The following is a 57671-nucleotide window of genomic DNA, read 5'->3' on the forward strand; positions in this document are numbered from 1 at the left end:
AGTTTCTTCATACTTTTCTCCTGTGTGTAAAATTTTTTTCTTTTATTTTACATTAAACAGAAGAAAAGCAGGAAATCTCTGGGATTTTTATTGCGAAAAGTTTTTATTCTTCAGTGCTGCTCCCTGCTTTCCTGTATTTTTCAACACATTTTCAATTTTCTATCGTTTTCGCATTTTCAGTTTCAGCATTGCCGTTGCTTTTCGTGCATCCATGGTGTCTACCGCATTTTCGCCGACCACGTCGGTCTCTACGCCCTTTGGATTTTTATTCATATCAACAATCGTATCCATATACGGATTGGTCACCACGAACTGTCCGGCCGTTCCGGAAAAGTGGATTCCCACCACCGGAATGTCGCGTTTTCCGAGCTGTTCGATTGTATTGGCATAATCGACATCGCTGTTTCCCCATCCGTCTGCAGAGATGATCACGCCGTCCGCGCGCATTCCTTCCGCCCAGACTGCCGCCCTGGTTCCCACCAGCACTTTGTCCTGCTGATCCTGTGGTGTCCCCACGATAAGGATTCCCATCAGATCCAGATCCTCATCGGCTGACACTACATCCAGAAGCGGATCGCGGAAGTTGTGAAGTGTTGTTTCTTTTGTTGAAGGTCCGATTCCCATTCTCTGTCACCCCTTTTCGTTCTTTTTCTACTGCATGGACCGCAGAATTCCGTCACGGTATTCGTTTGGTGTTACTAGAACCGGCATATTTCCCATATCGATGATGGAGCGGCCTCCTTCCACGCCTGATGGTTCTTTTGCGAAGAGATGCATGTCATACATAGCTCCCTGCCCGGCCACCTGTTTGATAATGAGTACTTTTTTCTTTCCCGGACGTACCACATCGTAATATTCGTGACGTTCTGTGCAGCGGTCCCCATGAAATTTCTTCAGCTGTTCCCGGAGTTCCTGGACAAATTCATCACATGCGCTGTGTGCCGCCGTTACCCCTGCCCGGATCTGGCCCATTCCTTCCTGAAGCGTCACATCAAAAGCAATCATGATATCTCCTTCTCCTGGCGTCCCGGCTCTTCCGTAACAGATCTGCTCCTTCAGGTTTCCTTCCGAGGATCCGAATTCATGTGTCTGCTTTCCTACAGTATCCACGCCTGTCAGGATCACATAGACACCTGTCAGCGTATGAGTAATTCCTTCCCCGATATTTCCAAGCACTTTCGCTGAAATCGGGATAATGTCCATAATCGTATTGGTATACTGATCACGTTCTTCCGGTTTGATAATCCGGAAAGAAATATCTGATATATAGTCTTCTTTTCCACGTTTGTAGCGGTCTGCGCTCTCTTTATCCACAGTCAGCACGCCGCTTTCCTCCACCTTGTTCTCCTCGCCCCACATAGCTTCCCGTATGTGGTAGGCTTTAATCACAAGCCGGCGGAGCTGTTTTGTCTCTTCTCCCATGGCATTTGATTCCTTTCCTGTTGATCCTTTTTTATCATAACACACTTTGCACTTTCAGAAAATGATATTTGATTTTCAAATGAAAATAGGGATCTGTACACTCTGTACAGATCCCATAATGATTTGCATCAAACTTTTGCAATGTATTCAAATGGAAGCGGAACTACCTTTCCTGGAGTATCGATTGCAACGAGCTGCTCCAGAGTTGCTTTTACAATCTCTGTCTGCATTTCTACGTTGTTCGGTTCTCCGGCATTTGCTCCCATTGGTACGAGCGGTGCTACCGCACGTGGTGTACCTGTCTGACGAACAACAGGTGGAAGGGCTGCGATGATAATTGTAGGAATACCAGCCTCTTCAATCGCTCTCTGCACCAGTACTGCAGAGCGGTGGCAGGTACCTCATCCAGCTGTGAGGATGACTGCGTCGACATCCTCTTCTTTAAACATCTGTGCGATGGCCGGACCAGTTTCATGTTTGAATTTCTCCTGATTTCCACCGCCGCCCATGAATCCTGCGTGTACCGGAGCACATGCTCTGATAAATCCTTCTTTTGCAAGTTCATGGATTCTGTCGATCGGGAACATACAGTTGATGTCTTTGTTTACATCACCGTTATCATATCCACCATGTGAAACCATCAGTTCACTGGATGGAGTTGTATTTTCAATCTTTCTCCATGTGAAGTCTCCGGCAAGATTAAATCTTTCCTGGCTTTTCTTATGGACACCTGCTGCAGTAGCAAGAGCAATAGACATATCTTTAATCTCTTTTGTTACTGGAGTCCATACTGCCGGCGGAGTAATCGGAACATAAATTTCAGATTGTAAACCTTTCACAACCGTTAAGCTCATTTTGAAACCTCCTCATGATTTTCATTCAATTCGCGCATCTCTTTCTGACGCCTCTTGTAGATATCAAGGTTGCTGACGTACTTCTCATTGATCTCCGGCCCCATCTGCTCTACGAAGCTCATGTTCCATGCCACTTCCTGTCCGACTTTGACCGGATAATCTGTGATCAGCATCCGCATCGGAATCTTCAGATAGCCGAGCCTTCCTTTCAGGTCAACTCCTACGCATCCGTCATGTACCTCGACGATGACGCCTTCCATTCTTATGATTTTATCTCCATATTTCAGTTCCATACGTCATTACCATCTATTAATCGTATTTTTCTTTTCTCTTCTGGCTCATCGGGAGAGACTGCTCATTTGCAACGAGATCAATCTTTGTTCCTGTTGCCTTTTCGATCATCTCGATGTTGTTTGCCTTGACATTCGGATTCCATTTCTTTTCTGCCGGTTTTACTTCCTCGCCTGCCATTGCTGCTTTCAGCATTGCGATTGCACGTACTGCTTCTTCTTTACACAGTGTGTTGCATGCAAGAACTTCATTTTCGATACCGGATTCAGATTTATTGTTGTCAACCATGTTTGTCATATACGGATTTCCAACAACGAGTGCACCCTGTACAGCACAGAAAGATAATCCAACTACCGGGATTCCTCTCTTTCCGATCTGCTCATGATGACTTGCAAAATCAATGTGGTTATTTCCAAAGCCTTCTGTTGTGATAAATGCACCGTCAACATCCAGAGCTTCTACTGTCTGTCCGACACGTTTGGATACATAGAACTTCTCTGCGTTGATCTGCGGGCTTCCTACGAAAAGAACGCCGCAGAGGTCAAGCTCTTCGTCATGGAGTGCTTCCAGTACGAGAGGCTCTCTCCAGTAGTGTCTGGACATCTCTTTGGATGCAGGTCCGATACATGTCAGTGCATGGATACATCCATCAAGCACTTCCAGCGGAGATGTCATAACCGGAACGTTTCCAAGGTCTACATTTGGTTTCGCTCCAAGTACTCCTACCGGCTCCATTGGAAGGATCAGGTTATCATGCATAGCGCCCTGTCCCATGATCTCTTTTACGATGACTACTTTTTTCTTTCCAGGATGTCTGAGATGTTCAAACTCCTCTGTATCAACAACAAGTGAGTCGTCCAGTTTCTTAAGGGCTTCACGGATCTCCTGTGTGATCACGTCTGTCGCTGTATGTGCAGCGAGCGGACCCGGACGCTCCATGTTTGTTCCTTCTTTGATGATCACTTCTGTCTTGATGAAGATCTCACCCTTATCCGGTGCTCCCGGACGTCCCCACATGATGTTCTCATCCAGGTATCCTTCGGAAGAACCGAACTCACCGATCTGAACGCCGTTTGCATCTGTACCTGTTACCATCATAACAACGCCGTCAAGTACACGTGTTACACCATTTCCGATTTCAGCTTCGCCTTCTTTTGTGGCAATCGGCTGTACGTCCATGATTGTGTTGGAGTATGTGTGGTACATCTCCGGTGTGATAATATCAATCTTTAAGCTGTTTACCAGTTCCTGGCCTGCAGCTGCTTCTTCTTCGATTCCTTCACGGATGTAAAGCACTGTTCCGTCGATCTTTGTCTCCGGTCCTCTCTTTACTTCAGTGATTTTGAAATGCTTTCTTGTGAGTGTTCCCATCACTCTTGCTTCTTTTTCTTCTGCTGCCGGTGCCGCTGCTACTGCCACCGGAGCCGGTGCTGCTGCTACTGCAGAGCCTCCCATGATGCCAACCGGGATTTCCAGATTGATATCTTTTCCTTCTCCGATATGGAGTTTAAATACTCCACCCGGTACTGCTGCCGGTGCCGGAGCCGGCACTTCCGGCTGAACTGCCGGTGCTTCTTCTTCAGCTGTTTCTTCTTTTACCGGTTCTTCCGCAGAAGCTTCTTTGTATCCTTCTACGACATCCGGTGTAAGTGCTGTAAGTGAATCACATGTTTTTTTCAGTTTTGCACCAAGAACCTGTTCAATCGTAAGGACGCCTTCCAGATTCAGAAGTCCTGAATCTACCAGATCATCAAAGATCGCCGGATCCTCAAGATTTGCAGCTTCGATTGTGATGCCCTCTTCCGCCCTGCAGCAAAGCACGGCCGGATCTTTTGCATGAGCTTTCGCTGTTTCAGCTGTAATTGACATGTTTCATTCCCTCCTTGATTTTCTCCTTCGGCTCTTCGCCGTTTTCTATATATACAACCACACCGCATGGTGACGCAGAATGTGATGTACTTTTATGCCATACCGTTTCTTTTATTTTCCGTCTGGAAACTGTTCTACATGCTTGGAAACTCTCAGATATCTGTATAATGGATGTCCGATTGTTCTCATGACATGGTCTGTCTGATGGAATACTTTCAGTTTCATCTTCGGAGCAGATCCCATAACTGTGTTGGAACAGTCGGAGCAGTTACCGATAATGATGTATTCACATCCGTCTTTTTTAAACTGGATGTTATTCTTTGCCTGTCCCGGGCAGTTACCCGGTCTTTCACACTTAAGCGGTGCGCCCGGCTTGTTCTCAACAGCCTGCTTACATCTTGCTACAGATGCTACAACACCGTTCATCTTTTCGCAGATATCTCTCATACGTGCTTCGCTTCCGCCGCATGCGCAGACAAGAAGTCCGACTTTTGCACCGTGAAGGTTCGGGAAATCGATGGTCACGATGATACCGCCTGTCGTCTTTGTAACAGGAGCATCGAGATCTGTCGGATTTCCGGTGAAAGGTCCTCCCATAATGATCTCTCCGTATACGCCGTCAATACCGCCCGCACGTTCGATCATTTCCCCAACGCTTGTCCCTACCGGAACATTCATGAAGACGTGCGGCTCGTTTCCGCCGTTAAGCTTGCCGATTACTGTCATATTCTTGACAAAGCACGGCTTTCTCTCCTCGATAGCTTCTGCCACTCTGGAGATCGTCTCCACATTGACTACTACCGCATTGGCAGCAGATGGAAGCTGTGTTGTCTCAAGCTCGATTCCAAGACACTCTCTGACAACCGCTCTTTCCTCTCCCATCGGGTAGATGTCCGGAAGAAGGTGGATCGTCATGGCTTCTTCATCTTTAATTGCAGTCCGAAGTGTCTCTACTGCTTTTTCATTTTTCTTCTTGATTGCAAAAATCGCTTTGTCAGCGCCTGCGATATCCATACAATATTTCACGCCGCGTACGATCTTGTCACTCTCGGCCTCGATCTGTCTGATATTATGGTATAGACCAGGCTCACACTCGGCTGCATTGATAAGGATATAGCCATGATCCAGATGCGCGTCCAGCTTGATTCCTGTCGGGAATCCTGCGCCGCCCATGCCGACTACTCCGGCTTCTTTCACCATCTCAAGCGGTGTGCCCTCGGAAATCTTTTCGTACTCATCCGGCTGTTCTTCATCCGGCCTGATCACGATGCGATCTTCCTTTACTTCTTCTACCACACCGTAAACACTGGAGAAGATGTTCGCTCCAAGTCCGGTCGGTTTTGCTACAAGTGTACCCTTTTTTACCACATCTCCGGCTTTTACAACCGGTTCACATGGCGCTCCTACGTGCTGACGCAGTAAAAGTTGAATGTTTCCCATAACAACATGCTCCTTTTCTTTATATTTTATACGGGATATGAGCTCGGTCTCCAATATACGATCTGTCTCCCGTCGTGATCCACAGCAATGTTTGTTTATTGATGATTTCTATAAGATGCTCAGCGCGGTCATTTCCCGGCTGATATCTGAAGCCCGCATATTTACAGGCCTGTTTTCTTTCTGGCGGAGGCATGTGGGAATCGAACCCACCCAGGACGCTCCTAACGCCCTACACTGGTTTTGAAGACCAGGAAGCACACCAGTTACTCATCTACCTCCATGTTATGCTTTTTCGCATAGACAATTTACCACACTTGACGGCAAATTTCAACAGAAAAATAATTAAATTTTTGTCAATTGTATTTTAGCAAATAGCCGTTGACTTTTCAAGGCTTTTCAGTCATAATTGTAATAACTTACTAGACGCCGTACTAGAATGCGGTCTACTATATGGCACCTGCCGCTTCCGGCTTATGCCGCCGGTATTTTTTTTCTGCATACCGTACAGCGTCCCGCCCGATAGATTTATCGCTTTTATCTATAGGCAATCAAAGTTTATGAAGTATTTTTTCTAAGGAGGATCTGATCATGGAACTGAACCCAAAATTAAATCTTGATAATTTTGAGGCATCTTTTTTAGCTGTGGATACACACACAGTCGGAGAATTTACACGTATTGTAGTTTCCGGTTTCCCGAAACTGGAAGGTAATACCATGATTGAAAGAAAGAACTATCTCGCAGAGCATTACGATCATTTTCGTCAGGCTTTGATGTTTGAACCACGGGGACATCACGACATGTTTGGCGCTGTTGTGACAGAACCGGTCAACCCTGAAGCTGATTTCGGCGTTATTTTCATGGATACCGGAGAGTATCTGAACATGTGCGGACATGGTACAATCGGTACAGTTACAGCCGTAATCGAAACAGGACTGATCGAAGCAAAAGAACCTGAGACAGAAGTCGTTCTTGAGGCTCCGGCCGGATTAATCCGTACAAAGGCTCAGGTAAAAGACGGAAAAGTTGTCAGCGTTACTTTGACAAACGTACCTGCATTCCTTTATAAAGAAAATCTCAAAACAGTCGTAGACGGAAGAGAAATTACTTATGATATTTCCTTCGGCGGAAGTTTCTTTGCCATTATCGATGCAGAACAGCCGTCCCTGAATCTTCACGTAGATTCCAAGACTGTTCCGTTCCTTCAGGATTTTGGAATGAAGCTTCTGGAGAATGTCAACAAAGAAGTAAAAGTAAAACATCCGGAGCTCGACATTACAACTGTAGACCTTGCCGAGTTCTACTGTCATACAGATACACCTGGATGCAGCCGCAGAAATGTTGTAATCTTCGGCGATCATATGGCTGACCGTTCTCCGTGCGGAACAGGTACAAGCGCAAAACTTGCCACACTGTACGCAAAAGGTGAAATCGGTATCGGTGAACCTTTCGTATACGAAAGCTTTATCGGCTCCCAGTTCAAAGGTGTTATTCTCGGTGAAGCAAAAGTAGGCGATTACAATGCTGTTATTCCGCGGATTACAGGATCTGCTTATGTTACAGGTCTTTCCACCTACGTCATTGACCCGGACGATCCGCTGAAATACGGATTCCGCGTAGGTCACTAGACCTCACAGTCATGCAGAAAGGACACAGATTTTTATGCCAAGAAAACGTTCTTCCACGAAAAGCCGTATAGTAAAAGCGGCATGGAATCTTTTTTACAAAAAAGGCTATGACAAAACAACCGTAGAAGATATTATCGCTCTTTCCAAGACATCAAAAGGAACCTTTTACCATTACTTCAAGGGGAAAGAGGCACTGCTGAATTCCATCTCCGATCTGTTTGACTCAAAATATGAAGATCTTCAGTCAAAAATTGATCCGGATCTGTCTGCCTATGATACACTTCTGTATCTGAACAGAGAACTGTTCCATATGATCGAAACGAGCATTGATGTTAATCTTATTGCGTTTTTGTATTCTTCTCAGCTTGTCACAAAAGACCACCGGTCGCTTCTTGACGAGCAGCGTCTGTACTTTACCTGGCTGAGAGAGATCCTGGAACACGCGGTGGAAACCGGAGAGTTTCATCCCGGCTGTACTGTCGATGAACTGCTCAAGATTTACGCCATGTATGAGCGTTCCATGATTTATGACTGGGCATTATGCCGGGGTACCTATTCCCTGTCCGAGTACAGCGGGCGTCTTCTGCCCCACGTCCTGGATACATTTGTTCATGGTATTTAAAGAGAATCCTGCACTTTTCGTGCAGGATTCTCTTTTTTCTTTTTTACAAAAGACTGCCGACCGAAAGGAACAACGGTGCAAACACCAGCGAAACAATTGTCATCAGTTTGATCAGAATATTAATAGACGGCCCCGAGGTATCTTTGAAAGGATCACCCACGGTATCTCCGACTACTGCCGCTTTGTGCGCCTCACTTCCCTTTCCACCGTGATGTCCGTCCTCAATATATTTTTTTGCGTTATCCCAGGCTCCGCCTGCATTGGACATGAAAATGGCCATCAGGACACCGGTTACAAGCGCTCCTGCCAGAAGACCGCCCAGCGCCCCCGTTCCAAGGATCAGCCCTGTTACTACCGGAGATGCGACCGCCATAATTCCCGGGATCAGCATTTCCTTCAAGGCTGCTGTTGTAGAAATTGCCACACAGGATTTGTAATCAGGTTTTTCTGTACCGTCCATAATCCCCGGCATTGCCTTAAACTGTCTTCTTACTTCTTCGATCATCTGGTATGCTGCTTTCGATACACTCTGCATTGTCATGGACGAGAATAGAAACGGCAGCATTCCTCCAATAAAAAGTCCGATAATAACTCTGTTGTCCAGAATATCAATCTGATCCAGCCTGACTGCCTCAGCGTAGGACACAAACAATGCTAGCGCGGTCAGGGCTGCAGAACCGATGGCAAATCCTTTTCCTATCGCCGCTGTCGTATTTCCAACGGAATCGAGCTTATCCGTAATCTGACGGACCGATTCGTCCAGCCCCGCCATCTCTGCAATACCTCCCGCATTATCCGCGATCGGGCCATAGGCATCCACCGCAACAGTAATGGCCGTTGTAGACAGCATTCCTACTGCGGCCAGCGCAATTCCATAAAGACCGCTGCACTGGTATGCCGCAAAAATACCGACACAGATCAGAAGAACCGGCGCCGCTGTCGATTTCATTCCGACAGCCATACCGCTGATAATCGTTGTCGCCGCTCCTGTCTCTGACTGCTTTCCAATCTCTTTTACCGAATTATAATCTGCTGATGTATAAATTTCTGTGATAATTCCGATCAGCAGGCCCACAGCCAGACCGGAAATCACCGCTCCCGCCATCCTGAGGCTGCCAAAGAACGCAAGGCTGAAGACAAGCGACACAACAACCACCAGTGCGCTTGATACATACGTTCCCATCTTAAGAGCTCTGTGCGGATTCGACTTTTCATCTCCTTTTACAAAGAAGGTCGCAAGAACAGAAGCAATCAGTCCAAGCCCGGAAATCACGAGCGGATACGCAACGCCTGCCGTCTCATGATATACGATTCCAAGTGTCAGAGCCGAAATCAATGCCCCTACATAAGACTCAAAAAGGTCAGCTCCCATTCCGGCCACGTCTCCGACATTATCTCCGACATTGTCCGCGATGACAGCCGGATTTCTCGGATCATCTTCCGGTATTCCGGCCTCTACTTTTCCGACCAGGTCAGCGCCAACATCTGCCGCCTTCGTATAGATACCGCCTCCCACACGGGCAAACAGTGCGATGGAAGATGCTCCGAAGCTGAATCCGGAGAGCACATCAATATTTCCGGTAATCAGATAAATCATGCTGACACCAAGAACCCCGAGACCTGCCACACAAAGCCCCATCACGGCTCCACCGGAAAATGCTATGGAAAGAGCCCGGTTCATACCGGATTTCATTGCCGCATTTGCCGTTCGGACATTTGCCTTTGTCGCCACCTGCATTCCAAAGTAACCGGCAAGTGTCGAAAACAGAGCACCTGCTACAAAGCACACGGCCGTTACAAGGCTTCTCGTTCCAATACCGATCAGTACAAACAGCACTACAACAAAGACTATCAGAATCCGGTATTCCGCCATCAGGAAAGCTCCAGCTCCTTCCGCAATGGCTTCGGAAATCTCCCGCATTCTCCTGGTTCCTGCCTCCTGTCTGGAAACCTTAAGCGCCAGATAAACCGCAAACAGAAGTGCCGCTGCAGCAAATACAGGAACTACTTTCAGCATTAATGTCATATCATCTCCTCCTCTCAATTTCATGACTTTGCTGTACTTTCTGCTTTTACAGAACAGCCCGCCCCGCGGAAATTTGTCCCCCAAAAAGCAAAACCGGATTTTCATAATGAAAATCCGGTTTTCTCCTGATTATACCATACATTCGTGAAGCTCTTCGTGCTCAATTCCCACCTGATCCATAATGTCAAGCACCGAATCCCTGTCCGTAAGATCCGCACACCAGGCAAGTCCGCATCCCGCCGAAATCGCCCTTGGTACAGGGATCAGTCTGCCATTCACTTCATGTTCTTTACAAGTCTTTTCCATTGCCATAGCATCTGCTGTCGTATGGAATGTCACTACCAGCTTTAATTCTTTCTTTCTCATGATTCAATCACTATTTCAAATTCAGAGCCCTTTTCCGTCACGGTAACCTTCTTGCCTTTATCTTTCGCGAATTTCTCTACATTCGTTCTCTGATGAGGTTCGCTTACAAGTACCTTTACCGGCTCCGTCGTTCCTTTGATCGCCTCTGCTGTCATCATGATCGGTTCCGGACAGGAAAGTCCTCTTGCATCTACTTCCTTCATTTCATTATCATCCTTTCTCATAGAATAACATACATTTCATTAAAATACCATACTATTTCGCCATTTTCCGCTTATTTGTCAATGCAATTATGAAACATACGACAATACAGATGACAACTGCAATCTGACCTGCTGTGCTGACTCCGCCTGCGGACGCTGCCTTGTCCGCAGTTGCCGCACTTGCTGCCGCGCCTGCCAGTCCAAAGTTATGTGATACAGCAGCGCCGACAAACAGTCCCAGTACCGTGACTGCGGAATCGGAAGATCCCTGTCCTGCCAGAACGAGCTGGCGAAGAGGACATCCACCGGCAAGTACTGCCGCGAATCCTACCGCATACATCCCGAGAATATTCCACAGATGCGCGGAATGTGCGATCGGCTGTCCACTGAATCCGAGGTGGAATCCGCCTGTTGCGATATTATAAATCAGCATAACTGCAAACAGTCCTACGATAACAGAAATCAGATCGAAACTTTTGACAAGAATAATATCACGGATACTTCCCGCAAAACACATTCTGGATTTCTGCGCAAAAGCTCCAAAGATCAAACCACCGATCAGAGAAATCAGAATCGGGGCGTGAAGGGCTCCCGGGCCTGCCCCCGGCTCTGATGCAGCAAGCAGTGTTGTGCATACGCTTAAAATCAGAATTCCCACCATCAGAATCGGAAGTACTGTACCACTTGCGGCATTGGTCTCATGTGCCCGTCCAAGGCTGAATCCTTTCTTCAGGAAAAATGCTCCTGTTGCAACGCCGGCAGCAAATCCGATCAGGGCAACCCATGCATTCAGGTCACCTGCTGACATACGGAGTACCATACGAAGCGGGCAGCCAAGGAATGCAAGAGAACCGATCATAATGATCATTCCAAGGACAAAACGGATCATCGGAGAAGATCCTCCGGTAGACCGGTATTCCTTTGTCGCTAATGAGATCGCAAATGCTCCCAGCACAATTCCTACAATTTCAGGTCTGGCATACTGTACTGCCGCCGCGCTGTGGAATTTCAGAGCTCCTGCAGTGTCCCTGACAAAACATGCGATACAGATCGCCATATTCGCCGGGTTTCCTGTTGCAGCCAGAACTGCAGCAACAATACCGCAGACAACGCCGGCAAGCGCCAGTTTTTTCTTTGAGTCAGATAAATTCATTCTCTTTCCTCCTGTTCCTTATTCTTCTTTCGCGAGTTCTTCTACTGCACGGATGGCAGTCTGAATCTCTTCCTCAGTATTGAAATGGGAGAAACTGAAGCGTACGGATCCCTGTTCTACCGTACCGAGTGCTTCATGCATCAAAGGCGCGCAGTGTCCGCCCGGTCTCGTGGAAATGTCGTACGTCATCAGAAGTTCGTCGCTGACTTCCGCGGAATCATAATCCCCGATATTCAGTGTAACGATCGGGCATCTCTCTTCCGTCTCGAAATCACCGTAGATTTTCACGCCGGGAATATCTTTTACCCCCTCGTAAAACATCCGCATCCACTTCTGCTCGGTTCTGCGGATTGTATCAATCCCAACACGTTCGATGTAGCCGAGTGCCGCATTCAGTCCTGCGATTCCATGCCCGTTGAGTGTGCCTGCCTCCAGTGCCGTCGGCATTTCAGACGGATGATGATGATTGTATGTCTGTACTCCGCTTCCTCCCATCTTCAGCGGACGAATCTTCAGTCCTTCTCTCACATAAAGCCCGCCGGTTCCCTGCGGGCCCAGGAGTCCTTTGTGTCCTGTAAAGCAGAGTACATCCACATGCATGGCTTTGACATCAATCGGGAAAACCCCCGCCGTCTGGGATGCATCCACAATATAGAGAACACCATGGTCATGTGCCATCTTTCCGATCCTTCCAATATCAACCAGATTTCCCGTCAGATTGGATCCGTGTGTCGTCACGATGGCCTTTGTCTCTGGACGGATTGCCTGCTCGATCTCTTCATAACAGATCCTGCCCTTGTCATCACTCTTTACAAAGGTCACTTCCACTCCTTTTTCCTGAAGATCATAGATCGGCCTGAGGACAGAATTATGCTCCAGTACAGTCGTAATTACATGATCTCCAGGATCTATCAATCCCCGGATTGCCGTATTCAGGCTTTCGGTAGAATTGGATGTAAACGCGATCTGCTTCGGCTCCTCCGCACCAAAGAGCTTTGCCAGGCGCTCTCTTGCTTCATAAATGATCCGCGCCGCCCCCAGAGATGCTGTATTGGCACCTCGCCCTGCATTTCCAAGGGAACCCATTGCATTTACAACCGCATCGATCACTTCCTGCGGCTTATGCATCGTAGTCGCCGCATTATCAAGATAAATCATAGTCTCTCCCTCCCATTACATCTAGTATATCTTTTTTATCAAATCCAGTCTAATTTAAAAACCCTATGAAAATTGCCAATTTATAGAAACATTCTATAAATTGGCAATCTGTAATTACTTGTGAATTTGATACATTTCTTTCACTACTTTAATAAACCGCTCAGCGGATTTTGAAAGGTGAAAGTTTTTATTGTAAACGACATTCAGGTCCCGGCCTTCTCCTTCACCCGGCACCTTGCGGCAAAGCACCTTTCCTGTTCTGACCTCTTCTTCCGCTGCCAGTCTGGAGATAATGGAAATTCCCATTCCGTTCATGACGGAACGTTTAATTGCCTCCTGGCTCTCCATACTTGCGACTACGGTAAGCTGATCCACATCGATCCCGTAGCGTTTCAGCTGTTTTTCCGCTTCCTTTCGTGTCCCGGATCCTTCCTCCCTCATGATATAGGATTCTGATTTCAGCCAGTCCAGATTTTCCTGCTCCATAAGCGCCTGATACTTTTCCGTATTCGGCATAATGATAATCAGTTCATCCTTATAGAAAGGAATATATTTGCAGAACTTCCTCTCGAGAACAGTTCCGGAAAACCCGATATCAGCCGCTCCCCCGGAGATCAGTTCGATCACTTTGGAACTGTCCGTCTCAATGACCTTAAACTGCTCTTTCGGATATTTCTCAATGAACCTTGCCAAAATCCCCGGCAGAATATACTGCGCCGGAATTGTGGATGCCGCAATTGTGATCTTTCTGACATCCGACTGTCTCTCTCCGCAGAAACATGCCTCAATCTGCTCTTCCAGATCAATCATCTGTTTTGCGTAGCTGTAGAGAACGGTTCCATCCTCGGACAGACTCACCTCTTTTGTATTTCTGATAAACAGCCTTGCATCCAGCTCCTTTTCCAACGAGGCAATATGTGCGCTGATCGTCGGCTGTGTCAGATACAGCTCCCTTGCCGCTTTGGAAAAGCTCTTCTTATCTGCGACACATACGAATGCCTCCAACTGTTTTAAATTCATAAATATGCAACCCTTTCGCTCTCTGCTCCTGTTTTCTTAGTCACTTTCTGGCTGTCCATATATTCCAGGATCGGCTTGGCGCTCTTCCGGCTTGTTCCAAACATATCCCGCACCTCAGCAATCGTAATCAAACCGTCCTTCTGAAGTTTCTCAATAATCTTTGCTTTTGCTTTCTCCATATAGGACGCCAGTGTATACATTTCATCGTTGATCTTTACGACAGTTCCGTCGGAAATCAGCACCTGAAGCACATCTTCCTTCACTCCGTCCGGGAGCTTCGGAAATACGATCTCTGAAAAACGGACAAAATCATACCCCGCTTTCTCAAAGGTCTCAAGAATCGTCCGGGATGCTTTCTCAAATACCGCATCTTTTGGTATCTCATAAGCCGGGGCATGGAGGTACTCTCCGCTGCGTCCGATCTTTCCCTCATTTATCAGCATTTCAATATACATGTCAAATACATTTGGCTTGACCTGCTTCATAAAGCGCATATGCACTTCTGCCTTCGGCATACCCGGCCGGTACGGATGAGCCTTATGGAATCCTTCCAGCTCTTTTAAAATGGACTCTGTCATGCTCTCCTGCGAACTTCTGTGCCATACATAGGTATCTTTCTTCATAGGGAACACATGAATCTGTCCTGCCGCCTGCAGCTCTTTTACATCTTCCTCCACTTCCTCCGGTGCAAGCGCAGTGATCTTGGCCAGTTCCGCAACTGTCACCATAGTCTTGTCATGCTGGCGGATATGAAGCTCGATCACATCAGCAGAGGAGCCGGACTCTTTTTTCTTCAGTTCCTCAATCACATCCGGCTGGAATCTCTTCTTCCATTTCGGATTCGGCTCCAGAATCACGCCGCCCCCGATGGTCTCCATTGGAGAATAGAAGCGCACAACAAACCGGTCGCCTCTTCGCACGGCGATCTCCTCCTCCAGACGCAGCTGCACAAAGCCGCTCTCGCCCGGTCCGATCTCCTCTTTATCAAGCAGGACGGCACGGCATAGAACTTCGCTTGTCCCTGTAAACAGGTGAAGTCTTGCATTATTGGTAAGGATCCTCATGGAAGATGGAAGGACATTGAGCCTTACGTCCAGAAGATCTGTATTTTTCATATTTTTCGGTGGCGCAAGAACACAGCCCCTCTTGATCTCAGACTTTTTGATGTTGGAGAGATTGATGGCCACACGCTGTCCGGCATAGCAGACATCCACATTTTCGCCGTGGACCTGGATATTCCGGATTTTACATTCTTTTCCGATCGGATACATGCAAAGGGTATCCTCTTTCCGGATTGTCCCCGCAAGCAGGGTTCCGGTAATGATTGTCCCGAATCCGGATATGGTAAACGCACGGTCAATCGGAAGTCTCGGAATCGTATGAATATCTTTTTCCGTCACTTCATTTTCCGTCATCCGCTGGATCGTATCGATAAGATCAGGCAGCCCCTCTCCTGTAGCGGCGGATACCTTTACAATCGGTGCATTCTCAAGGAATGTGCCATGCAGTTCCTCACGCACTTCCTCCTCAACAAGCTCCATCCACTCTTCATCCACAAGATCGCATTTGTTGAGGACAATGATACTCTTCTCAATACCAAGCTCGCCAAGAATGTCCATATGTTCTCTTGTCTGCGGCATGATTCCCTCATCCGCCGCGATTACAAGCATGACCAGATCCATCCCTACCACGCCTGCAACCATATTGTTAATAAAACGCTCATGTCCCGGCACGTCGATAATCCCTGCCCGGTCGCCGTTTGGAAGGTCGAAATAGGTAAATCCAAGATCGATCGTGATCCCTCTTCTCTGCTCTTCTTCCCATCGGTCTGTATTTCTTCCTGTCAGCGCCTTGATCAGCGTCGTCTTTCCATGGTCAATATGACCGGCTGTTCCTATGATAATGTGTTTCATGTTATTTCATTCCCACTGTCTCTATCGTAATTATAATATCTGCTTTAACTCGTCTGCCGCAAGCTTCATCCGGTCTTCCTCGATGGTCCTCACATCCATCAGAATCGTATCGTTGACCGTCCTTGGGATGATCGGAACCTCCAGATGGCGCATTGCCGTCTCAAGCTCCGGAACACTCATCGTTTCCGGACGGATGCCGACAGCCATACTCGGAATCCTCTCAAGCGGAAGAGATCCCCCTCCGATCTGGGATTCACACTTCTGAAGAGTGATAGCCGCCTTAAGTCCTTTTCTTTCCAGCATCCGTTTAAATCGTCTTGCAGACTTTTCCACCTCTTCGGCAGATTTTGTAATCATGCGAAGAACCGGAATCTTGTTTACCGCGTTTTCTTCGCTTAAATATTCCTGTAATACCAGCTCCAGCGCCGTCGCCGTAAACTTGTCGATACGGAGGGCTCTTGTCAGCTGGTTCTTCTTCATTTTATCAATGTATTTTTTCTTTCCGACGATAATTCCCGCCTGCGGTCCTCCAAGAAGCTTGTCCCCGCTGAAGCAGACTACATCCGCTCCCTTCCGGATGGAATCCTGTACCGTCGGCTCATAAGTCAGTCCGTATTTACTCAGATCAATGAGTACACCGCTTCCGAGGTCTTCGATAATCGGAAGATCATACTCCTGTCCCAGCGGAATCAGATCGTCGATGCCTACGGACTCGGTAAATCCGACAATCCGGTAATTACTTGTGTGAACCTTCAGAAAAGCTTTCGTCTCCTCTGTGACAGCATCCGCGTAATCAGAATAGTGAGTCTTATTCGTCGTTCCCACTTCCACAAGTCTGGCTCCGCTTTGCTCCATCACGTCCGGAATCCTGAATTTCCCGCCGATTTCCACAAGCTCTCCTCTGGATACGACAACCTCTCCTCCTTTTGCCATGGAACTTAAAATCAGCATAACGGCAGAAGCATTATTATTGACTGCCATGGCAGCCTCCGCTCCCGTAATCTTGCAGAGAAGCTTCTCAAAGTGAGAGTACCGCTCCCCACGTCTGCCGGCCTCCAGATCATACTCCAGATTGGAGTATCCGCATGCTACTTCCGCAAGCCTTGCCATATGCTCCCTGCTGATCGGGGCACGTCCCAGATTGGTGTGGAGAATCGTACCTGTCGCATTGATCACCGGGCGCATATCCGGCGTATGCATCTTCTCCACCCGCCGGATAATATCCGGAATCAGATTGTCAATTCCGCGGCGGATCGTCTCCTCTTCGTCGCATGTCCGGATCAGTCCGCGCACATACTCTGTCTGCTCCCTGATAGCATCCATCACCGTGTCTCGTTCATAAATCGAAGCTGCGTTTTGGATTCTTTCATCTTCCAGCAGTATATCCACCTTCGGAATACTGCGGTAAAAAATATTTTTGTCCATTTTCGTCTCTTTTCCATTCTCCGGCATCTATACAAGCCGGATGAATGTGTTGTCCTCCTGATCTTTTTCCGATACTTCACCTATCATGGCCACCCTGGTATCCAGTCCCTTTTTCTCAAAATCTTCCATGACAGCATCTGCCTGCTCCGGCGCAACGCTGATCAGAAGCCCTCCGGATGTCTGCGGATCATAAAGGAGATCCACGTAGTGTTCCGGCGTACTGCCGATATCCACATACTGTCCGGAATGTCCTCTGTTTTTGTACGCCCCTGCCGGAATCAGTCCCATCTTTGCATACTCAACCGCATCCGCAAAATACGGGATCTTTCTCACATCCAGATTCAGGCACACTCCGCTTGCAGTTGCCATCTCGGCCCCGTGTCCAAGAAGCCCGAATCCTGTCACGTCCGTGCAGGCGGATACGTCATACTTCTCCACAACCTCTTTCGCTTTCTTGTTGAGAGAAGACATGACAGTCTCTGCCTCCTTGATCGCTCTTTCAGAAGCCATCTCCGCTTTAATCGCCGTATTGACGATACCGTTTCCAATCTGCTTTGTCAGAATAAGCTTATCTCCCGGCCTGCAGCCGTAATTTTTAAAAATCTTCTTCGGATGAACGAATCCGGAAACACAGAGTCCGTATTTCGGTTCATCATCCTGAATGGTGTGTCCGCCCACCAGCACGGCGCCTGCTTCCATCACCTTGTCCGCTCCGCCTTTTAAGATTTCTCCTAAAATGGACGGATCCAGACAGTTCGGGAATCCGACGATGTTAAGCGCCACCTTCGGCTCTCCTCCCATGGCCCACACATCGCTTAACGAATTGGCTGCCGCAATCTGGCCGAACATATATGGATCATCTACGATCGGAGTGAAGAAATCAACCGTCTGGATCATGGCGATGTCATCTGTCACCTTGTAGATCGCAGCATCATCCGCTGTCTCGATTCCGACGATCAGGTTGTCATCATGGAATTTCGGTAGCTTACCCAGAACCTGGGCAAGGGTCTCAGGACCTATCTTGGCGGCTCACCCCGCCGTCTTTGTCATTTGTGTCAATTTCACATCCTGAATCATCTTTTTCTTCTTCTCCTTTCGCATGCACTTATAGAAAAAACTTATAACTTTTTTATTATATCATAAACAGAAACAAGATCAACCAAAAATCTACGTTTCCCGTCAAAAAAATATCAGGATCAGCACAGTCTGATGCCGATCCTGATGTATACTTCCATACTGTTGTCTTTATGGTCTGATCACTTTTGATGCCTGTTCCATCGTCTCTACAATGCTGTACATATTTGTTACTGTTCCGACAGCCAGCTTCTCTTTCAGTCCATAGTAATCAAGACATGTTCCGCACGTCATGATCTCAACGCCCTGTGCCTCCAGATTCTTCAGATCTTCCAGAGAGTCGGACTCCTCTGTCGTCAGTGTCGCGCCTCCATTATAAAAGAGCATGGTCTTTGGCAGCTCCTCAAGCTGTGTCACCGCAAAGAGAAAACTTTTCATCAGGACTTTTCCCAGCTCCTCGTTTCCGCTTCCCATCTTGTCCGAAGATACGACAACGATCGTATTTCCTCTCTTGTCCGGTGTGCAGGAAACCTCTTCTTCAGCCTCTTCTGCTGCCGGTGCACCTTCCATCTCAATCAGGATGCGGTATTCTTTCTCCGCTTTCTTTTCGGATGTTACTTTTCCGCCTGAGGACTGAGCCATCTTTGTCACATTCTGAACAGCGATTTCGTTATCTACCAGTACTTCGATTGTATCCGGTCCTGTCAGCTCCTTCATTGCTTTCTTTGTTTTAATTACAGGAATCGGACAATTATCTCCGATTGCGTTTACTTTGATCATTTCTTGTTCCACCTTTCCTGTTTAGTTCCATATCTACCGATTATTTTAACACTAAGCAAATAGCCGGTAAACGGATTTACTTATCGGTTTTTCGTATATCAATCATTTGCTTTTTCTATAGGTTCGGCTCAAAAAGGGTGTTTTTCATTGAGCTTTTATTCCTTTACTGCTATAATAAACAGGATTATGGAGGATTCACAAAACGGAATCACACCGTCACGATAAATATCAGATATAGAAAGGATTGTTAATCATGTGGATTGCAGATGGTTGGAAAGATTATGAAGTCATAGACTGTTCCGGCGGGGAAAAGCTGGAACGCTGGGGTGATTACATCCTGGTCCGCCCGGACCCGCAGGTAATCTGGAATACTGAAAAGACAAACCGCGGGTGGTATCATCCAAACGCACATTATCACAGAAGTAAAAAAGGCGGCGGAGAATGGGAATTCTTCAGCCTTCCGAAGCAATGGCAGATCCATTACCGGGATCTGACCTTTAATCTGAAGCCTTTCAGCTTTAAACATACGGGACTCTTCCCTGAACAGGCGGCAAACTGGGACTGGTTTTCTGAAAAAATCCGTTCCGCCGGACGCCCGGTCAAGGTGTTGAACCTGTTTGCCTACACCGGAGGAGCCACTCTTGCGGCTGCCGCTGCCGGAGCGCACGTCACTCACGTGGACGCTTCCAAAGGCATGGTCACATGGGCAAAGGAAAATGCTGCTTCCTCCGGCCTTTCGGACGCGCCGATCCGCTGGCTTGTGGACGACTGTATGAAATTTGTCGAAAGAGAAATCCGCAGAGGAAATCATTATGATGCCATCATCATGGATCCGCCTTCCTACGGCCGCGGACCAAAAGGCGAGATCTGGAAGATCGAGGATGCCATTCATCCTCTGATCCGGAAGTGTACACAGATTCTGTCCGACAAGCCGCTGTTTTTCCTTGTCAACTCTTACACAACCGGCCTCGCTCCTGCAGTTCTGACCTATATGCTCGGCACGGAGTTGAAACAGTTCCACGGTCATGTGGACTCTCAGGAAATCGGTCTTCCGGTTTCTTCAAACGGTCTTGTACTTCCATGCGGGGCAAGCGGCCGTTGGGAAAGCGGGGTTTCGGCATAATGAAAATTCAGATCCTCTCCTTCCCGGAACAGTTATCTTCAGAGGGCACCTCATTTGAGGTGTCCCATTTACTCTGGGGAACGAAATTTGCTCCTCCCGTTACAGGCCGGATCGGATATGTGCCCGGTGACGGATTCTACGTGGAAATGACCTGTTTTGAGACAGATCCGCTCCGCCGTCAGACCGGCTTTCAGGTTCCGGTTTACCTGGACAGTGCCATGGAAGCGTTTTTTCACTTCCCGTTTTCCGGAAAGCGAAGCCGGAAACTCTCTCCGTATATCAATCTGGAATTCAACGCAAACGGCGCTCTCCTTGCCCAGTACGGATTTGCCCGTACCGGCCGTACCCTGTTTTCGGAAGCAGAATGCCGTGCGCTGTCACACCATGTCCGTCTGATGCCGGACTGCTGGAAACTGACCTTCCATCTTCCGCTTTCCCTTTTGGAACAGATTTACGGAATCACAAAATCCGGTCTTCCCGATACCTTTTCCTGCAACTTTTATAAGATTTCGGAAGATCCGTCCATCGAGCATTACGCTGCATTTTCGCCCATCCTGTCAGACGCTCCGGATTTTCACAGACCGGAATTTTTTGAAAAAGCCACGTTTTGAAAGTACTTTCTCTTTTTATGTGTTATACTGTAACTATCAAACAAAAGGGAGATTTTAGTCATGAGATTCTACGTGGAAAAAGATTACGATGCTCTGAGTCAGAGAGCTGCCAACATCATCGCAGCACAGGTTATTTCAAAACCGGACTGTGTACTTGGTCTGGCTACAGGTTCTTCTCCGGTCGGAACCTACAAAAACCTTGTTGCCAAATACGAGAATGGTGACCTTGATTTTTCACAGGTGAAGACAGCCAATCTGGATGAGTACAAGGGACTTCCAAAAGATAATGATCAGAGCTACTATTATTTCATGCATGATCATCTGTTTGATCATGTAAATATCGATCCGGCAAACACCAATATCCCGGACGGCACATGCGAAGACAGCGAAGCAGAATGTGCGCACTACGAAGAAGTCGTTGCTTCTCTCGGCGGTGTGGATCTTCAGCTTCTCGGAATCGGACACAATGGTCATATCGGATTCAACGAACCGGGCAGTGAATTCCCGAAAGCAACACATTGTGTTGACCTTCAGCCAAGTACGATTGAAGCAAATAAACGTTTCTTTGCTTCCGCTGATGATGTTCCGAAACAGGCTTACAGCATGGGCATCGGAACCATTATGCGCGCAAAGAAAATTCTCCTTATTGTAAGCGGAGAAGATAAAGCTGAAGCGGTCGCAAAATCATTCTTTGGGCCTGTTACGCCGGAAGTACCTGCATCAATCCTGCAGTTCCATCCGGACGTAACCGTTGTAGCTGATGAGGCTGCTTTTTCCAAAGTTCCTCGTTAACATGTAATCAGGGATGCCGGGAGGAAGGATTCTTTCCCGGCATCCTTTTCTTTCAGACAAAGGAGTACTATTATGATTATCAAAAATGTAAAAGTATACGGGGAGGATTTTCACTTCCATCCGGGTGATGTAGTGATTGAAGACGGACTGTTTTGCGAAACTGCTTCCGGTTCCGGTGAAGTTGTGGACGGCGGCGGTGCCTACGCCATTCCGGGACTGATTGACATTCATTTTCACGGATGCATGGGAGCCGACGTCTGTGATAACGATCCGGAAGCACTTCGGACAATTGCCGAATACGAAGCTTCCATAGGTGTAACAACCATCTGTCCGGCCACCATGACACTTCCTTCAGAAGAGCTCAAGAAGATTCTTGCTACCGCTGCTTCCTACACAAATGAGCAGGGTGCACATCTTGTGGGTCTGAATATGGAAGGGCCTTTTATCAGCATCGCAAAGAAAGGCGCGCAGGACGAAAGGAATATCATTCCATGTGATGCCGCTCTTTTTAATGAATTTCAGGATGCCGCAAAAGGGCTGATCAAATTTATCGGCGTTGCGCCGGAAATGGGTCTGGAACGGACACTTGATTTTATCCGGAAAGTGAAGGACAACGTATCCGTTTCTCTGGCACATACAAACGCTCCATATGCAGACGCAAAGGCCGCTTTCGATGCCGGAGCCTGCCATGCTGTTCATCTTTTCAATGCCATGCCTGCATTTACCCACCGGGAACCGGGTGTTGTCGGCGCTGTATTTGACAGTCCACATGTATTCGCAGAGCTGATCTGTGACGGAGTCCATATTCATCCGTCCATGGTACGGGCTGCCTTTGCCATGCTTGGTTCCGAAAGAATCTGCCTGATCAGTGACAGTATGCGCGCCACAGGAATGCCGGACGGCTCCTACACCCTCGGCGGACTGGATGTCAATGTGTCCGGAAAACATGCCACTCTGGCAGAGGGCGGAGCACTGGCCGGATCCGTGACAAACCTTGCCGACTGTATGCGTACCGCAGTAACCGAGATGGACATTCCGCTGGAAGACGCTGTCCGTTGTGCCACCTACAATCCGGCACGCGCACTGCACCTGGAGCATCTGTACGGAAGCATCTCTCCGGGCAAAATCGGAAATCTGGTCCTGTTAAATCCGGATCTTTCCCTGAAACAGGTTATCATCAACGGCTAATGACAAGGAGGTGCCGGATATGAACCATCAGGATTTCATCTCCCGTCCGGGATTTGTCTACCGGATCGGAAATCAATATTATTACCTTGGAAAGTGGATCTGTCAAAAATGCAGTGATTCTGACGCTGCAGACTCCCACTATATGTATGAACTGGCATATAAGGAACAAAATCCCGCGGACCTGAATCTCTATTTCCAGAAGCTTCGGGCCTACAGCGATTTCGCTCTTACGCCTCCTCTTGACAAAGAAGGCGTACACCGTGCTCAGGATCTTCTTCTGGAAAGTCTGTCCGACATACAGGCAGAAGACCTGACACATCAGATTCACGTCTTTGAGGAATGCTGCAGCCGCTTTCTGAATCTTTAGGATGTACGCACATTCCTCATACATCACAAAATCAGCCGCACAGAGAAGGACTGCCTTTTCTGTACGGCTGATTCTTACTTTTCTTTCAGTATACTGATCACATCAAACAATGATTCACACTGCCATGTGCTGAGACTTTTGATCTCCTCGTCCGGCCTGACCAGATCCGGTATGACAATCGGATACATACCCGCCGCATACGCAGAACGGATTCCATTCGGCGAGTCCTCCAGTGCGGCCGCTTCCGAAGGCTTCACTCCAAGTTTCCCACATGCTTTCAGATAAATCTCCGGATCCGGCTTGGCATGTGTGACCATATCGCCAAAGACCGCGGCGTCAAAATAATCCCAGATCCCTCCCTCTTTCAGAAGCGTTCTGGAATAGGCCTCCCCGGACGAAGTGGCGACCGCCAGCAGGTATCCTTCTTCTTTTGCGTAGGAAAGCAGCTCATCCACACCCGGCTTTTTCGGAACTCCTTCCGTCTCCTTCAATTCATAAAAAATCTTCCTTGTCATCTGATTAAAGGTCTCTACCGGAAATTCCTCTCCAAATGTCTCCCTGAAATACCTGCTTCTTCTTACAACATTAAACCCGAGGGTATGATAGATGTGATCTCCTACGTTTGGGTATCCCAGCCGTTCTCCGGCGATATACCACGATTTTTGGACCACTTTCTCCGAGTCAAAGAGAAGCCCGTCCATGTCAAATACCAGTGCCCTGATCTTTGGCTGCATCGTCTTTCATCCTTTCTGCTTTATAGTTTTCCGCTTCCCATGGCATCCTTTACATAGGAGGTCACGTCTTCAAGCTTTTGCAGAATTTCCTGACGTTCTTCCCACTCTTCGCCTTTGAGATCAAGGTCTACCAGTGCCTGTTTTACTTCTTTTAATTTTAAAATCAGTTCCTGTCCCATAAACTTTCCCTCCTGTTGTTCTTTTGCCTATATTTTACTACGTCCGTCTTCCGAGGTAAAGGAGTTTTAGTTTTCCCACTCCCAGAGATTCTTCTTTTCCTGATTTTCTTTTGGAGTTTTGAAAATCAGTTCCGGGCTCTTGGCGCTTACTTTCGTGTAAGGCGGCACGGACTCTGTAATGAAAGTATTTCCTCCGATAATGCAGTGTTCCCCGATCACGGTATCTCCACCAAGGACGGTGGAATTCGAGTAGATCGTCACATGGTCGCCGATGGTAGGGTGTCGTTTCAGTCCGGCAAGCTTCTGTCCGTTTCTTGTAGACAGCGCCCCCAGCGTCACGCCCTGATAAAGTTTGACATAGTCACCGATCTCGGTCGTCTCCCCGATTACAATTCCGGTGCCGTGGTCAATAAAGAAATATTCTCCGATTCTGGCTCCCGGATTGATATCGATCCCTGTTCTTCCATGCGCATACTCTGACATGATCCGCGGAATAAACGGGATCTTTTCACCATAAAGCACATGGGCAATCCGGTACACATAAACCGCGAACAGTCCAGGATAGGAAAAGATAATCTCCTCCCGGCTCTGGGCCGCCGGGTCCCCGTCAAATCCTGCCTGTACATCTTTGAGCATCAGATTCTGGATATCCGGAATCCGGGAGAAGAAGCGGTCCGTCACTTCCTGAGCCTTCTGCTCTACATTCTCTTCTTTCCCCTGATATCTCAGCGCAATGGTGATCTGCTCTTTCAGTGCATCGTAAAGATGGTTGATCCGGTATCCTGCATAGTAGGCGGTATCCAGTTCCAGCGCGCTGTCTTTTCCAAAATATCCCGGAAAAATAATCTGTCTGAGATCACGGATAATCTCAATCACCGCCGCGCGCTCCGGAAGCCTCCGCCCTTTTTTCGGCATGAACAGTTCCTCAGTGAGGTAATTACGGTTCAGTTTTTCTACAACTTCTTTTATCGTATCTTTTTTCATAATGACTCCATTTTCTTTTTGCTTTATCTTATTACAGTGTGAATGTGATGTCAACCTTGTTCTTTTCCATGCAGTCCTCTCCCTTCCCTGACGTTCCGGGCCGGGTAAAAGAAAAAAACAGGAAGATCTGCATCAGAACCTCCTGCTCTTTTTTGTGAGTTACATTATAGCCATGAATGACAACTCTATTTTATTTTAAAGTTGTTACTTTTGCAAGTACTTTTTTACTGATGCGGATACATAAATTTCTGTACCCTTTCCGGACATTTCTCATCCCCTGTATAATACAGGATATCATTGAGTTTAAACACCGCTTTTGGCCCCGGAGACATCATAAGCACTCCATTTCTCCTGATTGCGATCACGGTCGCAAAGGTTTCCTGCCAGAAATCCACTTCCCCGACAGTCCGGTCCAGATAAGGAGTCTGATCTGTAATCACAATTTCATACGGGATAAATGGATTGGTTGACCGGTAACGCTCAATCTGATCAATCATCTCTGTCAGATAATCATAGAGCTCTTTGATTTCCTCCTGCTGGCGTTCCACACTGTCAAGAATATTCCGTTTTAGATTCTGGATTGATTTTGTCTGTTTCTGCTGCTGAAGAAAATTCTTTGCATTATCCACCGACTTGATCAGAACACCGCTGTTTTTCTCAATCGTCACCACATCCCAGTCCGCAAGAATGCACATTGCTCTGCGCGCTGTCTCCGAAGAAACACTGTACTGACTCCCGATGGCGGATCTTGCATAGATTTTCTGATCCTCCTGATAAATTCCATTTACAATTTTATAGGCAATATCTGTAGCAATCTGCTGATACTTCGGGATTCCGTTATCTGCTCTTCTCTTATTCATTCTGTCTGTCCTCCCTTTCTTTGCATGTCGGCTCTTTTCTTTCGTGCTACCGGATGACGGAATAATGATGCGGAGATGTGATCTGCGCGCTCCAGCAGCTGCAGATACCGTTCCTCCGCCCCTCGCACCAGTCTGCGCTGGTACAGTGCATCGTTACATCCGGGACGGCGAACATGCCGCTGTAACGTCCGGATACCTTCCCGTTCTCCTGTCCCGCTACGTACCCGTTGGATACGAGGAAGTGCTTCGGAGCATACTCCGAGAAATCCCAGTAACAGGCATCCGTCCCATGTCCCGGAAGCGTAATGCACCAGTATTCTCTGTGAAGTCCGGCGAGCCCGTCCTCATTTGCCGCCAGCCATGCCGCCCTTTCTTTCCAGGTGTTTCCTGTATAGAGAAAATTCCTGCTGCTGTCTTCACGGGTATGAAAAATCAGTCCTGTCCTGTCATGAAATGCTTTCAGAATCTCAAGATGTTTCTGGCACCGTTCCACCATTCCAAGAAACCGCTCGTTTCTACGCAGCTTTCTGAAGTCCGACCGGAAGTTTTTGATGTCCTCTTCCAGTTCCACCGGGATTCCTTCTTCATTTCTCGGAACATCCGCGCTTCTGGAAATGGCAAGAAGCCGCATGTAAATCTCTCTCATTCTTGAGGAGACCCGGACCAGTTCTCTCCACATGCAGCGGTCCTGCTCATAAAAAGCGTCGAGAATCCCCGCGGACTTAAGTGTCTGTTCCATCTCCGCTTTCAGTCCGTCTTTCTGCGGCCAGAGTACCTGATACCTCCCGCCGATGCTCTCTCCCCTTTTCAGGAAACAAAGCCTGCCCGGAAAAGTTAAAAGTACTTCCATCAGGCTGGTAAGTGTCACCGCTTTTCCCGGAAGAAACCCTCCTCTGGAAAGATCCTGCAAAAGCAGCAGAGCAAGCACCTCGTTCATCCACCGTTCCGAAAAGAGATCCGGAAGGTATACAGTCCGGATTCCGTCACCCGGCCGTACCCGGCCTGTCTGGAGGAACCCGCTGATATGTTCCGGATCAAACTGTGTAATCAGCAAATCATATCCCTCTTCTGCCGCCCGGTCCTGTATCTCCCGGTAAATCTCTCCGCTGTCTGTCCCATTGATTCTTTTATTGCGGGTTCCACAGTTGACTGCCAGTTTTTCTGTTCCGTCTTCCAGCAGGAAACATTCTCCAAGCCCCATATTGTACATCTGTATTTCCATATTCCGGTCCTCTCTTTTGTCCTTGTTCCAGACTCCCCCTACGTCTGACAGGAGATCCCCTGCCGTCCGGCCGGAATCTCCTGTCTGCATTCGTCTGTCTGACTTTTCTCTTTACTCCTCATCCTGGAGTTTTCGTACCACTTCTTTCATGGATTTGCGGAACTCTTCTTCATTGGAATTATAAAACAGAAGGAGCTCCTGATCTTTGCTTTTGTCGTTCAGTTCTTCCGGGATGGAAAAATCAGTCTTTGCCATGTACTCATCCCAGTGTGCCAGCTTCCATGTGTCACGGTCGCTGTTTCTCCGGATCATCCTCTTCTTGCAGATTGCCGGATCTGTGACAACCCACACAACATAAAGTCTTGCATTCTTTCGCATCAGATCCTGCCGGAGGCTCTCCATAAATCTCGGATTTCTGACCTCACGGGTAAACGGCGCGTTGATCAGCGCAATGTCATCGTATTCCAGCGCATCCACTGCCATATCCAGAATCGCCGCATATTCGTAATCACGGATATGTTCTTCAAAGAAATCCGAGCTTCTGTCATATGGCTGATTTGCCACTTCAAAAATCTGTCTGCTCAGAATAATCAGTGCATCTTTATCCAGATATACAACATGCTTCAGTTCTGCCGCAAGTTTCATGGCAACATAGGTTTTTCCGCATGCCGGTGGTGATGTAACTAAAATGAGTTTCTTTTTCATGGATTCATGCCCCTTTCCTCATATTATCTATACACTATCATACCACAATGTCTAGCAAACCTCATCAAAATTTTGTCCCGCGAACTGAGAATGATACAGTTTTTCGTACATACCTTTCTTTGCCAGAAGCTCTTCGTGTGTTCCCTGTTCCACAATATCTCCGTCCCGCAGTACCAGAATCATGTCCGCGTCCCGGATTGTAGAAAGCCGGTGGGCGATAACGAAGGATGTTCTTCCCTCCATCACCCGAAGCATGGCTTCCTGAAGCCTTCTCTCAAGTCTGGTGTCCACCGAGGATGTCGCCTCGTCCAGAATCAGAATCTGCGGATCCTTCAGAATCGCTCTTGCGATGGTAAGGAGCTGCTTTTCTCCCTGAGAAATATTGTTCGCTTCCTCATTGATCAGTGAATCGTATCCTCTGGACAGTGTGCGGATGTAGTGATGGACATTTGCCATCTTCGCAGCGCTGATAATCTCATCTTTTCTTGCATTCTGTCTTCCGTAGCGGATATTGTCATAAATACTTCCGGAGAACAGCCATGTATCCTGCAGTACGAGCGAGAACAGCGATCTCAGATCTTCCCGTTTCATATCCCGGATATCAACGCCGTCAATCTTGATGGAACCACCCTTCACGTCGTAAAAGCGGAGCAGCAGATTCATCAGCGTTGTCTTTCCTGCTCCTGTCGGACCGACGATCGCCACCGTCTGGCCTTTCTTGACATCGATATTGACATCTTTCATCAGAAGTTCCTTATCGTATCCAAACTGTACATGTTCAAAGGTCACATTGCCTTCGATTTTATCCTTTGCAATCTCTGCCTTTCCGCCCTGATCCTCTTCTTTCTCAGCAAGAAGGGTAAAGATTCTGCGCATGGCGGAAAAGGCTGCCTGTACCTGTGCGGAAAGCTGGGAAACCTGGGACAGCGGATCGTTGATCTGCCAGATATAGCGCACAAATGCCTGAAGCTGTCCGATCGTAATGGTCCCCTGAATAACCTGAAGACATCCGATTACCGCACAGGTACCGATCGTCAGGTAAGTCACAAGTGACACGCAGGGAGAAATCAAAGAGGAGACAAACTGCGCCTTGAACGCGGAATTTCTCATCTTCTGATTTACTTCCTCAAACTGTTTTTCCACATCTTCCTGTTTATTGTAACTGATAATCTCATTAAATCCGCCGTACAGCTCCGTGATTGCACCATTCAATTGTCCTACGGTTTTCTGCTGAATGTCAAACAGATCCTGGGAACGCTTTACAAATACCTTCGTAATAAGCGCCACGAGCGGAATAATGATCAATGCAATCAGCGTCATCGCTACATTGATCCGAAGCATCATGCTGACCGCAAGAATAAAAGTCAGCACCCCGCTGATCACCCTGGTCAGCGTCTGCTGCAGAGCATTGCTCAGCGTATCCACATCGTTGGTCACACAGCTTAATACATCTCCAAAAGCGTGCTCGTCAAAATAGCTGACCGGCATCTTCTGGATTTTTTTCTGAAGTGCCCCTCTCAAATCATGCATCGTCTGCTGAATCGCATTGGTCAGGAAAAATGCCGACACAAGGAGCGCCAGTGCCCTTGTCACATAACTTGTACCAAGAAGCGCCAGAATGCGGAATACCTTGTCAAAATGTACATGTGCCCCGCTGACACCCTGGAGAATTTCAGACGCGTCCCGGGCGAGCTGTGTCGTTGCAAGCCCCTCTATTGTCGGATTCAGGGAATAGATTGCTGTCGCAAACACTGTCGTCAGGACTGCCACTAAAAGTTTTCCTTTGTACGGACTTACAAACCGTCCCATCCCTTTCATACATGCCTTCCAGCCGATCTGTTCTTTATTCATAAGCCAGTTCCTCCTCACTCAGCTGGGAAGCTGCAATTTCATGATATACACTGCAGTTTTTAAGCAGTTCTTTGTGCGTGCCCTTTCCGACGATCCTGCCCTCGTCCAGAACAATAATCTGGTCCGCATCCATAATCGTAGAGACTCTTTGCGCAACGATCAGGACAATCTCATCCGTCATCTCCTTACGAAGCTCACTGCGCAGCTTTGCGTCCGTCCGGAAATCCAGTGCGGAGAAAGAATCGTCATAGATATAGATATCCGCGTGCCGCACCAGTGCTCTTGCGATCGAAAGCCTCTGCTTCTGTCCTCCGGAAACATTTCCCGCGCCTTCTACAATCCTCTCCTGAAACTGCCCCGGTTTCTCCATAATGAAATCATAGGCCTGCGCTACTTTTGCCGCATGGACTACTTCTTCCATGCTCGCGTTCCGGTTGCCGAAACGGATATTCTCCTCGATTGTCCCACTGAAAAGATTGGCCTTCTGGGACACAAATCCGATCCGTTCGCGGAGCTTATAAATGTCCATATCCCGTACGTCCACTCCGTTGATCAAAATCTTTCCGGCTGATACATCATAAAATCTCGGGATCAGCTTGATCAACGTACTCTTTCCGGAACCGGTGCTTCCGATAAATGCTACCGTCTCGCCTTTCTTCGCCTCGAAAGAAATATGCTGCAGAACCGCTTCTTCTCCGTCCGGATAAGCAAAAGTAACATCATCAAATACGATACTCTTTTCCCTGGACTCTGTCTTTGAAGCATCCGGGTGGTTCTCGATGATTGACTCGGTTTTAAGTACCCGCCGGATACGTTTTGCCGACACATTCGCCCTTGGATACATCATAAACACAAGGCAGAACAGCAATACGGAAAACATTGCATGGAAAACATAGTCCATAAAAGCAATCAGCTTTCCAACAGGAAGTGTACCGGCATCAATCATAAAGCTCGCAACAACATAGATCGCAATGATCGCAAGATTCATCATAAGAAAGAATACCGGATCTGTCGAGGTCATCAGCTTAAACAGCTTTTTCGACTGGTTCATAAAATTTACATTTTCTTTGTCAAACCGTTCAGATTCATATTCATCATTATTAAAAGAACGAATGACACGGATACCGGTCAGATTCTCACGGAAAATCCTGTTGATAGAATCCAGTGACGCCTGCTGCCTCTCACTGATCGGAGAGGAAATCTTCGCCACAATAACGACCCCGATAATAATCAGAGGAATCGTAGAAATAATGATCAGCGACAGATCCAAAGAGGTGCGGACTGTCAGCATGAAACTTACTACAATCATAACCGGGGTCAGCACTGCCGTCCTCAAAATTACATTCATAAACATCATGATCTGAAAAGCATCATTGTTTGTTCTCGTAATCAGAGATGCCACTCCGATCTCATTCATTTCGCTGTGCGAAAAAGTCTGTACCTTTCGGAAAACATCCTGCCGGATATCATGAGCAATCCCTGTGGAAATCCGGGCACAGCAGTAACCAAGAAGAATGGTGCCGCAGACGCCAATCACAGAAATCACCGCTGTCAGCACTCCCATCTTCATCAAAAATCCTTTGTCCTCATTCATGACTCCCTGGTCGATCATATAGGAAATGATCGTTGGAATCCCCAGTTCCACCAGAGCAAATCCAAAGACGGAAATCACGTTCAGGACAAACCAGAATTTGTATCTTTTCAGATACTCCAAAATCAGTTTCACCTCATAACCTCCCTCATCCAAAAGTGTTGTAAGCCCAATGTATCATATCCTATATTTTCCGGCAAGAGGGGAATGCATTTTCACGTAAAAAAGGGATTCCGGACTGTTTCCAACATCACAAAACGGACATTGGAACAGTTCCGGAATCCTTTTTCTATTCTGTCTTAAATCAGCATTTTATTTCTGTGCAATCTCATACATTGCTGCCGCCAGAATCTGGTAGGACAGCATCATTTTCTCTACATCCGCACATTCATTCGGCTGGTGAATGACATCCGGCTCTCCCGGGAATGTCGGCCCAAAAGCAACCATATTATCAAATGCTTTTGCATATGTACCGCCTCCGATGGCGATCGGCTGATCGTCTCTTCCTGTTTCTTCTTTATATACGTTCATCAGCTTCCGAATCAGCTCAGAATCCTTCGGCACGTATAACAGTTTGCCTTCAGACTCCAGATCTGCATTCATTCCATAAGCCTCTGCCTGTTTCTTCATTGTTGCAACAAGGGTGTCGCGGTCTCCATTCTTTGGATAGCGGATATCTAGTGTGAAGAACAGATCTTCCTCTGTGCATTTTACAACACCAAGGTTGACTGTTGTCTCTCCTGTCTCCTCGTCTGTCCAGCAGATATCGAGAGATTTTCCATTTGTCTCTGTTCCGATCTTTTCCAGAATAAAGTTGATCATCTGTCCCGGATCTCCATCGATGCCACAATCTTTTACAGCCTCAAACAGCTTGATTGCCGCATTGACTCCTTTTTCCGGAGTACTGCCATGTGCGCCCTGTCCTTCTGCCACGATTGTAGTCTTTCCATCTGCCTTTGTCACGGTGATGCCGTCTGCTTCTTTGACATCCAGATCACCTTCTACAACCATTGTACATTTTGGTGTTACGACATTCTTTGCTGTACCGCCCTCAATAGAAAGCACTTTGACACTGGACGGATTTTCTACTTTCTTTGTAACTTCCCAGAAAGACTGTCCCTTTTCACAGAAGATAACCGGGAACTGTCCGTCCGGAGTAAAGCCGATCGCAGGCTGTTCTCCGCCAGCTTCGTTATAATGTTTTACACAGGAAGAACCGTTTTCTTCATCTGTTCCGAAAATCACACGGATTCTTCTGTCGATCGGAAGTCCGAGATCACGGATCGCTTTCAGTGCATAAATCGCTCCGATTACCGGTCCCTTGTCATCCAGAACTCCGCGGCCGTACATCTGTCCGTCATGAATCTCGCATGCCAGCGGCGGGTATTTCCATCCCTCTCCAAGCGGAACAACATCCAGATGTCCAAGAACCGCTGCCATTTCTTCGCCCTCGCCATATTCGATCCAGCCAACCTTGTTGTCAAGATTGCCTGTCTTAAATCCAAGCTTCTCGCCCAGTGCCAGAGCGTGGTCCAGAGCTTCCTTCGGTCCTCTTCCATATGGTGCGTCTTCCTCCGGTGCGCCTTTGACACTTTCGATTGCGACACTCTCTTTGATGGAAGCAAAGATCTCATCTTTAAGCTCCATCATCTTCTCGTTTAATTTTTCATATCCCATTGCTATAACTCCTTTCGCTGAATCACTTCAGCATAGTAACTCACAGAATTATTCTATAATATTCCATGACAAAAGGCAAGAGATATCAGACGATTTTGCCAGTAGAAAACTGCTGAGAAACCTGCCCGGGTCCGATAGTCAGATTTTTCGGCTTTTGGGAAATTTCTTCATTATAACTGCAGGTTTTAGCGACCGCAGACGGTTTGATCTGGCAATTCTTGTTTCGCAACCGTAGATTCTGATTTCTACGGTTCAAATGCAATACCCTCTTCTTTTAACCGTAATATCTGATTTGGTTTTCTCTCATACGAGTCATGTCCCCTATTTCCAGATGGCAAAAGCAGGGCAGTACCGTTTGCCGCGATACTGCCCTACTATAATCATTAACCTTTTTACGAAACCAGTTCCCACATCTTTAGCTTCGCTTCGTCCGCCTGAATTTGAAGTCCGTAGTTTTCCGGATAAAATCTCGTGGAAAAGACATACTCTCCATCATTTACAAACACCTCGCAGGTCGATACATCTGTGAGAATGGTTACATTATTCAGAGTTTCGATTTCCTGATACCGGAGGGTCCGTCCGCCGGACGCATTGTCTTTGGAAGGATTGATAAACCGCATCTCAAATCTGCTGTCCCGATATTCAAGAATCAATTCTTCTCCGAGTACAGCATGGAACTGATTTTCTTTGATTTCCGCAATTCTTGCTTCATAAACAGGTTCTTCTTCCACATAAAGGCCGCCTGTCGCTTCTGCCAGAATCCGTTTCCTTTCTTCCAGTTCTCTGACCGGACGCTGCAGGACTCTTCCGTCTTTCACATAAATTTCTCTTGGAATAGTGAAGCAGTGCTGCCATCCGTCCTCGATAGTCCGGTTTGTATGTTCCGGACAGTCCGGCATTCCCATCCATCCAATCTGGACTCTCCGGCCATCCTCTGTCTCAAAGCTCTGCGGCGCATAATAATCAAAACCGCAATCCCAGAGTACATATTCCGAAAGCGTACACTGCTCTGCAACGTGGCCTTTCACTTCAAAATAACCGGACTGGTAGACATTTTTGTCTTTCCATTTCTCACCTTCCAGTCCCTGTACCGATGCAGAGAGAATCTTCTTTCCATCAATTTCAAAGTAGTCCGGACATTCCCACATGAAGCCAAACGGCTCTTTTGTGGTAATTCTGTTTTTCAATAACCAGTGAATCCGGTCTGAAGATGCAAATAGAAGCGCCTCTCCAACATCATCTTTCCGTCTGGCCCCCTGAATCATGTAGTAGATGCCATTCTCTTTCCAGACCTTCGGATCCCGGACATGTTTTGTCACATCTTCCGGATAATCTTCATTTGTCATCAAAAGCTGCTTTCGTCCAAACCGGAAGCCATCCCCGCTCTCCACGAGTATGGTGTTGGCTTCCCTTCCTTCCGTCACATAATCAAAGTCGCCGTCCAGCTTGACATTTCCGGTATAGTAAAAAGAAATTCTGCCATCTTCTGTCAACGCACAGCCGGAATAAACACCATGGCAGTCGAACGGCTGATCCGGGTAAAGTGCCGCTCCCTGATATTCCCAGTGAAGCATGTCACGGCTTGTGGAATGTCCCCACAGCTTCAGGCCTCCCTCCACGTCAAATGGAGAGTACTGAAAAAAGGCATGATACAGGCCTTGATACTGGCACAGCCCGTTCGGATCGTTCAGCCATCCGGCCGGAGGGGCCAGATGAAATCTTGGCCGGAACCTGTCTGGCTCTCCGGACCGGCTCTCAATCTTCTCAATCATTTTGACCAGTTTTGTAAGATCTTTGGATAATGCATTCATTGAATTCTAAGCTCCTGTTCTGATCGTCATTACTGTCGTTCCCCGGCTGACCTCCTGCGGTTCAGCCTTTTCAACCGCCGCAAAGCTGTCGGCATTGGTCAGAATCATCATGGTTGCCGTATCGTATCCGGCCTTTTTGATCTGATCAAGATCCGCTTCGATCAGCAGATCCCCGGCATGTACCTGATCCCCGTCCGCTACTCTTGTCGTAAATCCTTTTCCTTCCATCTTGACTGTATCGATTCCTACATGAATCAAAATCTCTCCTCCGAGACTGCTTGCAATGCAGACTGCATGTCCCGTTTCATAGATACTGACGATCTGACCGTCACAAGGTGCCACGATCTGTCCGTCTGACGGGATGACTGCCGCCGTCTTCCCAAGCACTTCCGCCGCAAATGTCGGATCACTGACCTCAGATACCGGAATCAGCGTTCCATTGACCGGGGTATGAAGTTCTTCGCTTCCGGCCGTTGCTGTTGTGTTCGCAGGAATCTCGCCTGCCTCTTTTTCATCCCTGTGTTCTTCCGGCAATGTCTGCGGTGCATCCGCCTTCACAACTTCCGGCTTCTGATCTTTATTCTGATCCTTATAAAGAATAAAAGAGAGAATAAATGCCACACCCACTGCGATGACCATCTCGATAATATACTGAACCGGCTGTTCCAGACAAAGCAGGATTCCGAAAATACCCGTTACACCGGTTCCTTTTGCTCCCAGATGCACGATTGAGGCATAAAGTGCTCCACATCCTCCTCCGATACACCCTGCGATAAACGGTTTGAAAAACCGAAGGTTGACGCCGAAAATTGCCGGCTCCGTGATTCCCATAAACGCACTCAATGACGAAGGAAGGGCAAGTGATTTCACCTTTTTATCTCTGGATTTGATTCCCACTGCCAGCGCCGCCGCACCCTGTGCAATGTTTGCCGCACTTGCAAGAGGAAGCCAGTAGGTCACTCCGTACTGTGCAATCTGTCCAAGGTCAATGGCCGTGTACATCTGGTGGATGCCTGTTACAACCGTTGGAGCATAAAGTCCGCCCATGATAAGGCTTCCGATCCCAAGCGGCAGGGTAAGCAGCCACTGAATCGCACTCAGAACCGCATTTTCCGCCCATACGAAAACCGGACCGATAACCGCAAGTGTAAGGTATCCTGTCACAAACACGCTGACCAGAGGGGTAACAAAAAGATCCAGGACCTCAGGCACGACTTTGTGAAGTTTCTTTTCCAGTACTGATAACAGCCATACTGCAATGACAACCGGAATAACATGTCCCTGATAACCGACCATGTCAATGTCATACAGTCCGAAAAAGACGGACTGGGTAGCCTGCACACCTTCTGTCGCTACGGTGTAGGCATTCTGAAGACTCGGATTGATCATAATCATACCGATGACTGCTCCCAGATACGGGTTGGCACCGAATGCTTTTGCTGCCGAAAACGCGATGAGGATCTGTAAGAATGTATACGCCGTATTGCTGAAGATATTGGCAAATACATAGAAGGACCCGCTCGTATCAATGTTGATAAATCCATTGGAATTCATAAAGTCCAGAGAGTTCATGATTCCCATAAGGAATCCGCTTGCCACAATGGCCGGAATGATCGGAACGAAAATGTCCCCCAGAAGCTTGATTGCCCTCATAAATATATTCTGCTTCTGTACCGCGGCCTCCTTGGCCTCTGCCTTGGAACTGGCCGTCACTCCGGAAACCGCAATGAATTCGTCAAAGACCTTATTGACCGTCCCTGTTCCAAGGATGATCTGAAGCTGTCCGGATGCCTCAAATACGCCCTTTACGCCGTCTACGTTTTCCAGGGCTGTTTTATCCGCTCTGGAATTGTCTGCAATGACAAGGCGAAGCCTTGTTGCGCAGTGTGCGGCAGAAACAATATTTTTGCTTCCGCCCACATGCTCCAGGATTTCTTCTGCTGTTTTTCTGTAATCCATGTTTCTCCTCCTTCATTTTATGTAATCGATTTCATATCCTGCATAAATAATAACGAAAAAAGTGCCACTTGTAAATATGGCACTTTTACTGATTTTTCTATTCTGTTTTTGTGAAAATTGATTGCTTATCTGTTTTATCCTCTGTCTAATGTTCCATAATCTGGTATCCGAGTTTCATCCGGATCGGCACCTGATGTCCTTCTTCAATAATGTCCAGCAGCATTTCCGCAGCCTTGATTCCGCTTGTTTTATAGTAAAAATGGACTGTTGTGATTCCCTCGGAAACTGCTTTTAAGAACTGATTGTCCCCAAAACCCGTCACTTTCACCTTTTCTCTTCTTTCCTTTTTGCACTCTTTCAAAGCTTCCATCGCTCCCGCCGCGATTGTATCTGTCGCGCATGATATGATATCGATATCACTATTTTTCTCTAAAATCGCTTTTGCCTGACGGTACCCGGACTCAACAGAAAACTCCGAAAGCCCGTACAGTTCTTCCGGAAGAACAATTCCCGCCTCCAGAAGTCCGGCCCGGAATCCGTCTTCTCTTTCCTGCCCGACAGCCCGGTCATCTCTTGTCACTCCGATATAGGCAATTTTTTTCTTTTCTTTTCCGGCAATCCTCCCTGCCAGATCTTTCGCTGCGCCATAATCATCATGATACACACAGTTTGCTTTATCCGTATACTGTCCCAGCACTACGATGGGAACCTTGCTCTGCTCAAAAAATTTCTCGTGCTTTTTGGAGATGACCGTTCCGATCAGAATAATCCCGTCTACCGGATAGTTTTCAAACAGCCGCATATATTCCAGTTCTTTTTCCGACCGGTTGTTCGTGACAGTAAGCAACATCTGAAACTGCTTTTCCGCCAGTACTTCTCCAATCCCGTCCGTCACCCGCGCAATGGACTCGGAACTGAGCTTTGGTGCTACAACACCGATCAGCCTGGCTTTTTTTGTCCTCAGAATCCGCGCCTGGGCCGACGGATGATATCCGGTCTTCTCAATAGCCTCCCGTATCCGTTCTTTTTTCTCTTCACTTACATATCCACCATTCAGATATCTGGAAACAGCCGCACTTGACACCTGCGCGAGCTGTGCGATTTCTTTGATTGTCATATCAAACTTTTCCTCCTTTGCCTGCATTCTCTGCATCCACATCTTCATTCAACAGTGTGAAATGATTTTTGCGAAACGTCAGAACTCCTTCCTTCTTCAGCTTTCCAAGCACCGCTGAAAGGGCACTTCGGTCCGCCGCAAGATAATCCGCAAGCCCCTGCCGGTCAAACGGGATCTCAAAACTATTGCTTCCCTGTCTCGCCGCCTGTCCGCCAAGATATGACAACACTTTCTCACGAAGTGTTCTTCTGGAAAGATGGGCGACCCTCCCTGCAAGAAACAGATTTTTCTTCGCCAGGATCTGCATCATATTTTCCACAAGGATCTGCTGCGCCCTTCCTGTCCCGCTTCGCCTCATCATCCGTCCAAAATGAATCCACAGTACTTCCGTATCTCTGGCTGCCTCCACCGTAACAAGAGACGGCTCACCTGCCGCCGCAAAGGCCTCCGCAAAAATCTCTCCCGGCATTCCCTGCGCAAGCAGTGTAGTACTTCCGCTGAACTCTTCTCTCAATATATGAATACATCCTTCCAGCACGATACCGAATTCACCCGGAACCATTCCCGCATGAAGCAGGACTTCCCCTTTCCGGTAATATTTCTTTATAGCCCGGATCTCCTCTACAAGCCCCCGGATTTCCATATCGGTCATGCCCGAAAACAACGGGCATTCTGCTATAATTTGTATTTGATCCATAATTCTCCTTCGTTGTAATTACAACCGACTCTTTTTCCTGAGTGTACTATCCTATACTCAGGAAGTCAAGCCGTTTCCTGTAAACAAAATGAACAAGGAGGAATATGATGATCAGAAAAATAATCAAAATCAACGAAGAACTCTGCAATGGCTGCGGCCTCTGTGCCCAGGCGTGCCACGAGGGCGCAATTGAAATGATAGATGGAAAAGCAAAACTGGTGCATGAACATTACTGCGACGGTCTTGGAGACTGTCTGCCTGCATGCCCTGCCAATGCAATTACATTTGAAGATCGGGAGGCGCCTGCTTATGATGAGGCAGCTGTCAAAGCTGCTCAGGCAGAGAAAGCCGGAAAAGCAGAAACCGAAAAGCCGGCACTTGCCTGCGGATGCCCTGGAAGCATGGCAAAAGCCATTCATCGCAGCGGGGTAGCGCAGACCGCGCCGCAGCCTACCGGCTGTCCGGGACTTCTTTCCCAGTGGCCGGTTCAGATCAAGCTGGTACCGGAACAGGCTCCGTACTATCACAATGCGAATCTTCTGATCGCCGCCGACTGTACCGCTTATGCATATGGAAATTTCCACCAGGATTTCATCCGAAACCACATCACGCTCATCGGATGTCCAAAACTGGACGAAGGCGACTACACGGAGAAACTGACCTCAATTTTAGCAAACAATGAGATCAAAAGCCTTACGATCGCACGGATGCAGGTTCCTTGCTGCGGCGGTCTGGAGCGCGCGGCAGTACAGGCATTGAAAAACAGCGGAAAAATGATTCCCTGGCAGGTCCGGGTCATCACACCGGAAGGGCAGATTCTGGACCGTTAACTTTCCGCTGCTTTTGATCAAAGAATCATTTTATATTTTTTTACAAAACAAGGAGGACGTCCGTCACGTCCTCCTCTTTGTTTATCTTCCTACTATTTTTCTGATCACACAGAGCACAACACCAATCACACTGCATCCGAGTATAACTGTGCTGACACGCTCCACTACTGCAAGTGCCAGTCTCGCACCTTCCAGAACCTGTGGACTTGCCGGGATCACCGGTACCACATAACCTGCAGCTGCCGCCAGAATGGCAAACAGAATAAATGCTGTCAGCCCTCGTCCCGTGTCGTAGCTTCTGACACGATTACCGTCCGGCATCTTCTTTCCTCCAAGAAGCCAGAGTGCAGAAATGACACCGTACAGGAGAATGACTCCCGCAATGCCAAGGTAGAGCGCCTGTGCATAATTCCGGTCTGCGGCCACCCGCCAGATCTCGCCAAGCGTACTTCTCTCAACCCAGAATTCCTGCCACAATTCCAGAACAATCACAGCCATCACGACAAAACATCCACATTTCAGCGCAATGGAAATTCCCTTTCCGACTGCTTTTCCTGCTGTCTTTCCGGCTTTTCCTGCCACACGTCCGGCTGCTTTCACCGGGCGGGCCGCTGAGCCTGATTTCTTTTTCTTCTGTCTGTCCTGATCCCGTTGCTCCTGCTCTCGTCTGCCGTCTTTGCGGCTGTCTTTCTGAGGCGCTTTTTTCACCGGTTTTTTACCATTTTTACCGTCTTTTCCTGTACCGGATCCCTGCTGCTGCGGACGTCGCTTTCTTTGCGGATTCTGTCCATCCGTGCTGCGTGCTCCGGTATTTTTCCTTTTCGCTGACGGGTCTTTTGCCGGCTCGGATTTCGGTGTTTCCTCTTTTTTCTCGAGGTTCCAGTTCTCCTCGTCTCTCCAGTCTTCTATCTCAAACGGCTCCTCTTCAGACTTGTCCTGCGCACCGCCTTGTTCCCCGGAGGCTGCATCCGGCCGGCTGTCCAGATCTTCATCATCATCCAGCCACTCCACATCGATCCAGTCATCCTGTCCCTGAGGCTCTTCCCGTCTGATATGATCTTTAATCCGTCCTCCCTTATGTTCCATACAATCAGTCTCCCCTTCCGTAAATCTGATTTCTTCTGTAACACATGTATTTTAACACGGATTCTTTTAGATAAAATGGTTTTCACATTTTTTTAAGAATTTTAAGTAAATCGTAATCTCCTGTCTTTCTCCAGCCTATCCAAGATATGTCTCAAGCAGAAGAAGAGTATTCTTCACTCCATCCACATGGCTTCTCTCGTATCCGTGAGATGCATAAACACCTGCCCCGATCAATCCATGGCGCACATCATATCCGGCTGTCAGTGCAGCATCCGCATCCGATCCGTAATGAGGATAAACATCCACCGCAAAATCGCATCCCGCTTTTTTCGCCGCCTCAATCAGATTAGAAACGACATCATAATTGTAAGGTCCCTTGCTGTCTTTTGCACAGATCGATACCTGATGCTCTTTGCAGGCAAGACCGTCTCCTACACATCCCATATCCACGGAAAGCACTTCTATCACACCATCCGGAATGGAAGCGGATCCGCCGTGTCCAACCTCTTCAAAAACTGTCATGTGGAGATAAATTCTCCGCTTCGGAGTCACGCCATCCTCTTTGATATGCTTTGCGTATCCAAGAAGCATTGCGGTACTGAGCTTATCATCCAGGAAACGGCTCTTGATATAGCCGCTCTTTGTAATTGTTGTTCTCGGTTCAAAGCAGACAAAATCTCCGGTCATAATTCCCAGCTTCTCCGTCTCCTCTTTGGAAGATGTCTTTTCGTCAACAACAATCTCCATCACATCGTATGTCCGCTTTGTCTCCGCGTATTTACCATTTACGTGAATAGAGGCGTTGCAAAGCTGGCATGTCCCGTCATAGATACGTCCGTCCCGTGTCCGGATGCGGACAGTCTCACCTTCTGCGGAGTTGGCGTCGATTCCTCCCACCGGAGAAATCTCCAGACATCCGTTGCTCTTGATCTGTGAAACCATCGCGCCCAGTGTATCTACATGAGACTCTACAAAGACCGCATTGTCCGCGTCTTCTCCGCCGAGATCCGCAATCACTCCACCTTTTACTGTGCGGTATGCCGGCACTCCCAGTTTCTCAAATTCATTTAAAAGATAATCCGTCACCTCTTTTGTATAGCCTGACGGGCTGTCGATTGCAAGCAGGTTTTTCAGCTGCTCCAGTACGTATTCCATATTCATTGGTCCTTCTCCTTTCTCATACCTTCTGCTTCTCTTTGTATGATCCATTATAGCATCAGACGGGCCTTTTTTGCTACCCATCCATTAAAACGTTTCCCATAATTTACATTTTCTTTTCAAATGCTATAATAAAATAGAACGCAGTGAAATGCTGTGTAATTGATGGATGCGCTTTTACGCATCACTGTAGTTTTATCGAAAGGAATGAGTATCATGCATAATCAACTGACTGTTACCCTTTTTAAGCGGTATTTCATTCTCCTGGCCGGTCTTACCATCATGGCTTTCGGGGTGGCATTTTCCATCAAGGCCAGTCTCGGGACATCGCCGATCTCCAGTGTTCCTTATGTCATCAGCCTGTTTTCTCCGTTTACTGTAGGAACCGCTACTATTCTCATGCACTGCGTTTTTATACTGCTCCAGATTTTAATTCTCCGAAGAAAATATCATCTGATTCAGCTGATGCAGCTTCCTGTAGCCTTTCTCTTTGGATATCTCACTGATTTCGCGGTCTGGGCGGTCCGCGGCATACAGTGCCATACATACTGGCAGCAGTGGATTGTCTGTCTGGCGGGTATCTTTCTGGTAGCCGTCGGGGTCAGCCTGGAGGTCAAGGCCGGTGTAGTCGTTCTCGCCGGAGAAGGAGTAGTCCTTGCCATCTGCCAGGTTCTTCCGGTCAAATTCGGTTATATGAAGGTGGGATTTGATGTGACATTAGTACTGACTGCCTGCATCCTTTCGCTCGTGTTTACTCAAAGCCTTCAGGGTGTCAGGGAAGGAACCGTTGCCGCTGCCCTTCTGGTCGGACTGATTGCAAAACGTCTGGGAAAAATATGGGAGAGATTTCCGCTGGAAGAAGCATAAAAACTGCTTTGGCAGCATACTTTCTGTTGACACTTTCACAAATCTCCGATATCTTAATTATTAGTGAGTTATTTCTATATTGAACATGGAATGAGGTTATGAAAACAAATGGAAAAACGGACAAAATTCATCATTAACTTTTTGTACTTCGCAATTATTATTGCCCTCGCCTTTTTTGTGCTGAGGTTCGCGCTGTCCTTTCTTTTCCCGTTTGTCGCGGCGCTTTTTATTGCCTATATATTGAGACGCCCTATTCAGTTTATTACCACAAAAACACAGCTTCCCCGGAAGCTGTCAGCCATTCTTGTGGTTCTGGTATTTTATGTGACAATCGGTACACTTTTAGTGCTTGGAAGCATCCGGGCTTTTTCTTATGTAAGCGACCTGATACAAAGGCTTCCGCAGATTTATCTCCGGTATGTAAATCCGGTCCTGATTGATCTTTTCGATCAGCTGGAACACGCGATCCAGCAGGCGGATCCTTCTATTCTGGATACCGTAGATTATTTGTGGAACCAGCTTATGCAGTCTCTTCGTGGAATTGTATCGAATCTTTCTCTTACCAGTATGGAGGCAATTTCCAATATTGCGTCCTCCCTTCCGATGCTTTTCATCCGGCTGGTTTTAATGATCATCTCTACCTTCTTTATTGCTATGGATTACGAAGCCTTATCCGCTTTCTGCATGCGCCAGTTAAGCGACAAAGCCCAGAACGTGGTCCGGCAGATCAAGCAGTATGTGGTCGGTACATTATTTGTCTGCATCCGCTCCTACGCACTGATCATGAGCATCACATTTGTAGAGCTGGCTGTCGGCCTGACTTTGATCGGTATCAGGAATTCAGTTCTGATCGCTTTGTGCATTGCAGTTTTTGATATTCTTCCGGTTCTCGGTACCGGCGGTATCATGATTCCATGGGCTGTTATTTCTGCAATCCTCGGAGATTTTCCGGGAGCGATCAAGCTTGCGCTGCTCTATGTATTCATCACTGTCGTGCGCAACATTATTGAGCCAAAAATCGTAGGCGGACAGATCGGACTTCATCCGGTTATTACACTTGTCAGCATGTTCGCCGGTGTCCAGCTGTTCGGTGTAGTCGGTCTGTTTGGTTTTCCGATCGGGCTGTCACTGCTTTCCTATCTGAACCGCACCGGCACAATCCATCTCTTCAAGATGGGTTCAAAAGAATCGGACGAGAATACCAATAGCTGACGCTATCTATATAAAAAGCAGGAATTCCTGGATAAATGGGATTCCTGCTTTTTTATGGGGAAATCATCCGGAGCCGGAATATGAAGTTTCCTTCATATATCTGTTGACATTTTCATATTCTTCTGATAACATGAAGTTAACTTCACAAGAAGCTGACTTCACATTGATGAGAGGGTACACATGAAAACAAGAGTAAAAGAATTAAGAACAGCAGCAAAAATGACACAGCAGCAGCTGGCTGATCTGGTTCACGTTTCATCGAGGACGATCATTTCCATCGAGAAGGAGCAGTACAGTCCGTCCCTGATGCTGGCCTACCGGATGGCCCTGATATTCGGCGTCACCGTTGAGGACTTATGCTGTCTGAAAGAGAATAAAGAAAAGGAGGATAAACAGTATGAAGATTTATAACAAGAATAATTTTTTCCTTGGATTGTTTTTTGGCCTGCTTGGCATTGCGATGCTGATTGCAAGCATCTGGAAAGGCTTCGATATCAAGGGAAGCCTGATCATGGTTTTATGTCTGTTCTTCGGGATTGGGATTCTAATCCGCAGTTTATCCGCCGGTCTGTCCCGTGAAGATAAAATCAGCAAACTTGACGAAAGAAATCTCCTCGTAAAGATCAAATCCCGAAGTACTGCATTTTTATGGTCGGAAGGCATCTGCTTTCTCTGCCTGCTTGCATGTATGCTGGGGCATTCTGTCATCGGAGAAGTATTATCGGTACCTATGACACTTGCGTTTGGCATCATGTTAGCCGCCATGATGCTGCTGGAATTAATTACTGTAATTTATTATAACCGGAAAATTTAAAATACTTGTTTACCTTTTATCTATTTCCTCTTTTTATAGAAAAAGATATAATAATTATATCTTTGAGTAATGGAGGAACATTAGATGACGGAAAAAGAAAAAATGCTTGCCGGACAGCTTTATGACTGCGGCGATGAAGAGCTTTTGACACAATGGCATAAGGCAAAGGACCTGGCCAGGGACTATAACCAGACAGATTCCGCAAATGCACAGGAAAAAGAACGCATTTTAAATGAATTACTTGGCGGAAAAGGGAAAAATCTCTGGATTACCGCTCCTTTCTATGTCGATTATGGTAACAATATTTATTTTGGCAATAATTGTGAAGTAAACATGAATTGTACTTTTTTGGACGATAATATTATTCGGATCGGCAATAATGCGCTGATCGCCCCAAATGTTCAAATTTACACAGCATTTCATCCAACCAACGCTTCCGACCGTTTCGGTTCACCGAAAGAAGATGGCTCCTTTGAATTCTGCAAAACACAGACCGCGCCTGTCGTAATCGGTGACAACGTATGGATAGGCGGAGGCGCAATTATTATGCCTGGCGTCACGATTGGTGATAACGTTGTTATCGGTGCAGGCAGTATTGTCGCAAAGGACATTCCAAGCAACACGATTGCTTACGGAAATCCTTGCCGGGTAAGACGGGAAAATAAATAGATTTAGTAAAAAAGATTTGAAGTTGATAAAGAATTGGAGACTCTCCGTCTATTGCGGCTATTCCAGCTTTAATAGACGGATTTTTGATAAATCCTTGACTGTAAGCCTTGTTTACAGCTTATTATTAAGTAAACTAGAGTTGCTTGAAAGGGGATGCATAACATGACTATGAAAGATGTAGAAGAACGAACAGGTCTATCCCGTTCTAATATCCGTTTTTATGAAAAAGAAAAACTCATTGAGCCTTCAAGAAATGAAAGTAATATTAAAAAGTCAGATTATTGATTTGAACAGAGTGAAATTCATGTGCGAAAAAATGTTGTATGAAGAAAATATTAGTTATGAACGTTAGAGCAGTTCAACCGTATCATTGGAGCGCAGGATATAACGTATTGCTATTGTGCGGACATCTGTGTATAATAAAGAAAAAGATATGAACGAGAAAGGAGCATTCTGTTATTATGGCAAAGTCAGCAAATTTATATGCAAGAATAGAACCTGAAGTCAAAGAGCAGGCCGAAAAAATCCTCTCCACACTTGGTATTCCTGCTTCTAACGCTATCAATATGTTTTATAAACAGATTATCTTACATCGGGGACTTCCTTTTGAAGTGAAAATCCCAGACAGAACGCCCACAGATATAAGTATGCTGGGAACAGAAGAACTGCATGCAGAGTTGGAGAAAGGATATGTGGATATGAAAGCAGGTCGAACCAAAGATGCAAAGACGGTTTTTGCTGATATTCGCAAAGATTATAGCTTATGATTTTTAACGTAGTCACATCAATACAGGCTGAGGAAGATCTGCGAGGGATATTTGAGTATATCACTTTTGAACTTTTGTCACCAGAAAATGCCGAAAAGCAACTGGAACGTCTGGAAAAGCAGATATTAAGTTTAGATGAAATGCCGGAACGCTTTCCGAGATATGGAAAAGAACCGTGGCATAGCCGAGGTTTACGTTTTGTTGCGGTAGATAACTATATCGTGTTTTATCTTCCGGATGTGGAAGAACAGGTGGTAACAATTCTTCGTGTCATGTACAGCGGACGCAACATTGAAGAACAGTTAAGCGTCTATATAAAGCAATAAGCAATTCATACAAAGCGGTTTCTCCTTTGGAGATCAACCGCTTTTTCTATACTCAAATTCAAAAGTGGAAAATGTTTGCAAACACCGATTTTACAAGATTTGCAAAAAAATTTCAAAAAATTAGCACTCACCTCTTGACAGTGCTAATATCAAGTGCTATATTACACATAGAACAAAGGGAACAGATAGAAAAGAGCCGGAAAGCTTAGGTACCTGCCCCGAAATACCACTCCCCCAGCGGGGGTGATTACATAAATATTTTGTCAATTGAAAGGAGAAATGACTTATGATGATGCCTAGTATTTTTGGAGAGAACTTATTTGATGACTGGATGGATTTCCCATTTGATGATGATTTCTTTAGAAGAACACCTTCTTACAGCAAGAAGAGTTCTACATCAGTAATGAGGACAGATATCAGGGACACAGATGATTCCTATGAACTGGATGTCGATCTTCCTGGATACAAGAAAGACGAAATCAATGTTCAGCTGAAAGAAGGATATCTGACCATCTCCGCTTCGAAGAATACAGAGAACGACGAGAAAGATAAGAAGGGCAACTACATCCGCCGTGAACGTTATAACGGCACCATGAGCCGGAGCTTCTATGTAGGCAATGCTATTCACCAGGATGATATTCGTGCAAAATATGCCGATGGTATCCTGAAGATCTCCGTTCCAAAGAAAACGAAAAAGGAAGTTGAGCAGGCAAATTACATCTCCATCGAAGGTTAATATAAAAAGAGAGCCGGCGGCAGTCAAACATCAGTGACTGCCGCCGGTTTTTTATTGTCTTTCCTCTTCTTTATGATCCAGGCTGATACAGACTGCCCCCATCTGCGCCGCCTCTTTGCTGTCATGTGTAACAAAGATCACCGTCTTTCCGGTACACATTTCTTTCGTATAGTCCATAACCTGTTTTTTTGTCTCTTCATCCAGACCTTTGAAAGGTTCATCCAGAAACAGGATATCCCAGTCGCAGCAAAGTGCCCGTAAAAGCGCAACCCGCCGTCGCATACCGCCGGAAAGTTCCCGGACCGGCTGATCCTCACACCCGGACAGCCCGGCCGCCGTCATTGCTTCCCGGATCTGACGCACCTCCTCCCGGTCCCGGCCCCACGGCTTTTTCTGCCGCACCAGCCGGATATTTGCGGAGGCGCTTAAATTCTCACAGAGCCGGTCCTCCTGAAAGACCATGCTCTTTTTCATTTCTTCCATTCCTTCGATACTTCCCGAATCCGCCTCTTCCAGTCCGGCCAGAATCCGAAGAAGCGTCGTTTTTCCCGCACCGGACGGTGCCATAACACATGTAGTCTTCCCTTTTTCGAACTCCGCCGAGAAACCGGCGAGCACCATGTGCGTACCATAGGACTTAAAAAGACGGGAAATCTTGATTTTTCCATTATCCATCTCAGCTCATCCTTTCCAAATGACTGACAATCCGGTCTACTGCCGCCAGAAACAGTTTCTCAAATACAAGGCTGATCAGCACAATCACCACCGTCCACGCAAACAGATCCGGCGTGTTCAGATAGACTTTGGCATTGTACAGATTTTCTCCGATAGAGCCGTCCGGAATTCCAATCACTTCCGCCGCCACCCCTGCCTTCCAGCAAAGTCCAAGAGCCACCGAACACCCTGACCGGAAAAACGGAAGGACCTGCGAAACATAGACATAACGGATCTGTACTGCCTTCGGTACTTCAAATATCTGCACCATCTCCAGAAGTTTCGAATCCGTACTAAGGATCCCATCCAGTACATTCGTGTAAAGAATCGGAAATACCATCAGAAAGGAAATCACGATGGAAAGATTCCGGGAGGGCACCCAGATCAGCACAAGGATGACAAAGGACGCGACCGGAACCGCCTTGATCGTCAGCACCGCAGGCGCAAGAAGCTCTCGAATACGCCTGAACCGGGCAGAAAGTCCTGCCGCCAGAATCCCCGCTGCCATGGCAATAAGAAAGCCGCCCAGAATCCGTACCAGGGAAAATCCGATGGACTGCCAGAATTCAGTTTCCCTTACAAGCTCTGTCAGCCTCCTGAAAACAACAACAGGAGATACCAGCAGTATCTCCTGTCCGATCCAAGTGCTGACTGCCTGCCACACAAGCAGCCAGACTGCCACAGCCCATAATCTGATTGTTCTTTTTTTCTTCTTATTCGCTGTAGTAGAAATCATCTTCCGGCAACGCTCCTCCTATTGACTGCGCATTGGCATCCAAAAGCACCTGCAGATATCCGGAAAGCTGTTCTTTCATCTCATCCCCGGTAATGCAGACAATGTTGCACTCCGGAAGCGCTTTTTTCGCCACTTCTTCCGTCACAATTTCATACTGTCCAACCAGCTTCGCCGCATCATCCGTATTTTCGTTTACATAGTCAACGGACTCTTTGTAGTGATCGAGGAAATTCGCCACTGCTTCCGGATTCTCTTTTACAAACTCGCTTCTCGCAACAACGACTCCTGTCAGAAGCGCGCTCTTCTCCTCTTTATTCTCCTGAATCTTATCCCATTCCTCTGTCAGATCCAGCGCAACGCGGATATTTGGATTCTTTGTCTGCGCTGTCGTCACAAACGGCTGCGGGAGCATTGCGATTCCGCTCGGATCATTTGCCAGTGCCGCCACACATTCCGAGTGCTCGCTCTTCCACTCAATCGTCACATCTGCTGCCGGATCGATTCCGTTTTCCGTCAGAATATAATTCAGCGCATATTCCGGAGTAGACCCTTTTCCGCTTGCATAGATCGTCTTTCCCTTCAGATCTGCTGCTGACTGTACTGTCTCTCCGTTCTCAACGATATAGAGAACACCAAGTGTATTAACTGCCAGAACCTGTACCTGACCTTTTGTATTGTTGTACAGTACGGATGCCAGGTTGGCCGGTACCGCCGCGATGTCAAGCTCTCCCTGCACCAGCTTCGGTGTCACTTCGTCTGCGGATGCCGCAATCTGGAAGTTGTAATTTTCATCATCCACTTCGCTCTTGTCCACATCATCCATGAACTTCACCATTCCCATGGCGGTCGGTCCCTTCAGTGCCGCGATATTGACATCCACCGGCTCTGCGGTCTGTTCCTGCTTTGCAGAATTTTCTTCACTTTGCTTACTGCCTTCATCCGTACTCTGAGAGCCGCAGCCTGCGAGGGACGCCGCAGCCAGTACCAGGACAAGCAGCCATGAACATAACTTTTTCATAATAAGCTCCTTTCTTTCTATCAGATAATATTATGATAAATCAATTCTTTACTCCGGGCAAGCCTGTTTTGTTTTTTGCACAATTTCCTGGCTGTCACGGAAACAAAAAGCCAGGTTCCCCTGGCCGCCTATGTGCATACGATGATGCACATGGCGGCACCGGGAACCCGGCAGCTGAATCTTATACATATTCAAAATCATCCGGCCCTTTGAACCAGGTATTTCTTCCAAGGTGAAGAAGGAATGCCAGCACGGCAATAATCAGATATCCGATCGCAAACGGCGAGGTCGGATAAAAGCCCAGCTGTGCACTGTGGATAAATCCAAAGCAGGCAAGCAGAAAACCTACAAGAGCCGTAATCCCTACTTTATGAAGCTGTTTTTCTATGATGAAGACTGTCATGGTTCCAAGCAGAATTCCAATAATGATTGCCCCGGCTTTTACGCCCGGCACACCGTTCCACATCACCCCGGCATCTTTGATCATCTGTGTAACTTCTGCATTGTAGCCGGACGTTCCGTCCGCCAGCACTTCCGTACTGTAACCGGCAAGTCCCACTGCTCCGGTGATCTGCGTATACAAATAGTCCGCAACCGGCGGAACCATGGCCACGGCAATGGCACCATAATGCTTTACCGGGCAGTCTTTGAAGGCCTGTGCTACCATAACTACGGCACACCAGAGGAAGGTCACCGCGCACACTGCAGGCGGAACCATATTACTCAAGAATGTAAATAATCCGAAGATTCCTGCCGCTCCAAGCACAAGACCGGATACAAGAGAATATCCGATTCCTGCATGGGACTTTTTCAGTCCGGCATGTCCAAGCCACACCGTATTCGGGATCACCCCGCCGCAGACTGCGGAAAGCATGGTACAGATTCCATCTGCAAACTGTGTTTCCCGTACATCGTAGTTATCACCGGCAGCATTTGCACCTTCTACATTATCCATCGTCTCGATGAAATTATAAATCTCCACCGGAATAACAATAGTCAGGTACGGAAGTACAACTGAAAATCCATTAATCAGATGCTGCACACTGTTGACCGGATTCGGTATATAAAATCCGATTCCGCTGAAATCAACCGAAGTCCGTCCAAGGCAGAATGCATAAATGATTCCACCTACAATGGCCACCACCAGCGGCGGAATCTTCTTCGGGAACAGATAGCCTCCAAAAATGCCCACGAACGCGACAAGCAGGATCGGAAGTCCTACAAGCGGATCTCCAAACACATCAAATACTCCCTGCGTCGCCATCCAGATAAATCCAATCCCGGAAACCGTTCCGAGAAGTGCTGCTCTTGGGAGTTTTCTCTTCATCCACGGACCGATAAATCCACCAAGAGCTTCCACTCCACCTCCAATGAAACATGCTGCTACCGCTGCCGACCATGCGAGTTCCGGATCATTGAGCGCATAGTGAAGCGGCATGATCACTCCGTACAGCATAACGAACATGGCAGGTGTAGAAACACCGGATGGCAAAGCCGTTACGTCTGCCCGTCCTTCTTTTTTAGAAAGCCGCCGTCCCATAAACGCATAATAAATGCCGCTCAGCATCAGACCTACAGACATACCCGGTATAACGGATCCGTATACAATCTCATCCGGCCATTCCAGGACGCCGGAAAGAGTTGTGATAACAATCAAATAGTTTACAATGTTATTTGTAATGGAATAGGTCATTCCACCAATGTCGCCACGTTGAAACCATGGCACAAGTGTTTTCTCTTTATTCATTTTTTTCTCTCTCTTCTTTTTAAGTATTATGCTTCTGTCGAAATAAAGGAGAAGGTTGTCACATCAAACAGTCCCATATCGGTCAGTTTCACCTCCGGAATCACCGCAAGGGACATGAAGCACAGTGTCATAACCGGCTCTACCTCTCCGCTGATTCCAAGCTCTGAATAAGCCTTCTCATGAATGTCGGTCAGCTTTTGGTCTACCCACTCACCGCTCTGATCGCTCATCAGCCCTGCAATCGGCATCGGCATGCTCTCGATGACTTTTCCCTCTTTCACAAGAACAATGCCGCCTTCCTGAGCAATCAAACTGTTGACCGCAAATTCCATTTCTTCATCGCTGACTCCGACCACGATGATATTGTGGGAATCGTGAGCCACAGAAAGAGCAACCGCACCTTCCCTGATTCCGTATCCTTTCAAGAATCCACAGGCCACGTTTCCTGTTCCCTGATGCCGTTCCACCACAGCCACTTTCACGATATCTGTTTCCGGGTCCCGGATAAATTCCCCATTTTCATCCAGTCTGATATCCGCTGTTTCCTTTTTCGTCACAACTCCTCCCGGCAGAATACCGATCACGTTGACATGACCGGATTTCAGATGCATTTTGAATTTCTCTTTGGAGAAATCCTTTACAACTACGCTTCCTTTTACGGAAGAAATATCGTGGAACTGAATTTCCGGAAGGTATCTTCCTTCTTCCGCCGTCAGCTCTCCCGCAATCCATACACGGTTGACATGGAAATCGTTCAGATCATCCAGAAGGACAATATCCGCACGGTATCCCGGCGCGATAGCTCCCCTGTCATAGAGGCGGAAACATTCTGCCGCATTCAGTGTCGCCATCCGGATCGCCGTCACCGGATCCAGTCCTTCTTCCACGCAGATCCGGAGATGGTTGTCCAGATGTCCTTCGTGCAAAATGGTCTTTGGCTGGCGGTCATCGGAACAGAGCAGACACCGTCTGCTGTTTTCCGGTGTCACGCCTTTAATCAATGTACGCAGATTATGGCAGGCAGATCCCTGTCTTAACAGGATATACATTCCCCGTTCCAGACGGTCTTCCATTTCCTCTACAGTAGAACACTCATGATCTGCAAGAATTCGCGCTGACGCATAGGCATTGAGTTCTTTTCCCGTAATTCCAGGGCCGTGTCCGTCAATGATCTTTCCTTCTTCTTTGGCTGTCATCAGTTTGTCCAGCACGCTTTCGTCCGCCGCAATGACTCCCGGGAAGTTCATGAATTCCCCAAGTCCGAGAATTCCGTCCCTCTTGATCGGCTCTTCCATCTCCGGAGCATTGATGACCGCGCCGGCATGTTCAAACGGAGTAGCCGGAACACAGGATGGAAGTACATACTTGATATCAAGCTTCGTCCCTTTTGCGGCCTCCATCATATAATCCAGCCCTCTGATTCCGCAGACATTGACAATCTCATGCGGATCCGCAATGATCGTTGTTCCCCCGTGAGGAACAAGAAGACGTCCGATCTCTTCCGGGCTTACATAAGCAGATTCAATATGAATATGGCTGTCGATAAATCCAGGCGCCGCATACCGGCCCCCGGCATCGATCACTTCTTTTCCCTCATAGTCGCCGATTCCTGCAATCTGGTCTCCGCAGATGGCAATGTTTCCCTCTACTATTTTTCCCGAAAATACATTGACAATTTTGCAGTTCTGAATCACAACATCCGCCGGGATTCTTCCGGCTGCCGTATCAATCAGCTTTTTCAGTTCTTCTTTTTTCATGATCTCTACCTTCTTCTTCTACTTCTATTTCTCAGTAACTTCAAGGACTGGTTCAAATGTAGTAAGCGCCGTATAGTCAACCGGGCCAGCATCCGTGATGGCGTAATCCGGGATCGCTGTAATCGGCAGGAAGAACATGTACATCATCGGGTCCGGCAGATCGGATCCCAGGCTTCTTGCCGCATGGTCGATTTTCTTTTCCCATGCCGCTATTTCTTCCGGTTCCAGATCGCTTACGATTCCTCCGACCGGAAGCGGCAGAAATTCCAGAATCTCGCCGTCTGCAACAACAACCTGTCCGCCGCCCTGCTCGATCACATAGTTTGCAGCGATGGACATATCTTCCGCACTGACTCCCATGACAACCAGGTTATTGTCATCCGGTGCCGCGGAGGAAGCCATGGCACCCTTTTTCAGTTTCCATCCGGAGCAGAATGCAAGAGACTTGTTTCCGTTTCTTCCAAATCTTTCGAGGACAGATACCATTGCCACATCCTGTTCCGGATCCGGAAGCACAATGCCGTTTTCCACTTTCAGTACGACATCTCTTCTCTTACGGACGAACGGTCCTTTGACGTCCATAGCCAGTACCTTCGCTTCCCCGTTCTCAATGGAAGTCCGGTATTCAAAATCTTCTTTTGTTGTCTTTTTGCATTTCAGAACCCCTTTTAATACAGAACTTCTCTCCGGCGCCTGCAGCTCATAGCTAAGCTTGTGGTCCTTTGCTACCATTTTACCATTTGTCATGACTTCTTCTACATTGAAATTGTGAAGATCATCGACAAACAGAATATCCGCGATTCTTCCCGGGCAGATGGAGCCTACCAGATGGTCGATCCGGTATGCTTCCGCGCTGTTGATGGTTGCCATCTGAATCGCTGTCATCGGCTCTACTCCAGCCTTGATTGCCAGACGTACCACGTTGTCAAGATGTCCCTTTTCAAGAATATCCGTTGCGGTCACATCATCCGTACAGAAGCTGACACGGCGCGCAAATGCAGGGTTGACCTCTGTTACCGCCTTGATGTTCTCTTCCAGGAAATGAGTAACCGATGATTCACGGATCAGCATGTGCATTCCTTTTCGCATCTTCTCCACTACCTCTTCATGGGTGTAGCTTTCATGGTCAAGACGTACTCCTCCGCAAAGGTAACCATTCAGGTCATTGCCCTGTGCCATCGGCGCACATCCGAAAACCGGAAGACGGTTCTTGAAGGCCTCGGCAATTGCCCCTAATGTGTCCTCATCTTCTTCCTGAAGGAACTCTCTTACTGTTTCCCATACTCCAAAGCATTCCGGCCACTTCTGCACTTCCTGATGCACTTCTTTGGTGAAATTAAAAGCAACCGTAGATTCCGGAATGGTGTACGGAGTCTTGTACGGCGCTCCCCAAAATACTTTCAGAGGACTTTTCTTCACTTCAGCAAAGATTTCCTTCAGTCCTTCCAGACCGGATACGGAGATATACTCATCCAGACCGGAAATCATACTTGTCGTTCCTCTTGGCACAACCGCTTTTGCGTAACTTGTAATACTGAGCTTGCTGCATTCACTGTGAATGTGGCCGTCAATCATACCCGGCACAAGGTATCTTCCTTTGGCATCGATAATCTCTGTGTCCGGTCCGATGTAGTCTTCCACATCACCGACTGCCGCGATCATATCATTGTACACGGCAATGTCCGCCGGATACACTTCGCTTGACATGACGTTGACAAGCTGTCCGCCCCGGATCACCTTGTGTGCCGGGATCTTTCCGCGTCCTGCGCGGATCATTTCCTTTAAATTTTCCACTGTTCTTTCCATTTTCAAATCCTCCTTGCGTTTCGCTTCCTCTTACGGATGATTCCGTAAAGGGTGTTTTTACTCCCCATACAGCAGGAATGGGAAATAAAAAAGATACATCGGCCAGAGGCTAAACAGGTTTCCCGTCCTGCGAATGTATCTTGAAGAATTTTCAACTATATTTGGTTGTGCCGAAGCTTGCGCTTCCTTTCGCTTTTCATCATAGCATAAGTGAAAATGATTGGAAATATATTAGTATATTATAATTTTGCATGATTATTCATTAGTCATACTTATATATCGTCCCATGATACGAACCCCTCTGCCACTTTCTTCCTTTTATTTTTTGATAGCCACTTTCTCTGTTTTGTATTATAATACTGGGATATGACGCATTTAGAAAGAAAGGAATCAAAATTCATGCATCGTCTGACAAAACACAAAGAATTACTCGGCACCGTTTCCATTATCATAGCAACTCTCTGTTGGGGATTTTCCGGATGTTCCGGGCAGTATCTGCTGCACGATCTGGCACTCCCGACACCGGTTGTCCTCTGTATCCGGCAGATCAGCGCCGGGATTATCCTGATTCTGCTGGACCTGATTTTTCGTAAAAAAGACTCCAAAGCACATCCGCATCCTTCCATCTGGCAGTCCAGGGAAGATACGATGACACTGGTCTTTTTCGCGATTTTCGGTATCTGCCTGACACAGTTTACCTTTTTTATGTCGATCTATTATTCCGACTCCGGAACTGCGACGGTGCTGCAGTATCTGTCCACGATCATCATTTTGATCGTCACCTGCATCCGCACCAGAACGCTTCCGAAAAAGACGGAAGCAGCCGCGATCATCGCCGCGGTGGCGGGCACCTTCATCATCAGCACCGGGGGACGGCCGGGGGACCTTGCAATCTCCGGGTACGCCCTGTTTTTCGGTCTGATCTGTGCCTTTTCCTACTCCACTTACACCCTGATTCCGGGAAAAATCGTGCGGACTTACGGCGCCAAATACATCGTGGGGCGCGGAATGCTGATCAGCGGAATCTTTTTCTCCATTTTTGTCCGCCCATGGACCTATTCCATCGACATCACGCCGCAGGTCATCCTCGGATTTTGCGGACTGATCCTGATTGGAACAGCGGCCGGCTCCACCTTCTATCATTTCGGAGCATCTTTGCTGCCTCCGGTGAAGGCCGGAACCCTTGCAAACTTTGATCCGGTCTCCTCCGTGATCCTGACCGCTCTCCTGCTTGGCACCCGGTTTACGGCCGCCGATCTCATTGGATTTTTCTTTATTATCGGAGCCGTATTTCTTCTGAATATTTATCAGATTAAAAAAGCATAGCGTGTCAAAAAAGTTCCGCCTCTCCTCACGGGAAAAGCGGAACTTTTCTATTTGATCGTATGCAGCCTCCTGAACACAGGCTGGAACAGTTTCTGATCCGTTGTCTTGCAGACCAGATAGTAGGTGACGTCCACCTCGGGATCAAGGATCGGAACAATCTTTTTCCCTTCCGGCATTCCATTCTGCCGAATGAGTACATCCGACGCAAAGGACGGAAACGATCCTGCTTCCGCCACTTCGGAAAACGCGTCAAATTCATTCATCATCAGGAAATGAACGTGCGGAAGCTTTTCTTTGCATAATTCGTACCAGAAACCAATCTGTGTAAAGAGCAGAATGTTCTGCCCGTCAATATCGGAAAGGACAATCTCATCTTTTTCGGCCAGCGGATGTTGCTCCGGAACAGACAGATACAGACGTTCCCGGCGAAACGGTACCGCATACAGGCCGTCCTTTTTCGGATCATGGTGCAGAACGACGATCTGATAAGAACCTTTCATCAGCCCCTCCATCAGCTCTTCATCGCTGTTTACAATCTCGGATGAAATCGTCATCCCTCTATACTGCCCTGACAGAAGCGGCACAATATCCGAAACCGGCACCGGCGCACAGGAGCCAAGGGTGATTGTCCTTCTGCTCTTGTCAAAAAGCCGGACCCTTTCTACCATGTCCCGTTCCTGCTCCAGAATCTTCCGGGCATACTCTGCAGTAAGCCTGCCATTTTCATTTAGTGCAAGCCTGTTTTTCTGACGGTGAAACAGCGGGACTCCCATCAGCTCCTCCAGCTTCTGCATCGAATGGCTGAGGGCCGGCTGTGATATATGAAGATATTCCGCTGCAGCCGAAAGCGTTCCGTATGTTTCAAACGCCACCAGCTGTTCCAGAAGATAGATTTCAATCATGTAAACATCTCTCCTTTTCACTATTCATTTCAATTATAGCACAATTCGGAACCTGTATTGTACTTTTCTGAAAGGATCCGCTACAATGAAGTCATCAAAAGAAATGGAGGTAAAAAATCATGGAATATGTTAATTTAAATAATGGAATCAAAATGCCGCTGGAAGGATTTGGTGTGTTCCAGGTACCGGACCCGGCACAGTGCAAACAGGCTGTTCTGGATGCTATAAACAGCGGTTATCGTCTGATCGACACTGCTGCCGCCTATATGAATGAAGAAGCAGTCGGTGCAGCAATCAAAGAAAGCGGTGTAGACCGCAGCGAGCTTTTCATCACAACCAAGCTCTGGGTACAGGATGCAGACTACGAAAGCGCAAAGAAAGCAATCGAGAGTTCTCTTGAAAAACTGGGACTTGATTACCTTGATCTGTACCTGATCCATCAGCCGATGGGTGATTATGCAGGAGCTTACCGTGCAATGGAAGAAGCTTA

General features: G+C 47.4%; 57 protein-coding genes and 1 tRNA gene (1 of these 58 running past the window's edge). 19 read left to right on the top strand and 39 right to left on the bottom strand.

The features are described from left to right. Positions 1-159: 159 nt before the first annotated feature. From B5G11_RS13330 to B5G11_RS13360, 7 genes are all read right to left on the bottom strand, one after another. Positions 160-624 carry a glycine/sarcosine/betaine reductase component B subunit gene (locus B5G11_RS13330; RefSeq protein ID WP_087254612.1) on the bottom strand — a complete coding sequence of 155 codons (465 nt, stop codon included), beginning with the start codon at positions 622-624 and terminating at the stop codon, positions 160-162. 27 nt (positions 625-651) lie between these two features. Beyond that, positions 652-1422 (bottom strand): proline reductase cluster protein PrdD, encoded by a 771-nt coding sequence (gene prdD, locus B5G11_RS13335; protein ID WP_087168692.1) that lies wholly within the window; start codon positions 1420-1422, stop codon positions 652-654. Between the two features lie 128 nt (positions 1423-1550). Next, on the bottom strand, positions 1551-2276 hold the full coding sequence (gene prdB / locus B5G11_RS13340) for a D-proline reductase (dithiol) protein PrdB (protein ID WP_087168693.1): 726 nt from the start codon (positions 2274-2276) through the stop codon (positions 1551-1553). Further along, entirely contained in the window at positions 2273-2569 is a 297-nt protein-coding gene (locus tag B5G11_RS13345; protein WP_171028009.1) for a CBO2463/CBO2479 domain-containing protein, read from the bottom strand. Before B5G11_RS13345 ends, prdB begins: the two co-directional genes overlap by 4 nt. A 16-nt stretch (positions 2570-2585) precedes the next feature. Next, positions 2586-4436 carry a D-proline reductase (dithiol) proprotein PrdA gene (prdA, locus tag B5G11_RS13350; RefSeq protein ID WP_087254615.1) on the bottom strand — a complete coding sequence of 617 codons (1851 nt, stop codon included), beginning with the start codon at positions 4434-4436 and terminating at the stop codon, positions 2586-2588. Positions 4437-4547: 111 nt separating this feature from the next. Next, entirely contained in the window at positions 4548-5876 is a 1329-nt protein-coding gene (gene prdC, locus B5G11_RS13355; protein ID WP_087254618.1) for a proline reductase-associated electron transfer protein PrdC, read from the bottom strand. A 181-nt stretch (positions 5877-6057) separates the two neighbouring features. Beyond that, positions 6058-6155: transfer RNA gene (locus tag B5G11_RS13360), tRNA-Sec, on the bottom strand. Positions 6156-6464: 309 nt separating this feature from the next. Here B5G11_RS13360 and B5G11_RS13365 point away from each other — a divergent pair. Both B5G11_RS13365 and B5G11_RS13370 read left to right on the top strand, forming a co-directional pair. Beyond that, positions 6465-7502: a proline racemase family protein gene (locus tag B5G11_RS13365; protein ID WP_087168696.1), complete on the top strand. Its 1038-nt coding sequence runs from the start codon at positions 6465-6467 to the stop codon at positions 7500-7502. A 34-nt stretch (positions 7503-7536) separates the two neighbouring features. Further along, positions 7537-8124 carry a TetR/AcrR family transcriptional regulator gene (locus B5G11_RS13370; RefSeq protein WP_087168697.1) on the top strand — a complete coding sequence of 196 codons (588 nt, stop codon included), beginning with the start codon at positions 7537-7539 and terminating at the stop codon, positions 8122-8124. Positions 8125-8167: 43 nt separating this feature from the next. Here B5G11_RS13370 and B5G11_RS13375 read toward each other — a convergent pair whose 3' ends face one another. The 10 genes from B5G11_RS13375 to yedF all read right to left on the bottom strand — a co-directional run bounded on the left by B5G11_RS13375 (position 8168) and on the right by yedF (position 19242). Next, positions 8168-10150, bottom strand: coding sequence for a sodium-translocating pyrophosphatase (locus B5G11_RS13375; RefSeq protein ID WP_087168723.1), 1983 nt, complete (start codon positions 10148-10150; stop codon positions 8168-8170). A gap of 129 nt (positions 10151-10279) precedes the next feature. Next, entirely contained in the window at positions 10280-10516 is a 237-nt protein-coding gene (locus tag B5G11_RS13380; protein ID WP_087254621.1) for a DUF3343 domain-containing protein, read from the bottom strand. Next, positions 10513-10719: a sulfurtransferase TusA family protein gene (locus B5G11_RS13385; protein WP_087254624.1), complete on the bottom strand. Its 207-nt coding sequence runs from the start codon at positions 10717-10719 to the stop codon at positions 10513-10515. The genes B5G11_RS13380 and B5G11_RS13385 overlap by 4 nt, the downstream gene beginning before the upstream one ends. 52 nt (positions 10720-10771) lie before the next feature. Further along, positions 10772-11872 carry a YedE family putative selenium transporter gene (gene yedE / locus B5G11_RS13390; RefSeq protein ID WP_087168700.1) on the bottom strand — a complete coding sequence of 367 codons (1101 nt, stop codon included), beginning with the start codon at positions 11870-11872 and terminating at the stop codon, positions 10772-10774. Positions 11873-11890: 18 nt separating this feature from the next. After that, complete coding sequence (locus B5G11_RS13395) at positions 11891-13030, bottom strand: aminotransferase class V-fold PLP-dependent enzyme (protein ID WP_087254627.1); 1140 nt, start codon at positions 13028-13030, stop codon at positions 11891-11893. A gap of 114 nt (positions 13031-13144) precedes the next feature. Further along, positions 13145-14050 carry a selenium metabolism-associated LysR family transcriptional regulator gene (locus B5G11_RS13400; RefSeq protein WP_087168702.1) on the bottom strand — a complete coding sequence of 302 codons (906 nt, stop codon included), beginning with the start codon at positions 14048-14050 and terminating at the stop codon, positions 13145-13147. Further along, a complete protein-coding gene (gene selB, locus B5G11_RS13405) occupies positions 14047-15963 on the bottom strand; it encodes a selenocysteine-specific translation elongation factor (RefSeq protein WP_087254629.1) in 1917 nt (638 codons plus the stop codon). Before selB ends, B5G11_RS13400 begins: the two co-directional genes overlap by 4 nt. Before the next feature lie 30 nt (positions 15964-15993). Then, positions 15994-17388: an L-seryl-tRNA(Sec) selenium transferase gene (selA, locus tag B5G11_RS13410; protein ID WP_087168724.1), complete on the bottom strand. Its 1395-nt coding sequence runs from the start codon at positions 17386-17388 to the stop codon at positions 15994-15996. Between the two features lie 27 nt (positions 17389-17415). Further along, positions 17416-18465, bottom strand: coding sequence for a selenide, water dikinase SelD (gene selD, locus B5G11_RS13415; protein WP_087168704.1), 1050 nt, complete (start codon positions 18463-18465; stop codon positions 17416-17418). A gap of 168 nt (positions 18466-18633) precedes the next feature. Then, complete coding sequence (gene yedF / locus B5G11_RS13420) at positions 18634-19242, bottom strand: sulfurtransferase-like selenium metabolism protein YedF (protein WP_087168705.1); 609 nt, start codon at positions 19240-19242, stop codon at positions 18634-18636. Between the two features lie 253 nt (positions 19243-19495). Between yedF and B5G11_RS13425 the strand changes: the two genes are divergently transcribed. The 5 genes from B5G11_RS13425 (at position 19496) to B5G11_RS13445 (ending at position 23323) form a co-directional block, all read left to right on the top strand. Continuing rightward, on the top strand, positions 19496-20365 hold the full coding sequence (locus B5G11_RS13425) for a class I SAM-dependent methyltransferase (protein ID WP_087254632.1): 870 nt from the start codon (positions 19496-19498) through the stop codon (positions 20363-20365). Continuing rightward, the gene (locus tag B5G11_RS13430; RefSeq protein WP_158099290.1) at positions 20365-20976 is read left to right on the top strand and encodes a carbohydrate-binding family 9-like protein; all 612 of its coding nucleotides are present in this window, start codon (positions 20365-20367) and stop codon (positions 20974-20976) included. The genes B5G11_RS13425 and B5G11_RS13430 overlap by 1 nt, the downstream gene beginning before the upstream one ends. A gap of 60 nt (positions 20977-21036) precedes the next feature. Beyond that, a complete protein-coding gene (gene nagB, locus B5G11_RS13435) occupies positions 21037-21768 on the top strand; it encodes a glucosamine-6-phosphate deaminase (RefSeq protein WP_087168708.1) in 732 nt (243 codons plus the stop codon). A 72-nt stretch (positions 21769-21840) separates the two neighbouring features. Continuing rightward, a complete protein-coding gene (nagA, locus tag B5G11_RS13440; RefSeq protein WP_087168709.1) occupies positions 21841-22956 on the top strand; it encodes an N-acetylglucosamine-6-phosphate deacetylase in 1116 nt (371 codons plus the stop codon). Positions 22957-22975: 19 nt separating this feature from the next. Then, positions 22976-23323: a hypothetical protein gene (locus tag B5G11_RS13445; protein ID WP_087254635.1), complete on the top strand. Its 348-nt coding sequence runs from the start codon at positions 22976-22978 to the stop codon at positions 23321-23323. A 74-nt stretch (positions 23324-23397) separates the two neighbouring features. Here the strand turns inward: B5G11_RS13445 and B5G11_RS13450 are convergent, their stop codons facing one another. The 13 genes from B5G11_RS13450 to B5G11_RS13505 all read right to left on the bottom strand — a co-directional run bounded on the left by B5G11_RS13450 (position 23398) and on the right by B5G11_RS13505 (position 38710). Next, positions 23398-24057, bottom strand: a complete 660-nt coding sequence (locus B5G11_RS13450; RefSeq protein WP_087254637.1) for an HAD family phosphatase — start codon at positions 24055-24057, stop codon at positions 23398-23400. A 20-nt stretch (positions 24058-24077) separates the two neighbouring features. After that, positions 24078-24236 (bottom strand): hypothetical protein, encoded by a 159-nt coding sequence (locus tag B5G11_RS16555; RefSeq protein ID WP_171027948.1) that lies wholly within the window; start codon positions 24234-24236, stop codon positions 24078-24080. A 66-nt stretch (positions 24237-24302) separates the two neighbouring features. Continuing rightward, positions 24303-25220, bottom strand: coding sequence for a serine O-acetyltransferase EpsC (epsC, locus tag B5G11_RS13455; RefSeq protein ID WP_087254640.1), 918 nt, complete (start codon positions 25218-25220; stop codon positions 24303-24305). Between the two features lie 224 nt (positions 25221-25444). Beyond that, a complete protein-coding gene (locus B5G11_RS13460; protein WP_087254643.1) occupies positions 25445-26080 on the bottom strand; it encodes a GntR family transcriptional regulator in 636 nt (211 codons plus the stop codon). 46 nt (positions 26081-26126) lie between these two features. Further along, entirely contained in the window at positions 26127-27392 is a 1266-nt protein-coding gene (locus B5G11_RS13465; RefSeq protein ID WP_087254646.1) for a hypothetical protein, read from the bottom strand. A gap of 21 nt (positions 27393-27413) precedes the next feature. Continuing rightward, positions 27414-28007, bottom strand: a complete 594-nt coding sequence (locus B5G11_RS13470) for an AAA family ATPase (protein WP_087254651.1) — start codon at positions 28005-28007, stop codon at positions 27414-27416. A gap of 51 nt (positions 28008-28058) precedes the next feature. Beyond that, positions 28059-29858 (bottom strand): ABC transporter ATP-binding protein, encoded by a 1800-nt coding sequence (locus B5G11_RS13475; RefSeq protein WP_087254654.1) that lies wholly within the window; start codon positions 29856-29858, stop codon positions 28059-28061. Beyond that, positions 29851-31584 (bottom strand): ABC transporter ATP-binding protein, encoded by a 1734-nt coding sequence (locus tag B5G11_RS13480; RefSeq protein ID WP_087254658.1) that lies wholly within the window; start codon positions 31582-31584, stop codon positions 29851-29853. The genes B5G11_RS13475 and B5G11_RS13480 overlap by 8 nt, the downstream gene beginning before the upstream one ends. 177 nt (positions 31585-31761) lie before the next feature. Next, positions 31762-33126, bottom strand: a complete 1365-nt coding sequence (gene pepV, locus B5G11_RS13485) for a dipeptidase PepV (RefSeq protein WP_087254661.1) — start codon at positions 33124-33126, stop codon at positions 31762-31764. Positions 33127-33518: 392 nt separating this feature from the next. Next, on the bottom strand, positions 33519-34937 hold the full coding sequence (locus tag B5G11_RS13490; RefSeq protein WP_087254666.1) for a glycoside hydrolase family 32 protein: 1419 nt from the start codon (positions 34935-34937) through the stop codon (positions 33519-33521). Positions 34938-34943: 6 nt separating this feature from the next. Then, positions 34944-36896, bottom strand: coding sequence for a PTS beta-glucoside transporter subunit IIBCA (locus B5G11_RS13495; RefSeq protein WP_087254668.1), 1953 nt, complete (start codon positions 36894-36896; stop codon positions 34944-34946). A 145-nt stretch (positions 36897-37041) separates the two neighbouring features. After that, entirely contained in the window at positions 37042-38013 is a 972-nt protein-coding gene (locus tag B5G11_RS13500) for a LacI family DNA-binding transcriptional regulator (RefSeq protein WP_087254727.1), read from the bottom strand. A 1-nt stretch (position 38014) separates the two neighbouring features. Further along, positions 38015-38710 carry a Crp/Fnr family transcriptional regulator gene (locus B5G11_RS13505; RefSeq protein WP_087254671.1) on the bottom strand — a complete coding sequence of 232 codons (696 nt, stop codon included), beginning with the start codon at positions 38708-38710 and terminating at the stop codon, positions 38015-38017. Positions 38711-38817: 107 nt separating this feature from the next. On the opposite strand from B5G11_RS13505, the gene B5G11_RS13510 reads away from it, so the two are divergent. Beyond that, the gene (locus tag B5G11_RS13510; RefSeq protein WP_087254674.1) at positions 38818-39540 is read left to right on the top strand and encodes a 4Fe-4S binding protein; all 723 of its coding nucleotides are present in this window, start codon (positions 38818-38820) and stop codon (positions 39538-39540) included. 81 nt (positions 39541-39621) lie between these two features. Here the strand turns inward: B5G11_RS13510 and B5G11_RS13515 are convergent, their stop codons facing one another. Both B5G11_RS13515 and B5G11_RS13520 read right to left on the bottom strand, forming a co-directional pair. Continuing rightward, complete coding sequence (locus B5G11_RS13515) at positions 39622-40626, bottom strand: hypothetical protein (protein ID WP_087254677.1); 1005 nt, start codon at positions 40624-40626, stop codon at positions 39622-39624. A gap of 135 nt (positions 40627-40761) precedes the next feature. Then, the gene (locus tag B5G11_RS13520) at positions 40762-41787 is read right to left on the bottom strand and encodes a M42 family metallopeptidase (protein WP_343215516.1); all 1026 of its coding nucleotides are present in this window, start codon (positions 41785-41787) and stop codon (positions 40762-40764) included. 213 nt (positions 41788-42000) lie between these two features. Here B5G11_RS13520 and B5G11_RS13525 point away from each other — a divergent pair, with 213 nt between their 5' ends. The 9 genes from B5G11_RS13525 to B5G11_RS13565 all read left to right on the top strand — a co-directional run bounded on the left by B5G11_RS13525 (position 42001) and on the right by B5G11_RS13565 (position 47175). Further along, entirely contained in the window at positions 42001-42651 is a 651-nt protein-coding gene (locus B5G11_RS13525; protein WP_087169633.1) for a DUF6198 family protein, read from the top strand. Between the two features lie 108 nt (positions 42652-42759). Then, positions 42760-43863 carry a sporulation integral membrane protein YtvI gene (gene ytvI / locus B5G11_RS13530; protein WP_087169634.1) on the top strand — a complete coding sequence of 368 codons (1104 nt, stop codon included), beginning with the start codon at positions 42760-42762 and terminating at the stop codon, positions 43861-43863. Between the two features lie 180 nt (positions 43864-44043). Further along, positions 44044-44274 carry a helix-turn-helix transcriptional regulator gene (locus B5G11_RS13535; RefSeq protein WP_087169635.1) on the top strand — a complete coding sequence of 77 codons (231 nt, stop codon included), beginning with the start codon at positions 44044-44046 and terminating at the stop codon, positions 44272-44274. Next, positions 44261-44677, top strand: a complete 417-nt coding sequence (locus B5G11_RS13540) for a hypothetical protein (RefSeq protein ID WP_087254680.1) — start codon at positions 44261-44263, stop codon at positions 44675-44677. Before B5G11_RS13535 ends, B5G11_RS13540 begins: the two co-directional genes overlap by 14 nt. 84 nt (positions 44678-44761) lie before the next feature. Continuing rightward, a complete protein-coding gene (locus B5G11_RS13545) occupies positions 44762-45346 on the top strand; it encodes a sugar O-acetyltransferase (protein WP_087254683.1) in 585 nt (194 codons plus the stop codon). 162 nt (positions 45347-45508) lie between these two features. Next, on the top strand, positions 45509-45631 hold the full coding sequence (locus B5G11_RS13550) for a MerR family transcriptional regulator (RefSeq protein WP_330677504.1): 123 nt from the start codon (positions 45509-45511) through the stop codon (positions 45629-45631). Between the two features lie 176 nt (positions 45632-45807). Then, complete coding sequence (locus B5G11_RS13555; RefSeq protein ID WP_087169637.1) at positions 45808-46113, top strand: type II toxin-antitoxin system RelB/DinJ family antitoxin; 306 nt, start codon at positions 45808-45810, stop codon at positions 46111-46113. Continuing rightward, positions 46110-46439, top strand: coding sequence for a type II toxin-antitoxin system RelE/ParE family toxin (locus tag B5G11_RS13560; RefSeq protein ID WP_087169638.1), 330 nt, complete (start codon positions 46110-46112; stop codon positions 46437-46439). Before B5G11_RS13555 ends, B5G11_RS13560 begins: the two co-directional genes overlap by 4 nt. A gap of 286 nt (positions 46440-46725) precedes the next feature. Further along, on the top strand, positions 46726-47175 hold the full coding sequence (locus B5G11_RS13565) for an Hsp20/alpha crystallin family protein (RefSeq protein ID WP_087169640.1): 450 nt from the start codon (positions 46726-46728) through the stop codon (positions 47173-47175). Between the two features lie 51 nt (positions 47176-47226). On the opposite strand, the gene B5G11_RS13570 is transcribed toward B5G11_RS13565, so the two are convergent. From B5G11_RS13570 to B5G11_RS13595, 6 genes are all read right to left on the bottom strand, one after another. Next, positions 47227-47850, bottom strand: a complete 624-nt coding sequence (locus B5G11_RS13570) for an ATP-binding cassette domain-containing protein (protein ID WP_087169641.1) — start codon at positions 47848-47850, stop codon at positions 47227-47229. Between the two features lies 1 nt (position 47851). Continuing rightward, a complete protein-coding gene (locus tag B5G11_RS13575) occupies positions 47852-48625 on the bottom strand; it encodes an ABC transporter permease subunit (protein WP_087254686.1) in 774 nt (257 codons plus the stop codon). Next, positions 48603-49643: an ABC transporter substrate-binding protein gene (locus B5G11_RS13580; protein ID WP_087169643.1), complete on the bottom strand. Its 1041-nt coding sequence runs from the start codon at positions 49641-49643 to the stop codon at positions 48603-48605. Before B5G11_RS13580 ends, B5G11_RS13575 begins: the two co-directional genes overlap by 23 nt. 181 nt (positions 49644-49824) lie before the next feature. Further along, complete coding sequence (locus B5G11_RS13585) at positions 49825-51390, bottom strand: xanthine/uracil/vitamin C permease (RefSeq protein ID WP_087254689.1); 1566 nt, start codon at positions 51388-51390, stop codon at positions 49825-49827. A gap of 26 nt (positions 51391-51416) precedes the next feature. Continuing rightward, complete coding sequence (gene ade / locus B5G11_RS13590) at positions 51417-53147, bottom strand: adenine deaminase (RefSeq protein WP_087254692.1); 1731 nt, start codon at positions 53145-53147, stop codon at positions 51417-51419. A gap of 24 nt (positions 53148-53171) precedes the next feature. After that, the gene (locus B5G11_RS13595; RefSeq protein ID WP_087254695.1) at positions 53172-54953 is read right to left on the bottom strand and encodes an adenine deaminase C-terminal domain-containing protein; all 1782 of its coding nucleotides are present in this window, start codon (positions 54951-54953) and stop codon (positions 53172-53174) included. 399 nt (positions 54954-55352) lie between these two features. On the opposite strand from B5G11_RS13595, the gene B5G11_RS13600 reads away from it, so the two are divergent. Further along, positions 55353-56279 carry a DMT family transporter gene (locus B5G11_RS13600; protein WP_158099291.1) on the top strand — a complete coding sequence of 309 codons (927 nt, stop codon included), beginning with the start codon at positions 55353-55355 and terminating at the stop codon, positions 56277-56279. Between the two features lie 47 nt (positions 56280-56326). Here B5G11_RS13600 and B5G11_RS13605 read toward each other — a convergent pair whose 3' ends face one another. Continuing rightward, a complete protein-coding gene (locus B5G11_RS13605; RefSeq protein WP_087254700.1) occupies positions 56327-57181 on the bottom strand; it encodes a LysR family transcriptional regulator in 855 nt (284 codons plus the stop codon). A gap of 119 nt (positions 57182-57300) precedes the next feature. Here B5G11_RS13605 and B5G11_RS13610 point away from each other — a divergent pair, with 119 nt between their 5' ends. Beyond that, positions 57301-57671: the 5' end (the start) of an aldo/keto reductase gene (locus B5G11_RS13610; protein ID WP_087254703.1), read on the top strand. The gene runs 481 nt beyond the window's last position; the window shows 371 of its 852 coding nt (coding positions 1-371); its start codon is at positions 57301-57303; its stop codon lies beyond the right edge, outside the window.

The sequence above is a fragment of the Drancourtella sp. An57 genome (genome assembly GCF_002161525.1).
GTDB classification, from domain to species: domain Bacteria; phylum Bacillota; class Clostridia; order Lachnospirales; family Lachnospiraceae; genus Sellimonas; species Sellimonas catena.

Coding starts and splice junctions, on each gene's coding strand:
- selB (WP_087254629.1), bottom strand. CDS start 15,963: ATGAAACACATTATCATAGGAACAGCCGGTCATATTGACCATGGAAAG.
- B5G11_RS13380 (WP_087254621.1), bottom strand. CDS start 10,516: ATGAGAAAGAAAGAATTAAAGCTGGTAGTGACATTCCATACGACAGCA.
- B5G11_RS13565 (WP_087169640.1), top strand. CDS start 46,726: ATGATGATGCCTAGTATTTTTGGAGAGAACTTATTTGATGACTGGATG.
- B5G11_RS13550 (WP_330677504.1), top strand. CDS start 45,509: ATGACTATGAAAGATGTAGAAGAACGAACAGGTCTATCCCGTTCTAAT.
- B5G11_RS13495 (WP_087254668.1), bottom strand. CDS start 36,896: ATGGATTACAGAAAAACAGCAGAAGAAATCCTGGAGCATGTGGGCGGA.
- epsC (WP_087254640.1), bottom strand. CDS start 25,220: ATGAAAAAAGATACGATAAAAGAAGTTGTAGAAAAACTGAACCGTAAT.
- B5G11_RS13470 (WP_087254651.1), bottom strand. CDS start 28,007: ATGAAAAAGAAACTCATTTTAGTTACATCACCACCGGCATGCGGAAAA.
- B5G11_RS13430 (WP_158099290.1), top strand. CDS start 20,365: ATGAAAATTCAGATCCTCTCCTTCCCGGAACAGTTATCTTCAGAGGGC.
- B5G11_RS13425 (WP_087254632.1), top strand. CDS start 19,496: ATGTGGATTGCAGATGGTTGGAAAGATTATGAAGTCATAGACTGTTCC.
- ade (WP_087254692.1), bottom strand. CDS start 53,147: ATGAAAAAAGAAGAACTGAAAAAGCTGATTGATACGGCAGCCGGAAGA.
- B5G11_RS13375 (WP_087168723.1), bottom strand. CDS start 10,150: ATGACATTAATGCTGAAAGTAGTTCCTGTATTTGCTGCAGCGGCACTT.
- nagA (WP_087168709.1), top strand. CDS start 21,841: ATGATTATCAAAAATGTAAAAGTATACGGGGAGGATTTTCACTTCCAT.
- B5G11_RS13505 (WP_087254671.1), bottom strand. CDS start 38,710: ATGGATCAAATACAAATTATAGCAGAATGCCCGTTGTTTTCGGGCATG.
- B5G11_RS13345 (WP_171028009.1), bottom strand. CDS start 2,569: ATGGAACTGAAATATGGAGATAAAATCATAAGAATGGAAGGCGTCATC.
- B5G11_RS13500 (WP_087254727.1), bottom strand. CDS start 38,013: ATGACAATCAAAGAAATCGCACAGCTCGCGCAGGTGTCAAGTGCGGCT.
- B5G11_RS13490 (WP_087254666.1), bottom strand. CDS start 34,937: ATGAATGCATTATCCAAAGATCTTACAAAACTGGTCAAAATGATTGAG.
- prdD (WP_087168692.1), bottom strand. CDS start 1,422: ATGGGAGAAGAGACAAAACAGCTCCGCCGGCTTGTGATTAAAGCCTAC.
- B5G11_RS13520 (WP_343215516.1), bottom strand. CDS start 41,787: ATGAATATGGAATACGTACTGGAGCAGCTGAAAAACCTGCTTGCAATC.
- B5G11_RS13370 (WP_087168697.1), top strand. CDS start 7,537: ATGCCAAGAAAACGTTCTTCCACGAAAAGCCGTATAGTAAAAGCGGCA.
- B5G11_RS16555 (WP_171027948.1), bottom strand. CDS start 24,236: ATGGGACAGGAACTGATTTTAAAATTAAAAGAAGTAAAACAGGCACTG.
- yedF (WP_087168705.1), bottom strand. CDS start 19,242: ATGATCAAAGTAAACGCAATCGGAGATAATTGTCCGATTCCTGTAATT.
- B5G11_RS13465 (WP_087254646.1), bottom strand. CDS start 27,392: ATGCAGACAGGAGATTCCGGCCGGACGGCAGGGGATCTCCTGTCAGAC.
- B5G11_RS13445 (WP_087254635.1), top strand. CDS start 22,976: ATGAACCATCAGGATTTCATCTCCCGTCCGGGATTTGTCTACCGGATC.
- B5G11_RS13515 (WP_087254677.1), bottom strand. CDS start 40,626: ATGGAACATAAGGGAGGACGGATTAAAGATCATATCAGACGGGAAGAG.
- B5G11_RS13385 (WP_087254624.1), bottom strand. CDS start 10,719: ATGAAGGAAGTAGATGCAAGAGGACTTTCCTGTCCGGAACCGATCATG.
- B5G11_RS13570 (WP_087169641.1), bottom strand. CDS start 47,850: ATGGATAATGGAAAAATCAAGATTTCCCGTCTTTTTAAGTCCTATGGT.
- B5G11_RS13545 (WP_087254683.1), top strand. CDS start 44,762: ATGACGGAAAAAGAAAAAATGCTTGCCGGACAGCTTTATGACTGCGGC.
- B5G11_RS13605 (WP_087254700.1), bottom strand. CDS start 57,181: ATGATTGAAATCTATCTTCTGGAACAGCTGGTGGCGTTTGAAACATAC.
- B5G11_RS13450 (WP_087254637.1), bottom strand. CDS start 24,057: ATGCAGCCAAAGATCAGGGCACTGGTATTTGACATGGACGGGCTTCTC.
- prdC (WP_087254618.1), bottom strand. CDS start 5,876: ATGGGAAACATTCAACTTTTACTGCGTCAGCACGTAGGAGCGCCATGT.
- B5G11_RS13510 (WP_087254674.1), top strand. CDS start 38,818: ATGATCAGAAAAATAATCAAAATCAACGAAGAACTCTGCAATGGCTGC.
- B5G11_RS13395 (WP_087254627.1), bottom strand. CDS start 13,030: ATGATTTATCTTGATAATGCGGCGACTACGATGCATAAGCCGCAGGAA.
- B5G11_RS13555 (WP_087169637.1), top strand. CDS start 45,808: ATGGCAAAGTCAGCAAATTTATATGCAAGAATAGAACCTGAAGTCAAA.
- B5G11_RS13560 (WP_087169638.1), top strand. CDS start 46,110: ATGATTTTTAACGTAGTCACATCAATACAGGCTGAGGAAGATCTGCGA.
- B5G11_RS13595 (WP_087254695.1), bottom strand. CDS start 54,953: ATGGAAAGAACAGTGGAAAATTTAAAGGAAATGATCCGCGCAGGACGC.
- B5G11_RS13580 (WP_087169643.1), bottom strand. CDS start 49,643: ATGAAAAAGTTATGTTCATGGCTGCTTGTCCTGGTACTGGCTGCGGCG.
- B5G11_RS13460 (WP_087254643.1), bottom strand. CDS start 26,080: ATGAATAAGAGAAGAGCAGATAACGGAATCCCGAAGTATCAGCAGATT.
- nagB (WP_087168708.1), top strand. CDS start 21,037: ATGAGATTCTACGTGGAAAAAGATTACGATGCTCTGAGTCAGAGAGCT.
- B5G11_RS13540 (WP_087254680.1), top strand. CDS start 44,261: ATGAAGATTTATAACAAGAATAATTTTTTCCTTGGATTGTTTTTTGGC.
- B5G11_RS13475 (WP_087254654.1), bottom strand. CDS start 29,858: ATGAATAAAGAACAGATCGGCTGGAAGGCATGTATGAAAGGGATGGGA.
- pepV (WP_087254661.1), bottom strand. CDS start 33,126: ATGGGATATGAAAAATTAAACGAGAAGATGATGGAGCTTAAAGATGAG.
- ytvI (WP_087169634.1), top strand. CDS start 42,760: ATGGAAAAACGGACAAAATTCATCATTAACTTTTTGTACTTCGCAATT.
- B5G11_RS13365 (WP_087168696.1), top strand. CDS start 6,465: ATGGAACTGAACCCAAAATTAAATCTTGATAATTTTGAGGCATCTTTT.
- B5G11_RS13600 (WP_158099291.1), top strand. CDS start 55,353: ATGCATCGTCTGACAAAACACAAAGAATTACTCGGCACCGTTTCCATT.
- B5G11_RS13535 (WP_087169635.1), top strand. CDS start 44,044: ATGAAAACAAGAGTAAAAGAATTAAGAACAGCAGCAAAAATGACACAG.
- B5G11_RS13525 (WP_087169633.1), top strand. CDS start 42,001: ATGCATAATCAACTGACTGTTACCCTTTTTAAGCGGTATTTCATTCTC.
- selA (WP_087168724.1), bottom strand. CDS start 17,388: ATGGACAAAAATATTTTTTACCGCAGTATTCCGAAGGTGGATATACTG.
- prdA (WP_087254615.1), bottom strand. CDS start 4,436: ATGTCAATTACAGCTGAAACAGCGAAAGCTCATGCAAAAGATCCGGCC.
- B5G11_RS13575 (WP_087254686.1), bottom strand. CDS start 48,625: ATGATTTCTACTACAGCGAATAAGAAGAAAAAAAGAACAATCAGATTA.
- yedE (WP_087168700.1), bottom strand. CDS start 11,872: ATGAATTTATCTGACTCAAAGAAAAAACTGGCGCTTGCCGGCGTTGTC.
- B5G11_RS13585 (WP_087254689.1), bottom strand. CDS start 51,390: ATGAATAAAGAGAAAACACTTGTGCCATGGTTTCAACGTGGCGACATT.
- B5G11_RS13330 (WP_087254612.1), bottom strand. CDS start 624: ATGGGAATCGGACCTTCAACAAAAGAAACAACACTTCACAACTTCCGC.
- B5G11_RS13400 (WP_087168702.1), bottom strand. CDS start 14,050: ATGAATTTAAAACAGTTGGAGGCATTCGTATGTGTCGCAGATAAGAAG.